The sequence below is a fragment of the Shimia sp. genome, assembly GCF_049116215.1.
In the GTDB taxonomy this organism is placed as follows: Bacteria; Pseudomonadota; Alphaproteobacteria; order Rhodobacterales; family Rhodobacteraceae; genus Shimia.
The window spans coordinates 680,804-737,572 of sequence record NZ_JAGDZB010000003.1 but is presented as its reverse complement, the minus strand read 5'-3'; the positions used below and the strand labels follow the sequence as shown (position 1 = coordinate 737,572).

At 56.0% G+C, this 56,769-nt stretch carries 53 protein-coding genes and 1 tRNA gene (2 of these 54 only partly in view); 29 read left to right on the top strand and 25 right to left on the bottom strand.

Annotated features, from left to right (window positions below; translation table 11 throughout):
* A protein-coding gene (gene guaB, locus JXR15_RS12215) for an IMP dehydrogenase (protein WP_422053484.1) crosses the window boundary here: on the top strand, positions 1-1,175 show its 3' portion. 274 nt of this gene lie to the left of the window's left edge; only the last 1,175 of its 1,449 coding nucleotides appear in the window; the start codon falls outside the window, past its left edge; its stop codon occupies positions 1,173-1,175.
* 85 nt (positions 1,176-1,260) lie between these two features.
* Here guaB and JXR15_RS12210 read toward each other — a convergent pair whose 3' ends face one another.
* Positions 1,261-3,168 (bottom strand): methyl-accepting chemotaxis protein, encoded by a 1,908-nt coding sequence (locus JXR15_RS12210; protein WP_422053483.1) that lies wholly within the window; start codon positions 3,166-3,168, stop codon positions 1,261-1,263.
* 279 nt (positions 3,169-3,447) lie between these two features.
* Here JXR15_RS12210 and JXR15_RS12205 point away from each other — a divergent pair, with 279 nt between their 5' ends.
* The gene (locus JXR15_RS12205) at positions 3,448-4,596 is read left to right on the top strand and encodes an RsmB/NOP family class I SAM-dependent RNA methyltransferase (RefSeq protein WP_422053482.1); all 1,149 of its coding nucleotides are present in this window, start codon (positions 3,448-3,450) and stop codon (positions 4,594-4,596) included.
* Between the two features lie 183 nt (positions 4,597-4,779).
* Positions 4,780-6,996 carry an ATP-binding protein gene (locus JXR15_RS12200; RefSeq protein ID WP_422053720.1) on the top strand — a complete coding sequence of 739 codons (2,217 nt, stop codon included), beginning with the start codon at positions 4,780-4,782 and terminating at the stop codon, positions 6,994-6,996.
* On the opposite strand, the gene JXR15_RS12195 is transcribed toward JXR15_RS12200, so the two are convergent.
* Positions 6,993-7,592: a gamma-glutamyl kinase gene (locus JXR15_RS12195; protein WP_422053481.1), complete on the bottom strand. Its 600-nt coding sequence runs from the start codon at positions 7,590-7,592 to the stop codon at positions 6,993-6,995. The genes JXR15_RS12200 and JXR15_RS12195 overlap by 4 nt on opposite strands.
* Positions 7,593-7,787: 195 nt before the next feature.
* On the opposite strand from JXR15_RS12195, the gene recA reads away from it, so the two are divergent.
* The 5 genes from recA (at position 7,788) to JXR15_RS12170 (ending at position 13,565) form a co-directional block, all read left to right on the top strand.
* Positions 7,788-8,861 carry a recombinase RecA gene (gene recA, locus JXR15_RS12190; protein WP_422053480.1) on the top strand — a complete coding sequence of 358 codons (1,074 nt, stop codon included), beginning with the start codon at positions 7,788-7,790 and terminating at the stop codon, positions 8,859-8,861.
* 20 nt (positions 8,862-8,881) lie between these two features.
* The gene (locus JXR15_RS12185; protein WP_422053719.1) at positions 8,882-9,403 is read left to right on the top strand and encodes a hypothetical protein; all 522 of its coding nucleotides are present in this window, start codon (positions 8,882-8,884) and stop codon (positions 9,401-9,403) included.
* A gap of 130 nt (positions 9,404-9,533) precedes the next feature.
* The gene (gene alaS, locus JXR15_RS12180; RefSeq protein ID WP_422053479.1) at positions 9,534-12,206 is read left to right on the top strand and encodes an alanine--tRNA ligase; all 2,673 of its coding nucleotides are present in this window, start codon (positions 9,534-9,536) and stop codon (positions 12,204-12,206) included.
* Between the two features lie 78 nt (positions 12,207-12,284).
* On the top strand, positions 12,285-12,572 hold the full coding sequence (locus JXR15_RS12175) for a DUF1330 domain-containing protein (protein WP_164642773.1): 288 nt from the start codon (positions 12,285-12,287) through the stop codon (positions 12,570-12,572).
* Positions 12,573-12,782: 210 nt separating this feature from the next.
* On the top strand, positions 12,783-13,565 hold the full coding sequence (locus JXR15_RS12170; RefSeq protein WP_422053478.1) for a class II glutamine amidotransferase: 783 nt from the start codon (positions 12,783-12,785) through the stop codon (positions 13,563-13,565).
* 4 nt (positions 13,566-13,569) lie between these two features.
* On the opposite strand, the gene JXR15_RS12165 is transcribed toward JXR15_RS12170, so the two are convergent.
* From JXR15_RS12165 to JXR15_RS12145, 5 genes are all read right to left on the bottom strand, one after another.
* The gene (locus JXR15_RS12165) at positions 13,570-14,631 is read right to left on the bottom strand and encodes a hypothetical protein (protein WP_422053477.1); all 1,062 of its coding nucleotides are present in this window, start codon (positions 14,629-14,631) and stop codon (positions 13,570-13,572) included.
* A 114-nt stretch (positions 14,632-14,745) separates the two neighbouring features.
* On the bottom strand, positions 14,746-16,566 hold the full coding sequence (typA, locus tag JXR15_RS12160; RefSeq protein WP_422053476.1) for a translational GTPase TypA: 1,821 nt from the start codon (positions 16,564-16,566) through the stop codon (positions 14,746-14,748).
* A 70-nt stretch (positions 16,567-16,636) separates the two neighbouring features.
* On the bottom strand, positions 16,637-16,972 hold the full coding sequence (locus tag JXR15_RS12155; protein ID WP_294119280.1) for a DMT family transporter: 336 nt from the start codon (positions 16,970-16,972) through the stop codon (positions 16,637-16,639).
* A gap of 16 nt (positions 16,973-16,988) precedes the next feature.
* Positions 16,989-17,609 carry a YitT family protein gene (locus JXR15_RS12150; RefSeq protein WP_422053475.1) on the bottom strand — a complete coding sequence of 207 codons (621 nt, stop codon included), beginning with the start codon at positions 17,607-17,609 and terminating at the stop codon, positions 16,989-16,991.
* A 140-nt stretch (positions 17,610-17,749) separates the two neighbouring features.
* Complete coding sequence (locus JXR15_RS12145; RefSeq protein WP_299420819.1) at positions 17,750-18,964, bottom strand: NADP-dependent isocitrate dehydrogenase; 1,215 nt, start codon at positions 18,962-18,964, stop codon at positions 17,750-17,752.
* 218 nt (positions 18,965-19,182) lie between these two features.
* On the opposite strand from JXR15_RS12145, the gene JXR15_RS12140 reads away from it, so the two are divergent.
* Both JXR15_RS12140 and JXR15_RS12135 read left to right on the top strand, forming a co-directional pair.
* Entirely contained in the window at positions 19,183-21,006 is a 1,824-nt protein-coding gene (locus tag JXR15_RS12140; protein ID WP_422053474.1) for a glycerophosphodiester phosphodiesterase family protein, read from the top strand.
* Entirely contained in the window at positions 20,996-21,559 is a 564-nt protein-coding gene (locus tag JXR15_RS12135; protein WP_422053473.1) for a hypothetical protein, read from the top strand. Before JXR15_RS12140 ends, JXR15_RS12135 begins: the two co-directional genes overlap by 11 nt.
* Position 21,560: 1 nt before the next feature.
* On the opposite strand, the gene JXR15_RS12130 is transcribed toward JXR15_RS12135, so the two are convergent.
* Genes JXR15_RS12130 through JXR15_RS12120 form a run of 3 tightly spaced genes read right to left on the bottom strand, consistent with a single transcriptional unit; the run spans position 21,561 to position 23,040 of the window.
* A complete protein-coding gene (locus JXR15_RS12130; RefSeq protein ID WP_422053472.1) occupies positions 21,561-22,142 on the bottom strand; it encodes an HD domain-containing protein in 582 nt (193 codons plus the stop codon).
* Entirely contained in the window at positions 22,139-22,384 is a 246-nt protein-coding gene (locus JXR15_RS12125) for a hypothetical protein (RefSeq protein ID WP_422053471.1), read from the bottom strand. Before JXR15_RS12125 ends, JXR15_RS12130 begins: the two co-directional genes overlap by 4 nt.
* Complete coding sequence (locus JXR15_RS12120) at positions 22,384-23,040, bottom strand: alpha/beta hydrolase (RefSeq protein WP_299420805.1); 657 nt, start codon at positions 23,038-23,040, stop codon at positions 22,384-22,386. The genes JXR15_RS12125 and JXR15_RS12120 overlap by 1 nt, the downstream gene beginning before the upstream one ends.
* Positions 23,041-23,201: 161 nt before the next feature.
* Between JXR15_RS12120 and JXR15_RS12115 the strand changes: the two genes are divergently transcribed.
* From JXR15_RS12115 to JXR15_RS12055, 13 genes are all read left to right on the top strand, one after another.
* Positions 23,202-23,678, top strand: a complete 477-nt coding sequence (locus JXR15_RS12115) for an Rrf2 family transcriptional regulator (protein ID WP_422053470.1) — start codon at positions 23,202-23,204, stop codon at positions 23,676-23,678.
* On the top strand, positions 23,675-24,727 hold the full coding sequence (locus tag JXR15_RS12110) for a cysteine desulfurase family protein (RefSeq protein WP_422053718.1): 1,053 nt from the start codon (positions 23,675-23,677) through the stop codon (positions 24,725-24,727). Before JXR15_RS12115 ends, JXR15_RS12110 begins: the two co-directional genes overlap by 4 nt.
* Before the next feature lie 9 nt (positions 24,728-24,736).
* Complete coding sequence (sufB, locus tag JXR15_RS12105; RefSeq protein WP_422053469.1) at positions 24,737-26,260, top strand: Fe-S cluster assembly protein SufB; 1,524 nt, start codon at positions 24,737-24,739, stop codon at positions 26,258-26,260.
* Complete coding sequence (locus JXR15_RS12100) at positions 26,253-26,450, top strand: hypothetical protein (protein WP_422053468.1); 198 nt, start codon at positions 26,253-26,255, stop codon at positions 26,448-26,450. The genes sufB and JXR15_RS12100 overlap by 8 nt, the downstream gene beginning before the upstream one ends.
* Positions 26,451-26,456: 6 nt before the next feature.
* Entirely contained in the window at positions 26,457-26,663 is a 207-nt protein-coding gene (locus JXR15_RS12095; protein WP_422053467.1) for a hypothetical protein, read from the top strand.
* Between the two features lies 1 nt (position 26,664).
* On the top strand, positions 26,665-26,979 hold the full coding sequence (locus tag JXR15_RS12090; RefSeq protein ID WP_422053466.1) for a heavy metal-binding domain-containing protein: 315 nt from the start codon (positions 26,665-26,667) through the stop codon (positions 26,977-26,979).
* Positions 26,980-27,034: 55 nt separating this feature from the next.
* The gene (gene sufC / locus JXR15_RS12085; RefSeq protein ID WP_422053465.1) at positions 27,035-27,790 is read left to right on the top strand and encodes a Fe-S cluster assembly ATPase SufC; all 756 of its coding nucleotides are present in this window, start codon (positions 27,035-27,037) and stop codon (positions 27,788-27,790) included.
* Complete coding sequence (locus tag JXR15_RS12080) at positions 27,790-29,076, top strand: SufB/SufD family protein (protein ID WP_422053464.1); 1,287 nt, start codon at positions 27,790-27,792, stop codon at positions 29,074-29,076. Before sufC ends, JXR15_RS12080 begins: the two co-directional genes overlap by 1 nt.
* A complete protein-coding gene (locus tag JXR15_RS12075; protein ID WP_422053463.1) occupies positions 29,076-29,561 on the top strand; it encodes a YIP1 family protein in 486 nt (161 codons plus the stop codon). The genes JXR15_RS12080 and JXR15_RS12075 overlap by 1 nt, the downstream gene beginning before the upstream one ends.
* Positions 29,558-30,139 (top strand): YIP1 family protein, encoded by a 582-nt coding sequence (locus JXR15_RS12070; RefSeq protein ID WP_422053462.1) that lies wholly within the window; start codon positions 29,558-29,560, stop codon positions 30,137-30,139. Before JXR15_RS12075 ends, JXR15_RS12070 begins: the two co-directional genes overlap by 4 nt.
* A gap of 1 nt (position 30,140) precedes the next feature.
* Positions 30,141-31,361 carry a cysteine desulfurase gene (locus JXR15_RS12065; protein ID WP_422053461.1) on the top strand — a complete coding sequence of 407 codons (1,221 nt, stop codon included), beginning with the start codon at positions 30,141-30,143 and terminating at the stop codon, positions 31,359-31,361.
* 54 nt (positions 31,362-31,415) lie between these two features.
* Positions 31,416-31,492 (top strand) — tRNA-Arg (locus JXR15_RS12060).
* A 511-nt stretch (positions 31,493-32,003) separates the two neighbouring features.
* A complete protein-coding gene (locus JXR15_RS12055; RefSeq protein WP_422053460.1) occupies positions 32,004-35,516 on the top strand; it encodes a hypothetical protein in 3,513 nt (1,170 codons plus the stop codon).
* A 27-nt stretch (positions 35,517-35,543) separates the two neighbouring features.
* On the opposite strand, the gene JXR15_RS12050 is transcribed toward JXR15_RS12055, so the two are convergent.
* The 7 genes from JXR15_RS12050 to JXR15_RS12020 form a co-directional block, all read right to left on the bottom strand.
* On the bottom strand, positions 35,544-36,164 hold the full coding sequence (locus JXR15_RS12050) for a nucleotidyltransferase family protein (protein ID WP_422053459.1): 621 nt from the start codon (positions 36,162-36,164) through the stop codon (positions 35,544-35,546).
* Positions 36,165-36,196: 32 nt separating this feature from the next.
* A complete protein-coding gene (locus JXR15_RS12045; RefSeq protein ID WP_422053458.1) occupies positions 36,197-38,614 on the bottom strand; it encodes a GcvT family protein in 2,418 nt (805 codons plus the stop codon).
* A 128-nt stretch (positions 38,615-38,742) separates the two neighbouring features.
* A complete protein-coding gene (locus tag JXR15_RS12040) occupies positions 38,743-39,153 on the bottom strand; it encodes a Fur family transcriptional regulator (protein WP_422053457.1) in 411 nt (136 codons plus the stop codon).
* A gap of 107 nt (positions 39,154-39,260) precedes the next feature.
* Positions 39,261-40,106, bottom strand: a complete 846-nt coding sequence (locus JXR15_RS12035; protein WP_422053456.1) for a PhzF family phenazine biosynthesis protein — start codon at positions 40,104-40,106, stop codon at positions 39,261-39,263.
* 36 nt (positions 40,107-40,142) lie between these two features.
* On the bottom strand, positions 40,143-40,832 hold the full coding sequence (locus JXR15_RS12030; protein ID WP_422053455.1) for an endonuclease/exonuclease/phosphatase family protein: 690 nt from the start codon (positions 40,830-40,832) through the stop codon (positions 40,143-40,145).
* 68 nt (positions 40,833-40,900) lie between these two features.
* Positions 40,901-42,313, bottom strand: coding sequence for a protein adenylyltransferase SelO (locus JXR15_RS12025; protein ID WP_422053454.1), 1,413 nt, complete (start codon positions 42,311-42,313; stop codon positions 40,901-40,903).
* Between the two features lie 99 nt (positions 42,314-42,412).
* Complete coding sequence (locus tag JXR15_RS12020) at positions 42,413-43,354, bottom strand: nucleoside hydrolase (RefSeq protein WP_422053453.1); 942 nt, start codon at positions 43,352-43,354, stop codon at positions 42,413-42,415.
* 295 nt (positions 43,355-43,649) lie between these two features.
* Between JXR15_RS12020 and selD the strand changes: the two genes are divergently transcribed.
* Positions 43,650-45,824 carry a selenide, water dikinase SelD gene (gene selD, locus JXR15_RS12015; protein WP_422053452.1) on the top strand — a complete coding sequence of 725 codons (2,175 nt, stop codon included), beginning with the start codon at positions 43,650-43,652 and terminating at the stop codon, positions 45,822-45,824.
* A gap of 71 nt (positions 45,825-45,895) precedes the next feature.
* Here selD and mnmH read toward each other — a convergent pair whose 3' ends face one another.
* Both mnmH and paaZ read right to left on the bottom strand, forming a co-directional pair.
* Entirely contained in the window at positions 45,896-46,942 is a 1,047-nt protein-coding gene (mnmH, locus tag JXR15_RS12010; RefSeq protein WP_422053451.1) for a tRNA 2-selenouridine(34) synthase MnmH, read from the bottom strand.
* An 81-nt stretch (positions 46,943-47,023) separates the two neighbouring features.
* A complete protein-coding gene (paaZ, locus tag JXR15_RS12005) occupies positions 47,024-49,054 on the bottom strand; it encodes a phenylacetic acid degradation bifunctional protein PaaZ (RefSeq protein WP_422053450.1) in 2,031 nt (676 codons plus the stop codon).
* A 95-nt stretch (positions 49,055-49,149) separates the two neighbouring features.
* Between paaZ and paaI the strand changes: the two genes are divergently transcribed.
* The 5 genes from paaI (at position 49,150) to JXR15_RS11980 (ending at position 52,796) form a co-directional block, all read left to right on the top strand.
* Positions 49,150-49,575 (top strand): hydroxyphenylacetyl-CoA thioesterase PaaI, encoded by a 426-nt coding sequence (paaI, locus tag JXR15_RS12000; RefSeq protein ID WP_422053449.1) that lies wholly within the window; start codon positions 49,150-49,152, stop codon positions 49,573-49,575.
* A gap of 20 nt (positions 49,576-49,595) precedes the next feature.
* Entirely contained in the window at positions 49,596-50,906 is a 1,311-nt protein-coding gene (gene paaK, locus JXR15_RS11995) for a phenylacetate--CoA ligase PaaK (RefSeq protein ID WP_422053448.1), read from the top strand.
* A complete protein-coding gene (locus JXR15_RS11990) occupies positions 50,906-51,505 on the top strand; it encodes a TetR/AcrR family transcriptional regulator (protein ID WP_422053447.1) in 600 nt (199 codons plus the stop codon). Before paaK ends, JXR15_RS11990 begins: the two co-directional genes overlap by 1 nt.
* A 93-nt stretch (positions 51,506-51,598) precedes the next feature.
* A complete protein-coding gene (locus tag JXR15_RS11985; RefSeq protein ID WP_422053446.1) occupies positions 51,599-52,327 on the top strand; it encodes a hypothetical protein in 729 nt (242 codons plus the stop codon).
* Between the two features lie 130 nt (positions 52,328-52,457).
* Complete coding sequence (locus JXR15_RS11980; RefSeq protein ID WP_422053445.1) at positions 52,458-52,796, top strand: hypothetical protein; 339 nt, start codon at positions 52,458-52,460, stop codon at positions 52,794-52,796.
* A gap of 52 nt (positions 52,797-52,848) precedes the next feature.
* Here JXR15_RS11980 and JXR15_RS11975 read toward each other — a convergent pair whose 3' ends face one another.
* The 6 genes in view from JXR15_RS11975 to pcaF are tightly spaced (at most 31 nt apart) and all read right to left on the bottom strand, a layout consistent with a single transcriptional unit that may run on beyond the window.
* Entirely contained in the window at positions 52,849-53,928 is a 1,080-nt protein-coding gene (locus JXR15_RS11975; protein WP_422053444.1) for a 2Fe-2S iron-sulfur cluster-binding protein, read from the bottom strand.
* Between the two features lie 12 nt (positions 53,929-53,940).
* Positions 53,941-54,414 (bottom strand): 1,2-phenylacetyl-CoA epoxidase subunit PaaD, encoded by a 474-nt coding sequence (gene paaD, locus JXR15_RS11970; protein ID WP_422053443.1) that lies wholly within the window; start codon positions 54,412-54,414, stop codon positions 53,941-53,943.
* Between the two features lie 14 nt (positions 54,415-54,428).
* Entirely contained in the window at positions 54,429-55,196 is a 768-nt protein-coding gene (paaC, locus tag JXR15_RS11965; protein WP_422053442.1) for a 1,2-phenylacetyl-CoA epoxidase subunit PaaC, read from the bottom strand.
* Positions 55,196-55,480, bottom strand: coding sequence for a 1,2-phenylacetyl-CoA epoxidase subunit PaaB (gene paaB / locus JXR15_RS11960; RefSeq protein ID WP_132860101.1), 285 nt, complete (start codon positions 55,478-55,480; stop codon positions 55,196-55,198). The genes paaC and paaB overlap by 1 nt, the downstream gene beginning before the upstream one ends.
* An 11-nt stretch (positions 55,481-55,491) precedes the next feature.
* A complete protein-coding gene (gene paaA / locus JXR15_RS11955; RefSeq protein WP_422053441.1) occupies positions 55,492-56,469 on the bottom strand; it encodes a 1,2-phenylacetyl-CoA epoxidase subunit PaaA in 978 nt (325 codons plus the stop codon).
* A gap of 31 nt (positions 56,470-56,500) precedes the next feature.
* Positions 56,501-56,769 carry the 3' end of a 3-oxoadipyl-CoA thiolase gene (pcaF, locus tag JXR15_RS11950; protein ID WP_422053440.1) on the bottom strand. Its footprint extends 937 nt past the window's final position, so 269 of the gene's 1,206 nt are visible here — the last part of the coding sequence; the start codon falls outside the window, past its right edge; its stop codon occupies positions 56,501-56,503.

Below are 56,769 nucleotides of genomic sequence, written 5' to 3'. Positions count from 1 at the left end.
TGTATAATCCGGTCACGTTGACGCCAAACCAGACGCTGGCAGATGCCAAGGCGCTGATCGAGCGGTATCGGTTCACGGGTTTTCCTGTTGTGGATGAGCGGGGACGTGTGGTTGGCATTGTGACCAACCGTGACATGCGGTTTGCCCAGTCTGATGACACGCCCGTGCACGCCATGATGACCACAAATGATCTGGCTATGCTGCAAGAGCCAGCGGATTTGGAAGAGGCCAAGAGCCTGATGCGAGCCCGCCGGATTGAAAAGCTGTTGGTACATGATGGCACCGGAAAATTGACCGGTCTGTTGACTTTGAAGGACACGGAACAGGCAGTGTTGAACCCAACTGCTTGTAAGGACGACTTGGGCCGCCTTCGGGTAGCTGCGGCCTCCTCGGTGGGAGATAGCGGTTTTGCGCGCTCTGAGATGCTGATTGATGCCGGTGTGGACATTGTGGTGATTGACACCGCACACGGCCACTCTCAAGGCGTGATTGATGCTGTGAAACGTGTAAAAAACTTCTCCAGCGCGGTCCAGGTGATCGCAGGCAACGTGGCCACTGGCGACGCCACCAAAGCGCTGATTGATGCCGGTGCGGATGCGGTGAAAGTGGGCATCGGCCCAGGCTCGATCTGTACCACTCGCATGGTGGCCGGTGTCGGCGTGCCACAGCTGACCGCGATTGATGATTGCGCCACCGCTGCCGGTGATGTGCCGGTGATTGCCGATGGTGGCATCAAGTTCTCCGGTGACTTTGCCAAAGCCATCGCGGCAGGTGCGTCCTGCGCCATGGTTGGCTCGATGATTGCGGGTACTGATGAAAGCCCGGGTGAAGTGATCTTGTACCAAGGCCGGTCATTTAAGTCCTACCGTGGCATGGGCTCGCTTGGCGCCATGGCGCGCGGGTCTGCGGATCGGTATTTCCAAAAAGACGCGGCCAGCGACAAGCTGGTACCGGAAGGCATCGAAGGGCAGGTGCCTTACAAGGGTCCTGCGGGCACTGTTGTTCATCAGCTGGTGGGCGGCTTGCGCGCTGCGATGGGCTACACCGGAAACGCGACTGTGGCCGAGATGCGCAAAAACTGTAAGTTTGTGAAAATCACCGGTGCCGGTCTGAAAGAAAGCCACGTGCATGATGTGCAGATCACCCGTGAAGCGCCAAACTACCGGATTGGGTGATCGCCCTTTTCGATAGCGAATTTAAGAAATGAGAAAGGGCTGACCCTTGGCGGGGTCAGCCCTTTCTTTAGCGTTTTTAGACGTACTAGAAATCAGTCCATGTTTCTTCAGCTGCGTTGCCGTTAGAGCTAAAGCTTTGGGCCGCGGGTTTCGGTGTCGCTGGCTTTGCCTTTTGTTTTGGCGCGTCGGCTTTTTTATCTTCTTGCCAATCGGCCTCTGTCACTTCGGCAGGCGCTTGTTGTTTGCTGGCCTTGCTTTTGTTTCCCAGTTTGAAATGGCTCACCATATTGGCCAAACCAACGGCGTCCGATTTCAGAAGATGTGTCGCAGCAGTAGACTCTTCGACCATGGCGGCGTTCTTTTGAGTGACCTGATCCAGCTGCATTACGCCAGCGTTGATCTCTGCCAAGCTTTGGGATTGCTCTGTGGCGCCATCAGCAATGGCGGAAACCATGCCGGAGATGTGCACAACACGTTCTACGATCAAGCTCAGCGCATCGCCGGTTTGACCAACAAGGTTCACTCCGCGATCCACTTGCTCCGATGATTTGTCGATGAGTGCTTTGATCTCGTTAGCCGCTTCGGACGAGCTATGCGCCAGTTTACGAACCTCAGAAGCCACAACCGCAAAGCCACGGCCAGCGTCGCCAGCACGGGCGGCTTCCACACCCGCGTTCAGCGCAAGCAGATTGGTCTGGAAGGCAATGTCGTCGATCACCGAGATGATCTGTGAAATATGGGTCGAACTTTGTTCGATCTCGGTCATGGCGGAGACGGCATTGCGCACCACTTCTCCACTTTCCTCAGCTTCAGTCTTGGCAGTCTGCATGGTGCCTTCGACGTCGCGCGCGCCGTCTGCTGCCGCTTTTACAGAGCGTGTCAGGTCATCGAGCGCGGCCGCTGTTTCTTCCAGCGTGGCAGCCTGACTCTCCGTACGTTTGGAGAGATCATCAGACGCCTGACTGATTTCGGTTGCGCCGTTGTGTATGGATTGGGAGGACTCAACAACATCGGTCACGGTGCGGCTGAGGTTGGTGATGGAAGCGTTGAAATCTTCGCGCAGCTTTTCGTATTCCTCAGGGAAGACGGCGGTGATGTTTGACGTTAGATCGCCACCGGATAGGTCAGAAAGGTGGTCGGACAGGGTTTCCACCACTTCGGACTGTACGGCGGCGGCTTCTTTCTGGCTGGCTTCCAGTTCGCGCTGACGCAGCAAAGCGGCGCGGAACACATCTAGGGTACGCGCCATGTCGCCCAATTCGTTCTGAGTTTGCGTGAAAGGAATGTCCGCCTCTGTGTCACCCTCGGCGAGGTCGGCCATACGTCCGCGCAAAGTGCCCATTGGACCGGTCACGCTGCGGGTGATGAAGTAGGCCACCAGTGACAGGACAACAAGGATGCCGCCCAAGATGGTCAAGGCTTTGTTGCGGATTTTGGCCATCTCTGCCTCGATATCGGACAGGTAAGCGCCTGTGCCAACAATCCAGTTCCAAGGCTCAAAGTGAATGGCAAAACCGATTTTGGCTTCTTGCAGATCACTGTCTGGTTTTTGGAAGTGATAGATTAGGGTACCACTTCCGTTTTCCATGGCAACTTTACGCATTTCCTCAAAGATTTTGACACCGTTGGGATCTTCTAGGCCGGCTTGGTTGTGGCCTATCCACTGGGGGCGATGTGGGTGTGCGGTCATGATATAGTCGGTGTCGAAGGCAAACATATAGCCATTGTCACCATAAGACAGCGCTTCGAGTTGTTCTCGGCCCAAGGCGTGGGCCTCTTCGGCGTTGTATTTGCCCTCCTGCACCCCTTGGTCCAACTTCGCAAGCAGGCTGGTTGCGGTTTCGGTAAGCTCAAGGAGCTTAGTGTTGTACATGGTTTCCACCGTATTGCGCATGTGATTTTGCAGCAAAAGGGTGAGGACAACGGCCAGGGCCAAGGCCACAACGGCGATGGCACTGATCCGTGTGGACAGTCTGGTTAGAATAGCTGGCATGGACTCAACTCTCGAAGTTGTTGGCTGGTTACCGGTCGAGGTACAGATGCCAGGCTTAAAGAAGACTTATGAGAGGCCTTATTTGTTTGGCGACAGCGCATTTTGCAATCTAGGAAAGAAAGTTAACGGCGTGATTTCATCTCAACGTTGATTGGCACCTGTTTTTTAGGCGGCGCCTGTCAGCTTGCGATATGGGGGAGGCCTGATGTAGAGCAGGAACGGTTGATCTTGATGTGGTCAACGGCCCACGCACTACCGCGTAAGGAATAGGACAAGCATATGACGCCAGCAGCGCGTGTACAAGCCGCAATTGAAATTCTGGATCAGATCCTGGACGGCACCCCAGCTGAAAAAGCGCTGACAAGCTGGGCACGCCGCAGTCGATTTGCGGGCTCCAAGGACCGTGCTGCGGTGCGTGATCACGTGTTTGACGCCCTGCGCCGCAGAGAGTCTGCCGCGTTTTTTGGTGGTGGCCCGCATGGTCGCGGCTTGATGATTGGCATCCTGCGTCAGGATGGCGCGGACCTGGATGATTTGTTCAGCGGCAATGGATACGGACCAGCCCCGTTGACTGAAAAAGACAGCACAACATCGGACGGGGAAGAGCCGTTGGACCTGCCAGAGTGGCTGCATGCGCCAATGCGTGCCAGCTTGGGCGCGGCGTTTGAGGCAACTCACGACGCGCTCCGGGGCAGAGCGCCAGTTATCCTGCGGGTCAACCTCGGAAAAACCACAGTGGCAGCGGCGCAAGAGGTGCTGGCACAGGACGGCATTATGGTCCGCCCGATGGATTTGGTGGACACGGCTTTGGAGGTGACCGAAGGCGCGCGGCGCGTTAAGAACAACGCGGCTTATCTCACAGGTCTGGTCGAACTTCAGGATGCCTCCAGCCAGGCATTGGTTGCGGCACTTTCGATCGATAACAGCATGAAAGTGTTGGACTATTGCGCAGGCGGCGGCGGCAAGACGCTGGCAATGGCCGGTCGTGCGGATGCGTCCTATTTTGCGCATGATGCGTTGCCGCAGCGGATGGCAGATCTTCCGGCCCGGGCGAAGCGCGCCGGGGTGAATGTGCAGATAGTAGAAGAGCCGCAGGCGTGCGCACCTTACGATGTGGTGCTGTGTGATGTGCCTTGCTCTGGAAGTGGCACCTGGCGACGCGCGCCGGATGCAAAATGGCGGTTTACGCCTGCGGATTTGGCACAGCTGGAAATGACACAATCGGAAATTCTGGAACAGGCCAAAACCTATGTGGCTCCTGACGGCGTGCTGGTCTACGCAACCTGTTCGGTTCTAGAGGCGGAAAACGCAGCGCAAACTGATCGCTTTTTGCAAAACAATCCGGCCTGGGAGCTTGTCTGGCACCGCCAATTCTTGCTTTCCGACGGCGGTGACGGGTTCTTTGGGGCGATTTTGCGAAAAAAATAACGGACTTACGCTTTTTCTTCTGTCTTCGTTAATGCGTGTTTAAGATAATTTGATGCATATTAACGAAGACGTAAAAGAATAGGTGCAGACGTGTCCAATTCGACAGTGGCCAAAGGGCCTGCTCCCCGCCATTTGGGTGACACTCCTCATCATGCCGGAATCCTTGCATTGGCCGCGTTGGTCATGGTGGTCACGGCTGTTCTTTTGCAGGCTGGTCCGATGCGGGCAGCGATGGTTTTTGCCAGCGGTCTTCTAGGTTTAGGCGCGGCGGTAAGCTTGATGGTGTCCTTGCGCCGCAAGGCAGCGCAAATGCGGGCTGTGTCGCTTTTACGGCGCATGTTTGAAGATGCTTCTGATTTGATGTTTGTTTCCAACCCCGAAGGTCAAATCATCTACGCAAATCAGGCTGCGATGGAAGCCGGCATGGGCGCGCGCGACACAATGGTCGACGCTCTTTCAGATCAAATATTGGACGCCGAAGGCAAGGTACGTGACATGATTGTCAGCGGCCTTTCGAATGGCCAATGTGAGGAAGAGCTGTCGCTTCGCGATACTATGATGCGACTGACAGTGAAGGTGCTGGAATATGGCGTGCTGTTGTGGAGCATCCAGCGAACCAGCCCAGTCGCGGACGCACAACATTCAGGTGGTGCGCCGCGGTTGCCGATGCTGACCGTTGGCCGGTCTGGTACTGTCCTGTTTATGAATCCGGCAGCGCGGCATCTTTTGGGAGAACGCAAAAAAACCATCGCGGATGTGTTTGGCCCGGATGTTCAAGATCTGCGCAGTGCCACAGTTGTGCACACATCAAACGGGGAACAACAGTGTTTGGTGGCCGAATTTGAGGCCACAGCCGGGCGTCGCGAAATCTATCTGCTGCCGACCGAAGTGCCTGTGATGCGGGATGGGGCGGTACAGTTCGATGAGCTGCCGGTCGCGCTTTTGAAGGTTAGCCCTGCCGGTGATGTGCTTCTGGCCAACCGAGCAGCCCGGTCTCTGGTGAATATGGAGATCTCGTCCAAGTCCTTTATTGGTGACCTGATGGAAGGGTTGGGGCGGTCGATTGTAGATTGGCTGATGGAGGCCGCTCAGGGTAAAGCGGTCAATCAATCCGAGTTTTTGCGTTTGAAGCGCGACGACAAGGAAGTAATTGTGCAGGTCAGTTTGAACCGTGTGGTGGAAGGTGGTGAGACCTCTTTGATTGCGGTTCTGAGCGATGCAACCGAACTTAAGTCATTAGAAGCCCAGTTTGTGCAAAGTCAAAAGATGCAGGCGATTGGCCAATTGGCAGGCGGCGTGGCGCATGATTTCAACAACCTTTTGACTGCGATTTCAGGGCATTGTGACCTGTTGTTGTTGCGTCACGATCAAGGTGATGCGGATTATGCCGACCTCATTCAGATCAACCAAAACGCCAACCGAGCCGCCGCGCTGGTTGGGCAATTGCTGGCGTTTTCCCGAAAGCAAAACCTGCGTCCCGAAGTGTTGGACCTGCGCAATACCTTGGCGGATTTGACCCACCTTTTGAATCGCTTAGTGGGAGAGCGTGTGGCATTGACGCTGAACAATGATCCCGTGCTGCCGGCCATCCGTGCGGATAAACGGCAGTTGGAACAGGTGCTTATGAACCTAGTTGTGAATGCACGAGACGCCATGCCGGACGGTGGTGAGATTCGGGTGACCACTGAAAGTGTTGAGCTGGATGCACCACTCGAGCGGGATCGCGTGATTGTTCCAGTTGGCAACTACGTGTCCGTGACGGTCGCAGATCAAGGTATCGGCATCGCGCAGGACAAGCTGCAAAAGGTCTTTGAACCGTTTTTTACCACCAAGAAAACCGGCGAAGGCACTGGTCTTGGATTGAGCACAGCCTACGGCATCGTGAAACAGACGGGCGGCTACATCTTTGTGGACAGTTCCGAAGGGGTGGGGACCACTTTTACTTTGATGTTCCCGGCACATGGCGCTGCTGCCGAACAGGTTGCTGTGCCGGAGCTTGGCAAACGTCCTGACCTGCCGGAAGTGCAGCACAGCGGCGTGGTGTTGCTGGTGGAAGATGAGGCGCCTGTGCGGTCTTTTGCGACCCGGGCGCTCAAGATGCGCGGGTTCACGGTGCTAGAGGCGGCTTCCGGAGAAGAGGCACTTGAAGTGCTGGACATGGACCATCCGCAAATAGACGTGTTTGTCAGCGATGTGATTATGCCGGGGATGGACGGGCCGAGTTGGGTGCGTCAGGCCCGCGAAAACTATCCAAATGTGCCCGTAATTTTTGTATCCGGCTATGCCGAGGACAGCTTTTCTGATGATCAGGCACGGATTGAAAATTCCAGTTTTCTTCCCAAACCATTTTCGCTCAGCGACTTAACCGAAGCCGTGTACGCAAGAATTTCCAGCGCTTAGGTCAGGTTTTCATAAAGCTCGAACTCCGCCGCGCATTTCTTACGCAGCTTACCCATGGTTGGTTCTGGCAAATCCAGCGGAATTTCGGGAGAGCTGTTTCGACGTTCCAGTTGGATCTTTTGCGCAAGGCGGTCCTCAAGAAAGGACAACAAGCGCGGTTGATCCTCGTAGCGGAAAAGATGGTCCACCTTGACACCATTTGGGCGCGGTTCCAGAAATTTTGCTTGGCTGCCGACATTGGCGTAAGGTGCCTTTTTGTCACCCTTCATATACTCCTGCACAAACTCCTCAAAACTCACCTCATGGGTGGAGTTTGCATGCCCGCGCATGAAGTCACGGCGGCGGTAGCGATACCAACTTGCGAGCCAGCTCACCGGTTCGCGCATAACGGCCAGTAATTCCAGATCGTCGGTCTTGCACGCACGTTCAAACATCGGACGGAAAAAGCGGTTGTAGCGATACACTGGGGCGTGTTTGAGTTCCGGTGGATTGGAAATCACCATGTCTGCCGAGGGAGCCAAAGCTTCTTCGATGGCTGTTGTGCCGGTCTTGGGAACAGACAGGAACACAAGTTTTTCTTTCCAGAAAACAAGCATTTGCACGGCCTTGTTTGATTTAGAGACAAGTTACTTTCACCTTGTAAACCAGTTCTTAACCAAAGGGGACGGAAAATGTTCTTATTCTTTTCTCTTGATTTGTTCTCCTTTTGATCTCATAAGAATTCAGAACAAGAGGTGAACACAGGCAGTGATTGCCGCCCGCGTGCGGGTGTGGAATAAGGAACCAAGCAAATGGCAACGGCAGATCTTTTGACAATGACCTCCAAGAAATCCTCATCCCCCGACAAACAGAAAGCGCTCGACAGCGCGCTGGCGCAGATTGAGCGGCAGTTTGGCAAGGGCTCGATTATGAAACTGGGCGCAGACAATCCTGCGCAGGAAATCGAAGCGACCTCTACGGGCTCACTGAGCCTCGATATCGCGCTGGGGATTGGGGGGCTGCCCAAAGGGCGGATCATCGAAATCTACGGCCCTGAAAGTTCGGGCAAAACCACGCTGACTCTACACTGTATCGCAGAAGAGCAGAAAAAGGGTGGCGTGTGCGCCTTTGTCGACGCGGAACACGCGCTCGATCCGCAGTATGCAAAGAAACTTGGTGTGAACCTTGATGAGTTGCTGATCTCACAGCCGGACACTGGCGAACAGGCATTGGAAATCACCGACACGTTGGTGCGCTCCGGTGCGGTGAACATGGTTGTGGTCGATTCGGTTGCGGCGTTGACGCCAAAGTCCGAACTCGAAGGCGACATGGGTGACAGCAACGTGGGTGTGCAGGCCCGCCTTATGAGCCAGGCGATGCGTAAGCTGACCGGCTCGATTGCGCGCTCCAACTGTATGGTGATTTTCATCAACCAGATCCGGATGAAAATCGGCGTGATGTTTGGCTCGCCAGAAACCACAACCGGTGGTAATGCGCTGAAGTTCTACAGCTCCGTGCGCCTGGACATTCGCCGGATTGGTGCGGTGAAGGATCGCGATGAAATTGTGGGCAACGCGACCCGTGTAAAAGTTGTGAAAAACAAAGTTGCGCCGCCCTTCAAGCAAGTTGAATTTGACATCATGTATGGCGAAGGCATCTCGAAGATGGGCGAATTGCTTGATCTGGGTGTGAAAGCTGGAGTTGTTGAGAAATCCGGCAGTTGGTTCAGCTACGGCGATGAGCGGATTGGGCAGGGACGTGCAAACGCCACGACTTTCCTTAAGGAAAACAATCGTATGGCGCTGGAGATTGAAGATAAGATTCGGGCAGCCCACGGGTTGGACTTTGACATGCCGCCGGGCGGCGAAGAGCTGTTGGAAGATTGATCCCATCTTTTGAAGAATTGATGCGGGCTTTGCCGCATGTCATGGCCGCTCCCAAAGACGGGGCGGCCATTTCGCATTTGTGTTTGCGCCCTGAACGAAATGCGCGGCGTTTTGTCGATGAGATCCCGCTGACCAAAGCACAGGGCATTCCCGGCGAACGGTGGATGACACAACCCTGGTTGCGCACTGAAGACGGTGCACCACACCCAGGTATTCAAGTGTGCATCATTCCAAAGCGTGTGATGGATCTGGTGTGGTCGCCAGATGGCGAGGTTTTGCATCCCGGAGATACCTTTGCAGCCGACATTGATACCTCGGAAGCGAACTTACCAAGCGGTCAGCTGTTGGCGGTTGGCTCCGCAGTGTTGCGTGTTTCCGATGTTTTCAACGATGCTTGTGTGAAGTGGAAGGCGCGCTACGGCGGCGACGCTTATGATTGGATACGTACCCCAGAGCATTGCACACTCAGATTGCGTGGTATCTTGTGCAGTGTCGAGCGGGATGGTGTGATCCGTTCCGGTGATGTTTTGGGCAAAGCTTGACCGCTAGACGATCGGTAATGGTGGCATTCCGCCTTTGACACACTAGGTTAGGCCTATTGTCATGTGGACAGGCGGGCGTGGGGGTTATACACCCGCTTCGATACCGAAACCCACGTTAAGAGATCTGCCCATGGCCAGCCTAAACGACATCCGGTCGACCTTTCTGAACTACTTTGCCAAACAAGGCCATGAGATTGTGGAGTCCAGCCCGCTGGTGCCACGCAATGACCCAACATTGATGTTTGTGAACTCCGGCATGGTGCAGTTCAAAAACCTCTTCACCGGTGTTGAGAAGCGCGACTATCAGCGTGCGACCACGTCGCAAAAATGTGTGCGTGCGGGTGGTAAGCACAATGACCTGGACAACGTGGGCTATACGGCGCGTCACCACACGTTTTTTGAAATGCTGGGCAACTTCTCCTTTGGCAATTACTTCAAAGAAGAAGCCATTCCGTTTGCGTGGAACTTGATAACCAACGAGTTTGGCATCGACCCCAAGCGGCTTTATGTGACGGTTTATCACACCGACGAAGAAGCCTATGACATCTGGAAGAAAATTGGTGTTCCGGAATATCGGATCATCCGCATCGCCACGTCGGATAACTTCTGGCAGATGGGGCCAACAGGACCCTGTGGCCCGTGTACGGAGATTTTCTACGACCACGGCGAACATATTTGGGGTGGTCCTCCCGGCTCGCCGGAAGAAGATGGTGACCGGTTCATTGAGATCTGGAACGTCGTGTTCATGCAGAACGAGCAGTTTGAAGACGGCTCGATGAAGGCACTGGACATTCAGTCCATCGACACCGGCATGGGGCTGGAGCGGATCGGCGCCTTGTTGCAGGGCAGCCATGACAACTATGACACCGACCTGTTCAAAGCCTTGATTGAATCCTCGGCTCATGTGACGTCGACCGACCCTTACGGGGATCAAAACGTACATCACCGCGTGATTGCTGATCACCTGCGCTCCACGTCTTTCCTGATGGCAGATGGTGTGATGCCGTCCAACGATGGCCGTGGTTATGTTTTGCGTCGGATCATGCGTCGCGCGATGCGCCACGCGCACCTGTTGGGCGCGAAGGATCCCGTGATGCATCAGTTGGTGCCGTCTCTGGTGCAGCAGATGGGGCAGGCTTACCCTGAGTTGGGACAAGCGCAGGCGTTGATCGAGGAAACGCTGAAGCAGGAAGAGACCAAGTTTAAGCAGACTTTGGATCGTGGTCTGAAGTTGCTGGACGACGAGCTGGATGGTTTGGCTGAGGGCGCACCACTGGATGGCGCGGCGGCATTTAAACTGTACGACACCTATGGATTTCCACTGGACCTGACGCAGGATGCGTTGCGCGAGAAAGGCCGTGAGGTGGACACCGATGGCTTTGACACCGCGATGGCGGAGCAAAAGGCCAAAGCGCGCGCGGCCCACAAAGGGTCCGGCGATACCGCTGAGAACGCTGTTTGGTTTGATGTTGCGGACGAAAGCGGCGCGTCAGAATTTCTTGGATATGACACCGAGACCGCGGAAGGTCAGGTGCAGGCTATCATGAAAGATGGTGCGCTTGTAGACGCATTGGCGGAAGGCGAAGAAGGCTGGCTGGTGATGAACCAAACGCCTTTCTACGCTGAGAGCGGTGGTCAAGTTGCGGACCATGGCTTGGTTGAGCGGTTGGAAAACCGAGATGAATTGGCGCATGTGACCGAGGTTCAAAAGTTTGCCGACGGCAAGCTGGTGGCGCATTTGGCAAAAATGGCGCGTGGCACCATTTCCAAAGGTGATCCGGTTGCGATGATTGTGGATCATGGGCGTCGCACGTCGATCCGCGCCAACCACTCTGCAACCCACTTGTTGCACGAAGCGTTGCGCGAAGCGCTTGGAGATCATGTGGCACAGCGTGGGTCTCTCAATGCAGATGATCGCCTACGGTTTGATTTCAGCCACAACAAGGCGTTGAGCCCGGAAGAGCTGACACAGGTTGGCTTGGATGTGAACGCTTACATCCGTCAGAACACACCGGTGGAAACCCGTGTGATGACGCCGGATGATGCACGTGAGATTGGCGCACAGGCGCTGTTTGGCGAGAAATACGGCGACGAGGTGCGCGTTGTGTCCATGGGCCGTGCCAACACTGGCAAGGGTCACAACGGCGACACCTATTCCATCGAGCTTTGTGGTGGCACCCATGTCAAACAGACCGGCGACATTGGTGTGTTTGTCTTGCTGTCGGATAGCGCATCCTCGGCGGGTGTGCGCCGGATTGAGGCGTTGACTGGTGAGGTGGCGTTTGAACATCTCGCACGGGAAGCCAAACGTGTTGCGGAAGTTGCCGGGACGTTGAAGGCGCAGCCTACGGATATCCTGGATCGGGTGAAAGCTCTGCTTGACGAACGAAAGGCGCTGCAAAACGAAGTGGCGACACTGCGTCGGGAATTGGCGATGTCTGGCGGTGCCGGGCAGGGGGCTGGTCCAGAAGCGAAAGAGATCAACGGCGTGAAATTCTTCGCGCAGGTGCTTTCAGGTGTGTCCGGTAAAGACTTGCCGCCATTGATTGATGAGCACAAAGCCCGCTTGGAAAGTGGTGCGGTTCTTCTGGTGGCGGATACAGGCGGTAAAGTCGCTGTTGCCGCGGGGGTGACCGATGACCTGAAGGGTGATCTGAGCGCGGTGGACCTGGTCCGCGCGGCGGTTGGCCCGATGGGCGGTAAAGGCGGCGGTGGCCGTCCAGATATGGCCCAAGGTGGTGCCAAAGATGCGTCCAAAGCGGACGACGCGTTTGCCGCAGCCGAAGCAGTGATTGCGGGCTGACCATTTGGTCAAAATATTCTTGGCCTGTCCGACAAATCACGTAGAGTGTCGGGCAGGACAAATGGATTGGAGAGCCAGATGGGCGCACTTTGGATAGCACATGTGACCGTGACTGATGCGGATGCATACGGGAAATACGCTGAGCTGGCTGGCCCGGCGATTGCCAAACATGGTGGCGAGTTTATCGCGCGCGGCGGTAAATTTGTGCAGCTGGAAGGCAAAGAACGGCCACGAAATGTGGTGGCTCGGTTCCCGGATGTGGACACAGCGGTGGCCTGCTATCACAGTCCAGAATATCAAGAGGCTCTAAACCATGCGCGAGGCGCTAGTGAGCGTGAATTGATGGTGGTGGAAACCAGCGAATAAACCAAACTCATTTTGCGCCAATGGGATATGATTGACATCGTTCCGTCGGCATGTGGGAAGTTTCGTTCTGAATGCCCCGCAAAGCAGAAAATAGTTCTGCATTCTGATTGCTTTCAGTACTTCTATCCTTTCGGTTTCTCGCGTATGTAAGCGCGAGAAACGGTATCCCGTATCAATTTGGTCAGGATACGGAGTCAGGAGAAAATTCGCATGTGTCGTTGGGCCGCTTATGTTGGGGAACCATGTTTCCTTGAGGACGTTGTAACACGACCGGATCACTCACTGATCCAGCAAAGCATGCAAGCGACTGAGTGTAAGACGCAGACCAACGGGGATGGCGTTGGGTTGGCGTGGTATGGCAACCGGCGGGAGCCGGGGCTGTATCGTGACATTCTGCCCGCGTGGTCTGATCCAAATTTGAAATCCCTGACAGCGCAAGTCGAATCCGGGTTGTTTTTGGCTCATGTGCGGGCCTCGACCGGTACCGCCACCAGTCGAAACAACTGCCATCCTTTTGCTGTTGGGCGTTGGTCTTTCATGCACAACGGACAAGTTGGCGGGTTTGAAACGTTTCGGCGGCGGGCTGACATGTTGATTCCCGATGAGCTGTATCCAGAACGTAAAGGCGCGACCGATAGTGAAGTGTTGTTTTTGCTTGGCCTGATGGAAGGCATGGATGAGCACCCAAAAGAGTCGCTACAGATTGCCGTTGGCATTCTTGAGCGCATGAGCCGGGAACGGGGCACAACACCGCATATGCGCCTGGCTGCTGCATTCAGCGATGGTGAAACGCTTTACGCGGTGCGGTATGCGTCTGATGACCGGGCGCCGACAGTGTATCACCGTGCCAGCGACAGCCGAAATGGCCGTGCCGTGGTGAGTGAGCCGCTGGTGGAAGCGGAAGAGGGATGGGAGGCAATCCCGGCCGGGTCATTCTGTAGATTTCACAAAGACGGCAGTTATGAGATTGAGCCGTTCCGTCCGCTCAGTTGATCCGTCAGACCAAGAAGAATTTCACCGCCCAGAACAGGAAAATCGCGTGCAGGATCGGGAAGATCCAGATCACGAGATAGCTGTCGAGCTTTCGGGCCAGATCTTCGCGGCCTGACGTTTTTAGGCGACGCAGAGCGATGTTCACCAGTACGATGGAGCCGGTGATGAGGAACATGCCCACCAGCAGCGAGTCCATGAAGGTGAGGTAGCCGAGTTTGGGCAGCATGGTGGAGATTGCGAAGTTGAAGGCCACAAACACCAAGAGATTGGCGGAGGCCATGTCGATGCGGCGGCGGTATTCTTCGAGAAAGAAAGTCGCCCAGCTGACAAACAGGATGATCAGCAGCGGCAACAGGATGCGCAGAATATAGTATTGATTGTGGCGTGTGCCTTCAAATCGCAGGGCCACCATACTGGTGTCAGCGCCGCCGATGCCTTTTACAGCGCGCCGCTCTAAAGAGCTGTTGGATAAAATCCATTCCTCTTCCCCCAAGAGATCGCCCATGCCGCTTTGCTCTTCCAGCGGATAAAACTCCACGTAATCAAGCGGCAACATTGAGGACACCTCAACAAAGAACTCTTGGGTATCAAATGGATATCTTTTGAAGTTGAAGTGAGGCGCCTGCAGCGTTGCGGTGAAGCGTTCCGCATAGGTGGCGTCGCCATTGGCTTTGAGCAGGACCGAGACCTGTTGCGTGAAACGGCGCCCTTGTTGATTGCGCAGGATAAAATACGGGGGTTGCGATCCTGCTTCGTCTAATTTTTTGCGGAAGGCCTCGTTACTGAAAGTCTTTACGTCGCTGCCATGTTGGGCGGCATCAAATGCATATTCGGGATAGCTGGCCTTGAGGAATAGGGTGCCAACCACGCCAAAGTTTTCAGCTTGTTGGTCCACAAAAGTGATCTGATCAATTGCGATCCCAACACCAACTTGTTGCGGTGTGTGCCCTTTGGAGAATACATCGGTGCTTTCGTAGGTGCCGAAGCCGCCGTTTTGGGCGTGAAGAACGCCAGCACATAAGAGCGAAAAGCTGGTGGTAACTGCTAAGAGTATTTTTGTGAACATGGTGCCTTAAAAAATGCGAGGTCCTATGGTTCAAACTTCAGACACTTTCGGCATCTACTCAAGACATTTGTCAAAGAAAAACGCCGGAGCAGGACCCCGGCGTTTTGTCATTTATCAACCAATTTGCTTGGCCATGCGTTTACGCTCATGTGGGTCGAGGTAGCGTTTGCGCAGGCGCACGTTGCTTGGTGTCACTTCAACTAGCTCATCGTCGTTGATGTAGGCGATGGCTTCTTCGAGCGAGAGCGTCATTGGCGTGGTCAGGCGGACCGCTTCGTCGGTGCCGGATGCCCGCACGTTGGTGAGTTTCTTACCTTTCAGCGGGTTAACTTCGAGGTCGTTCTCACGGCTGTGCTCGCCGATGATCATGCCGGTATAGACGTCGGCCTGTGCACCAATCATCATTTTGCCGCGATCTTCGAGGTTCCAAAGGGCAAAGGCCACCGAGGAGCCGTTTTCCATGGAGATCAGCACGCCTGCGCGACGGCCTGCGATGGCGCCCTTGTACGGTGCCCAGCCGTGGAACACGCGGTTCAGAACGCCGGTGCCGCGGGTGTCGGTCAGGAATTCACCGTGATACCCAATCAGGCCGCGAGACGGCACATGCGCGATGATGCGGGTCTTACCAGCACCTGCAGGGCGCATTTCCACCAGCTCACCTTTGCGGGCACCGGTCAGTTTCTCAATCACGGCGCCGGAGTATTCGTCATCCACGTCAATGGTGGCTTCTTCGATCGGCTCTACCTTTTGACCGTCCTCTTCGCGCATAATTACCTGTGGTCGGGAGATCGACAGCTCAAAGCCCTCGCGGCGCATGTTTTCGATCAGAACACCCATTTGCAGTTCGCCACGACCGGAAACCTCAAAGGCTTCGCCGCCAGGCGTATCTGCGATTTTGATCGCCACGTTGGATTCGGCTTCCTTCATCAAGCGGTCACGAATGACGCGCGACTGAACCTTTTTGCCGTCACGACCTGCCAGCGGGCTGTCGTTGATGCCAAAGGTCACGGTGATGGTGGGCGGGTCAATCGGTTGTGCTTCGAGCGGCTCTTCTACGGCGAGCGCACAGATGGTGTCAGCCACGGTGGCTTTGGTCATGCCTGCAATGGACACGATGTCACCGGCCTGCGCCTCTTCGATGTCTTGCTGCGCGAGGCCACGGAAGGCCTGGATTTTTGTCACACGGAACTGTTCGATTTTTTGGCCGATGCGGGTCAGCGCCTGAACGGTTGCACCCACTTTTAGGGTGCCGGACTCAACACGTCCTGTCAGGATGCGCCCAACAAATGGGTCAGACCCCAAAGTGGTTGCCAGCATGCGGAAATCGTCTTCTTGTTTGTGAACCTGCTTTGGTTCTGGCACGTGGTTCACAATCAGGTTGAACAAAGCGTGCAAATCTTGGCGAGGACCGTCGAGTTCTGCGTCCGCCCAGCCGTTACGGCCAGAGGCATACATGTGTGGGAATTCGAGTTGGTCATCGTTGGCATCCAGAGATGCGAAGAGGTCAAAACACTCGTCCAATGCGCGGTCGGGTTCAGCGTCTGGCTTATCAACTTTGTTCAGAACCACGATTGGACGCAGACCCAGGGCCAAAGCTTTGGAGGTCACAAACTTGGTTTGTGGCATTGGGCCTTCAGCCGCGTCCACGAGCAGAACCACACCGTCTACCATCGACAGGATACGCTCAACCTCGCCCCCAAAGTCGGCGTGGCCAGGGGTGTCCACGATGTTGATGCGGGTGCCTTTCCACTCAACGCTGGTTGGCTTGGCAAAGATGGTGATGCCGCGCTCACGCTCCAGCGCGTCGCTGTCCATGGCGCGCTCGGCCACTTCCTGGTTTTCCCGGAATGCACCCGACTGTTTCAGCAGCTCATCCACAAGCGTGGTTTTGCCGTGGTCAACGTGGGCGATGATGGCGATATTGCGAAGATCCATAAGGGCAGCCTTTCCTGTTCGCGCTCGCCCTAACGCGGGTTTCCCCAAAAGGCCACCCCTTTAATGTCAGTTAGTGAACGGCAGTCTTAGAAAACAGGTTTATAACAAGAATACCGGCAACAATCAGCCCCATTCCCAAAATCGCCGCCAGATCGAGTTTTTGGCCAAACGCAAAATAGGCGATGATGGATATGGAAATGATGCCAAGGCCAGACCAGACGGCGTAGGTGATGCCGACCGGTAAGTAGCGCAGGGTTTGCGCCATCATGTAGAAGGCGAGGCCATAGCCAATCACGACGATAATCGAGGGAATAGGTTTGGTGAATTGCTGGCTGGCTTGCAGCGCTGCGGTGCCGATGGTTTCAAACACAACGGCGACCAGTAGGATCAGATAGGCTTTGGGCATGCGCGTCCCTTGTGGGTTAGCGCGCGATGTAGCGATCGCGACGGTGATTTGTTGCGATCATGATATTGGTAACGGCTGCGCCAATCAGCGAGAAGATCACCGCGTTGAGGTCAAAAAACGACACCGCGAGACCAAAGACAAAAACGTCGAAACCAAGTTGGACCCAACCGGCCTTGATGCCTTTGGTGTCCTGCAACCATACGGCCACAATGCCAACGCCGCCCAAAGTGGCGCCATGGCGAAAGAGAACAATCAGACCTGCGCCAGCTGTTACCCCTGCGAGTACTGCGCCAACCAGCGGGTGTACCGTGGCGATTTGGAATGCCTGTGGGAGCAAAAAGGTCCAAAGCGTCAGTAGGCCTACCGCGGCAAAGGTCTTGAGCGTGAAGAACCAGCCCATGCGCAGGTAAGCGATTATATAGAACGGCAGGTTCAAAACAAAGAAGAGCGCGCCGAAGGAGAGCCCCGTGGCTTTGGCCGCGACCAGAGACAGGCCGGCAATCTGGCCCGTGAACAGATCAACCGCCTGTAAGAACTGCACCGACAGCGCCACCAGAAGTGTACCGACAATCAACCCCTGAATATCGTCAAAAGGGCTGTGTTTTTCAGGGCTTGGAGATTCAATAAAACTTACCATGGCACCGGATTTGCCGCAGCGCGGCGCAGCTGTCTAGGGGGTGCGGCGCAAGGCCGCTATGCAGCTGGGGTCTACCGAGCGGTTGGTAAAGGGCGTCCTAAGGCGCGGTGTGCGCGCCTTAGGGCATTTTGTCTCAGGGATTAGCCAGCGAGCGCTTTGTTGAGGTTTTCGTCGATCTTTTCGAGGAAGCCCATCGTGGTCATCCAGCCTTGATCCGGGCCAACAAGAAGCGCCAAATCTTTGGTCATAAAGCCGCTTTCCACGGTCTCGATGATCACGCGCTCAAGAGTTTCAGCAAAGGCGCGCAGGGCAATGTTGTTGTCCAGTTTCGCGCGGTGCTTCAGACCGCCGGTCCAGGCGTAGATCGAGGCAATTGAGTTGGTGGAGGTGGCTTCGCCTTTCTGGTGCTGCCGGTAGTGGCGGGTCACGGTGCCGTGCGCCGCTTCGGCCTCTACAATTTTTCCATCCGGCGTCATCAGCTGCGAGGTCATCAGGCCAAGCGAGCCGAAGCCCTGTGCCACGGTGTCGGATTGCACGTCACCATCGTAGTTTTTACAGGCCCAAACAAACTTGCCGTTCCACTTCATGGCACAGGCGACCATATCGTCGATCAGGCGGTGTTCATACCAGATGCCAGCGGCTTTGAATTTCTCTTCGAACTCTTCTTCATAGACCTTTTGGAACAGGTCTTTGAAGCGGCCGTCATAGGCTTTCAGGATGGTGTTCTTGGTCGAGAGATACACCGGCCACCCGAGGTTCAGGCCGTAGTTCAGCGAGGCGCGAGCAAAATCGATGATCGAGCTGTCGAGGTTGTACATCGCCTGATAGACGCCAGCAGAGGGCGCGTCATAGACTTCTTTCTCAATCACGGTGCCATCTTCGCCAACAAACTTCATGGTCAGCTTGCCTGCACCCGGGAAGGTGAAATCGGTGGCTTTGTACTGGTCACCAAACGCATGACGGCCCACAACAATTGGAGAGGTCCAGCCCGGCACAAGGCGCGGTACGTTGCGACAGATGATTGGCTGGCGGAAGACCACACCACCAAGGATGTTACGGATCGTGCCGTTGGGCGAACGCCACATCTTTTTGAGGCCAAATTCCTCAACGCGCTGCTCATCCGGGGTGATTGTGGCACATTTGATTGCCACGCCAACCTCTTTGGTTTTTTCTGCGGCGTCGATGGTGATTTGGTCTTCGGTGCGGTCCCGCTCTTCGATGCCAAGATCGTAGTACAGAAGGTCAAGGTCCAAGTATGGCAGCATCAGTTTGTCTTTGATGAATTGCCAGATGATGCGTGTCATTTCATCGCCATCCATCTCGACGATGGGATTTTCCACTTTGATCTTGGTCATGGGGGTCTCCTGTGAACCGAGTCGTATTTGGCGCCTCTCCTAAGCGATTTTGACCATCTTGGGAAGGCTTTGTATGCGATTGTATACAGTTTAAGCTGGACGCGAATTTTTGTTGCGTGAAACGTAGCATGACAATTGTTTTTGACAAAGAGCCGGGGGTTCTCGACCACGACAAGCGATGCAGGTAGTGTCACCTTAAAGGGTGCGGGAGGGTGATTGTGTCGCAAGTGATTTCTGAAGTTCTGAGGTGTTTTGAGCAGGCCTGGCGCTTGCGTCGGCCGTTTGTGCAGTCGCACTTGGCGTTCAATATCCTGTTGGCAGCCGCATTTGCGCCTTTGATGGCGGGCACCGTTCACTTGGCGCTCAGGTTTTCTGGCAAACCCGCATTGGCAGATTTTGATATCGCGTTGTTCCTGTTATCACCTGTTGGATTTGTGGCGGGTTTGTTGATTGCCGGGATGGCCATGGTGCTGTTGACCTTGGATGTGTCGTTTATGATGGCTGTGGCGTTGAGGGATCGACAAAGCAAGTCGCATGGACTGTTGGACGGTGTGGCGATGGTTCTGCCGCGAGCGCCTGCGGTGCTTGAGCTGGCCGTGCAATTCTGTTTGCGGCTGTTGGTGATGTGCCTGCCGTTTCTTGCGGTGTGTGGCCTGGCGTTTTCCCGTTGGATGACGGAGTACGACATCAACTATTACCTGAGCTTTCATCCACCGGAATTTGTGCAGACCATGGTGGTGTGCGCAGTCATGCTTATGCTCATGGCTGGGCTTGTGCTGTGGCGCACATTGGGCTGGGTGCTGGCTTTGCCACTGGTGGTGTTTGACGGCCAAAGGGCAGGGGCCGCGTTGCGCGAGAGCCAGGCGCGTATGACGGGGCGGCGTATGGCGTTTCTCATGCGATTGGCAGTTTGGGGAGCGTTGGGCGCTGTGATCGGCGGTGCAGTGCTGTTTGTGGTGGGGGCGATCATTCAATTTGGGCTGCACTTTGTTCCCTTTGGTCTCAAAGGGCTGGCCGCATTCCTGTTGCTGTCTGTTGCCTTGTGGGCTGCATTGAACCTTGTGCTGACATCCCTGACCACGGGGGCCTTGGCGGTGGCGTTTATGGGGTTTGCAGGATGGCCTGATGCCGGTGAAAAGAGCGAAGTGCCAAAAGGTTTATTGACCGGTATCGTCGCCGTTGCTGCGCTGATGACAGCCCTTGGTGGGGTTGGTGTTGCGGAGCTGTTGAAGGTGGATCAGGATCGGCCTGTGGCTGTGATTGCGCATCGTGGCGCTTCAGGGGCGGCGCCTGAAAACACCATGGCGGCGGTGACGCGCGCCGTGGAAGATCAGGCGGACTGGGTGGAGATCGATGTTCAGGAAACCGCCGATGGTGCGGTGATTGTTGTGCACGACAGCGATTTTATGAAAGTCGCGGGCAATCCGGTGAAAATTTGGGATGCGACGTTGGCTGATGTGGCAAAAATCGACATTGGCAGTTGGTTTGATCCCGCGTTTGCCGCAGAACGCACCGCCACGCTGGAAGAGGTGTTGTTGGCCACAAAAGACAAATCCGGCGTGGTGATCGAGTTGAAATACTATGGCCATGACGAGGATTTGGAGCAGCGGGTGATCGACATTGTGGAGGCTGCGGACATGGTGGGTCAGGTCAAGATCATGTCGCTAAAGGCGGATGCCGTGGCCAAGATGCGCGCACTACGGCCGAAGTGGAATGTGGGGCTTCTGGCCTCTGCATCCCTCGGCAATATGTGGGATCTGGACGTGGATTTCCTGGCGGTGAACAGCGCCACCATGTCGCGACAGTTGGTGCGCGGCGCGCAGGATGTTGGCAAAGAGGTTTATGTATGGACCGTGAACGATGCGCTGTCGATGTCAGGCATGTTGTCGTACGGCGTGGATGGCTTGATCACGGATGAGCCTGCGCTTGCGCGGCAAGTGTTGGCGGATCGCAAAACTTTGAGTGGAGTTGAACGTCTGGTGCTTGGGTTGGCTGGTCGCATTGGCTTGGACGTACCACATCGGGGTGGAGATGAGATTTAGACGTTTCGCCCAAGTCTTTGTGGCTTTTATTGTTTTAAGCGAACCTGTTGTGGCTCAAAGCTCAACTTCTGACTCTGGTTTGTCTGCTAAGGTGGAAATCTGGCGGCACAGCCGTTTGCAGGCACTGCGTGAAGCGGAGCCGACGTCGATGGCGCCTTTCACCACCGACGGCTGTTCAGGCGGTATGTCTGCAGCTTGGGGCGCCATGGCACGTACGTTTCCATGGTTCGCCCGGGTGTTTGCCCATGAGGCGCCTTGGCATGGGTGTTGTGTGACACATGATCGGGCCTATCACTTGGGTGGCGAAAACCCTAAGGCGCAAGCGGGGTTTCAAGCACGCTTAAAGGCAGATGAAGAGCTGCGGCTATGTGTGAAGGGCGTGGCGGATGGTCAGGCGGATGCGCTTGCGCAACAGTATGAGGCCACGCCGGAGGATGTAACCGCCGCGATCAATTTTGTCGCGGATCGTATGTATGAGGCAGTACGGCTCGGTGGGTTGCCGTGTTCAGGTTTGCCATGGCGCTGGGGCTACGGCTGGCCACAATGTTTTTGAGCTAGCCGTTTTCGGAAAACCATTTTGCAATACGGGCCTTTAGGTGGTCCCAGAGTGCGGGCGCACCCTTGGCGACCTTCCAGCCAACACGGTCTTCGAGTTGTGCGCGCGTGACATTGTACTCAGGCCAAGTGCCGCCGTTGGTTTCCAAGTTGCCAATCACCGGCTGCACCCGATCTATGCTCTTGGCAAAGACGGCGTCGTCACTTTCGGCGGCTTCAAACTCATCCCAAAGCGCACGCATCGCGGTGGCCTGATCTTCAGGCAGCAGGCCAAAAATGCGGTCCGCTGCGGAGCTTTCTGCCGCTTCCATGGCTGCGATGTCATGGTCACCATGGATTGGGCTGTCGCCCACATCAATCTCCACCAGATCATGGATCAGCAACATGCGGATTACGCGGTCGATGTTGATGTTCTTATTGGCATGTTCCGACAGGATCAGTGCGTACAGCGCAATGTGCCAGCTGTGGCTGCCACTGTCTTCTTTGCGGTGCCCGTCAAGCACGTTAGTGGCGCGATAGACGGATTTCAGCTTATCGGCTTCGGTCAAAAAGGCGATTTGCGCGGTGAGGCGATCACTCATTCGGAAGGGTCTGCCTTGGCGGCTGCGGCGCGCGCAGCCTTGACTTTATTGATGAGAAAGGCGCGGCCTTTTTCTTCGGACATGCGCATCCGGACCTCTGTGAGAAAGGCCTCCTCAAGAGATTGAGAGGATGCGCCAAGTACCTCACTTACCTGCATAAAAAGACGTTCATCACCCAGTTCTTTTTGGGCTTTGATGGTGTCTTCAGCAAGTTTGGCAGCCAGCGCATCCAGGGTGCTCATTAGCGGCTGTTCTCTGTCAGGCGACGTTTGACATAATCGGTGACGTTGCCTGTCATCTGATCCATGTATTCGTCGGTCTCAAAGAAGTGACCTGCGCCATCAATTTCTGTGTGGGTGATGGTGATGCCCTTTTGCTCGTGCAGTTTGTTGACAAGCGAGTGGGTTTCAGCCGGTGGGGCCACACGATCAGCGGTACCGTTCAGGATCAGGCCAGAACTCGGGCAGGGCGCCAGGAAGGAGAAGTCATACATGTTGGCAGGGGGGGCAATTGAGATGAAACCAGTGATTTCTGGTCGACGCATCAGCAACTGCATGCCAATCCAGGCGCCAAACGAGAACCCAGCCACCCAGCAGTGCTTGGAGTTGGTATTCATCGACTGCAGATAGTCCAGCGCTGATGCGGCATCGGACAATTCGCCAACACCTTGATCATATTCACCCTGAGACCGGCCTACTCCGCGGAAGTTGAACCGAAGCACAGTGAAGCCCATGTTGTAGAAGGCATAGTGGAGGTTGTAGACAACCTTGTTGTTCATTGTGCCGCCAAACTGCGGGTGGGGATGCAAGACAATCGCGATCGGCGCGTCTTTTTCTTTTTGTGGGTGGTAGCGGCCTTCGAGGCGGCCTTCTGGTCCCGGAAAAATCACCTCAGGCATATTTGTCGCTTTTCTCCCTTAAAAGGTATGAACGAATTCTTGACGAATTTGCTCTGCCACCTTAGAACGCTTCTAAATAATTGAACGGCCGGAAAGCCGTTCGGGTTCTAGCGACTTAAGCACATGGGCGGCTGAGGTCAATCAATTCGAGGGGGTGCTCTATGAAACTGTCGACAAAAGGCCGCTATGCCGTGGTTGCTTTGGCAGATATTGCGCTCCAGCCACCGGAAGATCTTGTGAGTTTGAGTGAAATCTCCAAGCGGCAGAGCATTTCGCTGCCTTATCTGGAGCAGTTGTTCGTAAAGCTGCGGCGTGCTGAACTGGTTGTATCGGTGCGTGGGCCGGGTGGTGGTTACCGGTTGGCCCGCCCAAAATCCGAGATTCGGGTGGCTGATATTCTGGCAGCGGTGGATGAGACCGTGTCGGCGCTGCACACAGGGGCAGGGGCCAGCGGGGGGTCCAGTGGGTCGCGTGCGCAGTCCATGGCCAACCGTCTTTGGGAAGGGCTGTCGGCGCACGTTTATGTGTTCCTTCACCAGACTCGCTTGTCCGATATTGTGGAGAACGACTTGGCGCCATGCCCGGCTGTGCCCACCTTGTTTTCTGTGGTGGACGAAGTGGCGGATGAAAAGGCCTGATGCGCGCCTATTTGGATCATAATGCGACAACTATGCTGCGGGCTGAGGCCCGTGAAGCGATGATCGCGGCGATGGATGTCTATGGCAATCCGTCGTCTGTGCATTCTGAGGGGCGTAAAGCGAAGTCCATTCTTGAGCGCGCACGTGGCGATATCGCGTCCGCTTTTGGCGCAGACGGCGCGGATGTGATCTTCACTAGCAGCGCGACGGAATCTGCTGCGCTGGCTTTGTCTGGGCGCAATTTGCGTGCCGCCAACGTCGAGCATGATGCGGTGAATGCGTGGACGCAGAATGACCTGCCCGTGGATGCACAAGGTTCAGTGACCATTGACGATCCGGCCAACAACTGCGTGCAACTGGCAAATTCCGAGACCGGCGTGATCCAAACTCTGCCGGATGGCCTTGCGGTCAGTGACATGACTCAGGCTTTTGGCAAGCTGCCGGTCGCGTTTAACTGGACCGGCGCACAAATGGCGCTGATCTCGGCGCATAAGCTTGGCGGACCAAAAGGTATTGGTGCCTTGGTGGTGAAACGCGGCACCGATGTGCCAGCACAGCTTTTGGGCGGCGGTCAGGAAATGGGCCGTCGTGCGGGCACCGAGAATGTGATCGGGGCCGCTGGATTTGCTGCTGCGGCAAAGGCGGCTGCGCAAGACTTGGCTGACGGCGTGTGGGATCGGGTTGCAGAGCTGCGTGATTTGCTGGAAGACAGGATATCCGCAGACGCACCGGAGGCCATCATTGTTGGCAAAGGATCCAAGCGGCTTCCCAACACGACGGCTGTTGCGGTGCCGGGCTGGAAGGGGGAGACGCAGGTCATGCAGATGGATCTGGCTGGTTTCGCGATTTCGGCCGGTTCAGCATGCTCTTCGGGCAAGGTGCGCGCGAGCAAGGTGTTGAGCGCGATGGGATATGACGAGATGACGGCATCAAGCGCCATACGGGTGAGCTTGGGGCCACACACAAGCGAACAGGACGTCATGGGTTTTGCCGACAAATGGCTGACCCAGATGAACAAACACCGCGCTTCGGCGCGAAAGAAAGATTAGGAGACGCACATGGCTGTAGTTGAGGAAACCCAAGTCAAAGAAGGTGTTGACCAGGAAACCGTGGATGCCGTGCGCGAGGTTGGCGGCAAGTACAAATACGGTTGGGAAACCGAAATTGAGATGGAATATGCCCCCAAAGGGCTGACCGAGGACATCGTCCGCCTAATTTCGGAGAAAAACGAAGAGCCTGAGTGGATGACTGACTGGCGGTTGGAAGCGTATAAGCGTTGGCTGACCAAAGAAGAGCCAGACTGGGCGATGCTGGATTATCCGGAAGTAGATTTTCAGGATCAGTACTATTATGCGCGCCCAAAGAGCATGGAAGAGAAGCCAAAGTCTCTGGACGAGGTGGATCCGAAGCTGCTCGCGACCTACGAAAAGCTCGGTATCCCGCTGAAAGAACAAATGATTTTGGCTGGCGTCGAAGGTGCGGAGAACGCACCGGCGGAAGGCCGTAAAGTCGCTGTGGATGCGGTTTTTGACTCCGTGTCGGTTGGCACAACCTTCCAGAAAGAGCTGAAAGAGGCGGGTGTGATCTTCTGCTCGATCTCTGAAGCCATCCGTGAACATCCGGAGCTGGTGAAGAAGTATCTCGGTTCGGTCGTTCCTGTGTCTGACAACTTCTATGCAACGCTGAACAGCGCTGTGTTCTCGGACGGGTCTTTTGTTTACGTGCCGCCCGGTGTGCGCTGCCCGATGGAACTGTCCACTTATTTCCGCATTAACGCGGAAAACACAGGCCAGTTTGAGCGGACGCTGATCATTGCCGACAAAGGCTCCTACGTGTCCTATCTCGAAGGCTGCACCGCGCCGCAGCGTGACACCTCTCAACTGCACGCGGCTGTCGTTGAGATTGTCATCGAAGAAGATGCGGAAGTGAAATACTCCACCGTTCAGAACTGGTATCCTGGGGATGAGAACGGCAAAGGTGGGATCTACAACTTTGTGACCAAACGCGCCGATTGCCGTGGTGACCGGGCCAAGATCATGTGGACTCAGGTTGAAACCGGTTCTGCCGTAACCTGGAAATATCCGTCTTGCATCTTGCGTGGCGATGATGCGCAGGGCGAGTTCTACTCAATTGCGATCACCAACAACCATCAGCAAGCCGACACTGGCACCAAGATGATCCATCTCGGCAAAAACACCAAGTCGCGGATTGTCTCCAAAGGCATCAGCGCCGGTGTGGCGCAGAACACCTACCGTGGTCAGGTTTCTATGCACCCGAAAGCCAAGAACAGCCGGAACTACACTCAGTGTGACAGCCTGCTGATTGGCGATAAATGCGGGGCGCACACGGTGCCGTACATCGAGGTCAAGAACAACTCTTCCCGTGTGGAGCACGAAGCAACGACCTCCAAGGTGGATGATGAGCAGATGTTCTACTGCCGTCAGCGCGGCATGGATGAGGAAGAGGCCGTGGCTCTGATTGTAAACGGCTTTGCCAAGGAAGTTTTGCAGGCGCTGCCAATGGAATTTGCCATGGAAGCACAACAGCTTGTGGCGATTTCTCTGGAGGGATCCGTTGGCTAACCACCGTTCTACATTGCGCGAAAAACTGATTGCGGTCTTGCCTTTTGTCATGCCGGCCATTGGCGGCATGTTTGGGGTGATCTACCTCAACACTGCCGACGGCTTTCCAATTCCTTTCTTGTGGGTTGGGATCGGCATTTTGGGCGGCTGGCTCGCGGGGCGGGTTTTGGTGTGGTTGTTGGACAGGTAAGCAGAAATGGAAACCATCCAGGCTTTGATGCAGCAATCAGCAGGCGTTGGCGCGGGGATCGCGTTTGGGTCGGCAGTGGGCTTTGGCCTGCGCAAGAAACGGTTGGGGCGTTCGGACGGGCTGATATCGGGCTCAGTTTTTGTGACCTCCGCGATTTGCGGGATTGTGGCAATGGCTGTGATGATGGCGATCACTTACGTGGGAGGTCTTTGAGATGATTGTAACAACAACACCTTCAATCGAAGGCCATCAGATCACGGCGTATCATGGCATTGTCGTGGGCGAGGCAATCATGGGGGCAAATGTCGTGCGGGACATCTTTGCCTCCATCACAGACATCGTGGGTGGCCGTTCAGGCGCCTATGAAAGCAAACTACAGGATGCACGCGAAACCGCTCTTGCCGAGCTGGAAACCCGCGCCGCAGCCAAAGGGGCCAACGCCGTCGTCGGCGTTGATCTGGATTACGAAGTTGTGGGTGACACGATGCTGATGGTTTCGGCCAGCGGCACGGCTGTTACCGTGAAATAAGACAAGAAATGACCGGGTGCCTCGGCATCCCGTGGAAACGCGAAGGAAGATGAACATGTTGGAAATCAAAGGCCTGAAGGTCAAACTTGAAGAAGAAGACAAGCAGATCCTCAAAGGTGTAGATCTGAAAGTGGAAGCCGGCAAAGTGCACGCGATCATGGGGCCAAACGGTTCTGGTAAATCCACACTGTCCTATGTGTTGTCCGGCAAAGACGGCTACGAAGTGACTGAAGGTGAAGCCACTCTGGGTGGCGAAGACCTGCTGGAGTTGGAAGCGGAAGAGCGCGCCGCGTTGGGTCTGTTCCTGGCGTTCCAATACCCAGTGGAAATCCCGGGTGTGGGCAACATGACCTTCCTGCGCACAGCGGTAAATGCACAGCGCAAAGCACGTGGCGAAGAAGAGCTGTCCGCAGCGGACTTCCTGAAAGAAATCCGCGCCAAAGCCAAAACCCTGAAGATCGACGCCGAGATGCTGAAGCGTCCTGTCAACGTCGGCTTCTCCGGTGGTGAGAAAAAGCGTAACGAGATTTTGCAGATGGCGATGCTTGAGCCAAAGATGTGTATTCTCGACGAAACCGACTCTGGTCTCGACGTGGACGCGATGAAGTTGGTGTCTGAAGGCGTAAACGCTTTGCGCGACGAAGGCCGTGGCTTCCTTGTCATCACCCACTACCAGCGTCTCCTGGATCACATCAAACCAGACGTCGTGCACATCATGGCGGACGGCCGTATCATCAAAACCGGTGGCCCTGAGCTGGCACTGGAAGTTGAGAAAAACGGTTACGCAGACATTCTGGCGGAGATGGCGTAATGGCGGCTCTGGCGAAGAAACAAGAGGCCGCGGCGGCGCGACTGGACGGTATGACCGTTCCAGCGGGTGGTCAGTGGGCCACAGAAGCCCGTGAGGCGGCTTTGGGTCGCTTGCGCGAGATTGGGCTACCTGAGCGGCGGGATGAATACTGGAAGTTCACCCGTCCGGACACGCTGACCCAAGCTGAGGCACCGGCGGCTGCGGTCTTTGAGACCGGTGAAGCGCCGTTGTTTGATAGCTTTGATCGTATCAAAATCGTTTTTGTTGATGGTGTGTTTGACGCTGAACAGTCTGACACTCTCGCAGGCGAAGGTCTGTCCATCGAGCGTCTGGCAGATGTTGCAGAAAAAGACATTCATTGGGCCAAAGACCTTTATGGCCGGCTGGAAATCAATGGTCAGACGCCGGTTGAGCGTCCCTTGGCAGCTTTGAACACCGCGTTTGCCACCGATGGCGTGGTGATCCACGTGACAGGCAAAGTTGAGAAGCCTGTGAACCTTGTTTATCAACACAAGGCTGACACCTCAGACGCGATCTTGCACCATGTGATCAAGCTCGATGCGGGTGCAGAGGTGACTGTTCTGGAAAACGGTCCAGCGGCGGCGCGATTTAACAAATCCATGGAAGTGGATGTGGCGGATGGGGCAACCTTTCACCATGTGCGCGCACAAGGTCGGGACCATGAACGTCGCGCTGTGACGCATTTGTTTGGCCGACTGGGCACCGAAAGTGTGTTCAAGAGCTTTACGCTGACCGTGAACGGTCGCCTAACCCGCAACGAGGCGGTTCTGGAGTTGACCGGCGATGATGCCATGGCGCATGTGGCGGGTGCTTGCATGGGGGATGGCGACTTCCATCACGACGACACCGTTTTTGTGACCCATGATGCGGTGAACTGTGAAAGCCGTCAGGTTTTCAAAAAGGTTCTGCGCAATGGCGCAACCGGTGTTTTCCAGGGGAAAATCCTGGTCAAAGCGGGCGCACAGAAGACGGACGGCTATCAGATCAGCCAATCGCTGCTGCTGGATGGCGACAGCCAATTCTTAGCCAAGCCGGAACTGGAAATTTACGCCGATGATGTGGCCTGTTCCCACGGGTCGACGTCTGGCGCGATTGACGAGGATGCGCTGTTCTATCTGCGCGCCCGTGGTGTTCCAAAAGACATCGCAACCGACCTTATGGTGATGTCCTTTGTGGCAGAAGCCGTAGAAGAGGTGGAAAGCGAAGCGCTGCGAGACGAGATCAACGGGCGCCTCGAGTCCTGGTTGGAGCGTCGGCGCGGCTGATGTCTGTGACAAGTGATATGATGGCCAGCTACCGTTCTCCAAGAGCGGTAGTGCGCCGCCGTTTGGCCATGGGCCAGCGGGAAGACCGCGCTTTTGCGATCCTGATGGCTGCTTGCTGCGTGATCTTTGTGTCGCGCTGGCCTGCATTGGCCCGTGAAGCACATCTGACGGGCACAGAGTTGAACCCACTTTTGGGTGCCAATCTCTTTGCCTTGATGTTTGTGTTGCCCTTGATCGCGGTGTCTCTGGCATTTGTCACACATCTGATCCTGCGGGCATTTGGCCGCAAACAATCCAGCTTTGGCACGCGCTTTGCGTTGTTCTGGGCCATGCTGGCGACCGGCCCGCTGTATCTTTTGGTGGGGTTGGTCGAAGGATTTATAGGTGAAGGCGCCGCGTTGACGATTGTGGGCGCAATTTGGTTTGTTGCCTTTGTCTGGATCTGGGGGTCCGGTTTGGTGGAAGCGGGTAGGGCGACCACATGAGAGAGCAACTGACCGCTCTGTTCTGGCTGACTGTGCGCGATCCGGGCGAGGCGGCTGTGGCGCTGATGAGCCGTCCGGTCCCGCGCAACGTGGGTTGGATGATCCTGGCTCTTGGTATTGTGCTCAATGCTTTGGCGCACTTTGCAACCCTTACGCTGTTTCCGGCCCCTGCGGAATTGAATGTTCCTTTTCTGACCGCGCCTTTCCTATACACGACCATCTTAGGATGTGGCCTGGTTTTGCTTGTTTTCTCTTTCTATTGGGGGGGGCGGGCGATCGGCGGGCGAGGGCGCTTTGATGATGTCTTGCTGGCCATTGGATGGCTGCAATACATGCGTTTTGCGGTTCAATTGGCATCGTTGCTGCTGATGCTGGCCATGCCCGGTCTAGCGCTGATTTTTGTGATGGGCGCGGGGTTGTATTCAATCTGGGTCGTTTTAAATTTCATCAATGTTATCCATGGGTTTAACAGCCTTGGGAAGGCCGTGATGTTGGTGTTGATCACCATGTTGGGCATGACCGTTGGGATGACGATGCTTTTGTCGCTGGGTGCAGCGACTGCTATTGGAATGTCTTAAAATGTTTGACGTCAACAAAATCCGCACAGATTTTCCGATCTTGGGCCGTGAAGTAAATGGCAAACCGTTGGTCTATTTGGACAATGGTGCCTCCTCACAAAAACCGCAGGTGGTGATTGATGCCATCACACAGGCGTATTCTATGGAATATGCAAATGTGCACCGTGGCTTGCACTATCTCTCCAATCTGGCGACCGACAAATACGAAGCGGTGCGCGGTAAGATTGCCAAATTCTTGAATGCGGCCAGTGAAGATGAAATTGTTCTGAACTCTGGCACCACCGAGGGCATCAATATGGTGGCCTATGGGTGGGCCATGCCGCGTTTGGAAGCTGGCGATGAAATTATCCTGTCGGTGATGGAACACCATGCCAATATTGTGCCGTGGCACTTCCTGCGCGAGCGCCAGGGCGTTGTGCTCAAATGGGTTGACGTGGACAGTACAGGTGCGTTGGATCCGCAGGCGGTGCTTGACGCGATTGGGCCTAAAACCAAACTGATTGCCGTGACCCAATGTTCCAATGTTTTGGGGACCATGGTGGATGTTAAGGCGATCACCGAAGGCGCACATGCCAAAGGCGTGCCAGTTCTGGTGGACGGCTCGCAAGGCTCGGTGCATGCGCCTGTTGATGTTCAAGATATTGGCTGTGATTTCTACGCCATCACTGGCCACAAGCTTTATGGTCCGTCCGGGTCTGGCGCGATCTACTGCAAAATGGATCGTATGAAAGAGATGCGTCCGTTTATTGGCGGTGGCGACATGATCAAAGAGGTCTCCAAGGAGGCCGTGGTCTACAACGATCCCCCAATGAAGTTTGAAGCCGGCACACCGGGCATTGTGCAGACCATCGGCTTTGGCGTGGCGCTGGATTACCTGATGGATTTGGGCATGGAGAACGTCGCAGCCCATGAAGCCAAACTGCGTGACTATACCGCGCAAAAGCTGGCCGGTTTGAATTGGTTGCAGGTGCAGGGCACCACGGCGGACAAAGCAGCGATCTTCAGCTTTACATTGGATGGTGCGGCGCATGCGCATGACATCTCCACGATCCTGGACAAAAAGGGCGTGGCTGTGCGGGCTGGGCACCACTGTGCGGGGCCATTGATGGAGCATCTTGGTGTGTCTGCGACCTGTCGCGCCAGCTTTGGACTGTACAACACCACTGATGAGGCGGACACGCTCATCGACGCGCTGGAATTGGCGCACGAACTCTTTGGTTAGACGTTCATTTTGCGATTGCGGGGCGTAGCCACACTGGCTATACCCCGACCTTAGGCACCTGTAGCTCAGCTGGATAGAGCGCTGCCCTCCGAAGGCAGAGGCCAGAGGTTCGAATCCTCTCAGGTGCGCCACTTTTCTTAACAATTAGACGTTGATCGCCACTGAAGAGATTCGGTTTTTGGCGTGAATTGTGGCGGGAACCGGCCTGATTTGTGGTGGGATTTTGACGCCTTGTGGCGGAGGAATGGCGCCATTGTGGCAGGATTTGGGCATGCCAAAACTGCCTAAAAACTGGCAAATATGGCCGATTTCGAAGTTTTCGGTGATCTCACTGGTGAACCCTCTGTTTTTCAAGGGTTTAAGCCAAGTTTAGCGAAGCAAATACAATTTGATATGAAGCTGTCCAGTATTGTTCGCTTCCTGTTTGGGACTCAAGAACCCTGCCGATCTACCACTGAGGGTGGGATTTTAACGGCTCAGGGGTGGGCCATTAGGTGGGAAAGCGAAGATGTCTCTCATGCAAGCGAGCTTCATCAAGATCAAAACGCATAGATCGGTCGCTATGCACTCAGAAGGGTGTGCGCGGACGCGGCAGGACCAAAACCTGACTGCGACTTTGTAACGATTTCTGAGGATAGTTAGATGCCTATTATCATTACTGTGGATCGCAGTAGTGCGCCGATAGAGGTGCGCTCGGACATGTTCGGCGTGAACCTGTTGACCAGCACAAATGAAGTCAACGGAGTTCCCAATGACGGCTACGTTGAGGCCATTGACCTGGTCGGTGCGACCCGTCTGCGGTATCCCGCTGGCCGGGCGGCAAACGAGCAGATCACAGAACTGGATCGCAGCGAAAGCGGGTTCAACCAAATCCGTGAAGATGTCCGCAATTACCTGGATTGGGTAAAAGAAAATGATGCGCGGACCACGCTTGTGGTGCCGGCATTGGCGGATGCACATACCAACCAGCAAGATATTCGGGATTGGGCCGAGTTGGTGCTGGACTATATGGGTGACAAGGTTGATTTGATTGCCGGGTACGAGATTGGCAATGAATTCTGGCAGACCATTGATGAGGTCGAATACGGCGAATACGCCGCTGATATCGCCAACGCCTTGCGCGGTGCCACTGTAAATGGGTACCAACCCGAAATCTGGGTGCAAACAGCCAACGTGGCCGGGGGCGCGTCCAACTACAAAGGCGGCAATTTTGGCTCGATCAGCGATGCGGATGCCATCTCAGCTATGGCGCATTGGGACGAGGACCATCGACCAAACGACTGGAGCGACTCTCAAACAGCCGAACAATACTACAAGAGCCTGAACGGATATGAAAAACGGGTGGTAAAAGGCAATCTCGAGCTGCTGGAGCAGCTTGATGCGGACCACAATATTGCCAATGGGTTTCAAACCAACGGCGCCTCTGCGTCGATCGATGGTATCGTCGCACACTACTACTTCGACAAAGAAGTGGAGGGCTATGATCAGAGTGACTCATTGACCCGCTCTGAGAACAAGTACCTGGATCTGCGTTTCTCCACTTGGGAGGCGATGTTGCCGCAGGATTTGTCCATTCAGATGACAGAATGGAATGTGGAAACCGGACATTGGCATTGGTTGGGGCTCAAAGCGGCTGGCGTTGTGGTCGAGCAGTTTCAGAACATGATCGAAATGGGCGTAGACGGTGCAGATTTCTGGACAGTGCGCCACAATACGTCGACGGCCATTGCAGGTGGCAACGCGGACCAAGGGGCGGTGAGTTTAACACCTGCGGGCGTGATGCTGCAGTTGATGTCAGAAAGCCTTAACCCCGACGATGACGCGATGTACGCGCTCAAAACAGATGGTTTTGACGAGACCAAGCTGGAAGTAAACGCCTATTCTAACGGCTATACAAGCGTAGTCTATGTGACGTCGCATACCGAGACATTTAACAAGTCTTTCTCTTTGGATCTATCCGCCTTGGTTGGGTCCGATGTTGAATCCTGGAGCGGTCGCGTCGTTGGTATCGATGCCAACACGTCGGATGGATTTAGCGACAATGCCGCTTACGATGAGCATGGCAATTTGGTTCAACGGGTTGGCAAACGGACCATCGACAATGCGGAGCGCGCCGATCTGATCGAGGTCTTGGGTGACGCCTATGATGACAGCCTAATAAAGTCCAGTTCTGGGAGCTGGAAAACCTACCTGCCCAAGCCTGAGGATATTTATGTGCGGCCGGGCGTGGGCAATCCAACGTCGCTTGATGACTTTTATTTTGCCACTGAATCTGATGTCGCTGGGTCCCTCACGAACCTGTCTCAAGCGCAACTGGGCAGCAGTGCGAGTGATATCAGTTTTCGCCTGAACCCCTATGAGGTGATCGAAATCACCCTGGAACATTCCAATGTTCTGTCTGGCAACAGTTCTGCAAATGTGATGCGGGGCGGCCATGGTGTTGACGATTTTAACGGAAGTGGTGGGGATGACTACCTGCGGGGCTACGACGGCATGGACATTCTCGTTGGCGGCACGGGGCACGATTCCGTGTATGGCGACTCTGGCAACGACCGTATGGAGGGAAAAGCTGGAAACGACCGGCTGTACGGCGGTTCTGGAGATGACAAGCTGGTCGGCGGCGACGGCAATGACTATTTGCGCGACGAAAGCGGTAAGGATGACTTTGTCGGCGGAAACGGCATTGATACGGCCTCCTATTGGGGCCACAAAGCTGGTGTCAGCGTGAACCTTAAGACCGGTGTGAATTCGAGCGGCGATACTTACAACAGCATTGAAAATCTATACGGATCCAACATCGCGAATGATACTCTGTATGGCGATGACAGTGATAACTTGCTGTATGGTGCCGGAGATGATGATCGTCTGTACGGCTACAAAGGGGATGATACCTTAAATGGTGGCGACGGTGACGATTACCTTCGCGACGAGTCCGGCCGGGATCTGTTTATCGGTGGCGACGGTGAGGATACGGTGTCCTACTGGGGGCATAAATCCGGGATGACCGCAAACCTGACCACAGGCGCGAACTCTGGCGGCGACAGTTATGACAGCATTGAGCACCTGCTGGGCTCCAACATCGCGAATGATGAGTTTTACGGCAATTCTGATGGCAATCATCTCGACGGTGCAGGTGGAGATGACCGGCTTTACGGCTATTCAGGCAATGACTTTCTAGAGGGCAGCGCAGGGACGGATCGTCTGTACGGTGGCTACGGCAATGACACGCTTGAAGGTGGCGACGGAGATGATTATTTGCGTGATGATGCAGGTAAAGACGTGTTCAATGGCGGCGCAGGTATAGATACGGCATCTTATTGGGGGCACACATCTGGGGTTTCCGTGAACCTCTTGACCGGCGCAAACAGCAGCGGTGACAGCTACAACAGCATTGAGAACCTTCTGGGGTCCAACAAGGCGGACGATACCTTGATTGGTGATAACGGGGACAATCGGATTGATGCGGCGGCTGGTGATGATGTTCTGTCCGGCAATGGCGGGGCTGACCATTTGGACGGGCGCAGCGGTGACGACAGTTTGAGCGGCGATGATGGCAACGATCGCCTGTATGGAGGTTCGGGAACCGACACACTGCGTGGCGGAGCGGGCGACGATTATTTGCGTGATGAATCCGGGCGGGACATCTTTGACGGCGGTTCCGGTCAGGACACGGCATCTTACTGGGGGCATTCCGCAGGCGTCACTGTCAATCTTCAAACCGGTGAAAACAGCAGTGCGGACACATACATCAGTATTGAACACCTTTGGGGGTCTAACAAAGCGGACGACCATCTGACAGGTGATGGGCAGGCAAATTACCTGCGCGGCGCTGCCGGAGATGACACGCTGAACGGTGGCGGTGGCAATGACACCTTGCGCGGGGACAGTGGAGACGATGTCATGACCGGTGGTGATGGCAGTGACCTATTCCTGTTCCACAACAGTTTTGGTCAAGATGTGGTCACCGACTTTGATTTGGTTGAAGACGTGTTGGACTTTGCTTCTGTGGACGCGTTCTCCAGCTTTTCTGACGTCATCAACAATCACGCCACGCAGGTTGGCTCGGATGTGGTGATCTCCGCCAGTGGCAGTCACGAGATCACGCTTGAAGATGTAAGCCTTGGAGATCTGGCCGCGCACCACTTTGATTTCTAGAGAAAATAAAGGCTGCTTCGGCAGGCTTTATTTGGGGCAGGCTTGTCGCCATGCCTGCCAGGCTTCAGGCGTGTCCAGGTCGGTCAGGGCGTGGCGTTCCGGAAGTGCAATCAATCGCACAGCATCGGCGTGACGTTTCAAGACGCCGCGCGCGCCTACATCGCCGCTCAGAGCGCGTAGTTCTCCAAACAAATTACTGGGGAACAGAACGGGGTGGCCTGGTTGGCTGTCTGCTGAAGTGGCGCGCAAAATTGCATTCGGGAGCGCTTCGTGTACAGCGATCATTGTGCGCAAGTCTTGCTCTGAGAGCTCTGGCATATCTGCTGGAACGACCATAACTCCGCTGATATGTTCGGGTAATTGTGCAATGCCAGCCCGCAGAGAATGCGCCATGCCGTTGGTTGCATCAGGCACGACAACCTGTTGGCTATGCATGCCTGAAAGAACGGAACGTCGCGCCTCATCAAAGTCTCGTAAACACACCAGAACAGTATCGCAGACAGCACAAGCGTGGCCTGCGAGCTTGCGCAGAAGAGGAACACCATCAACGTCTTCGAGAAGCTTGTCGCCACCCCGCATACGTGAAGACGCTCCAGCTGCCAGAAGGAGAATGGCCAAACTGCTTTCTGTGGAACTGTGTTTTGTCATGGGGCGACTTTGGCGCAGGCCTGATGGATTGGCTAGCCCCTCATTCGCGCACCATCCGCGTCAAATAAAGGCTCAGACAATCGCCGGGCAGGGTGCATCTTGCCAAGTATCTCAATTTCTACCTCAAGGTCGTCTGTAATGAGATCAATAGGCACAAAACCAAGGGCAACAGACGATTCTGTGTTGTGTGCGTAGCCACCCGACGTACAAAAACCGACAACCGCGCCGTCCAGCCAAATTGGTTCGTAAGCCTGAACGTCGGCGTCGTCGACGTCCACGGTAAAGGCGCAGAGTTTTCGATCTGGCCAGGTTTCCTTGTCTTTTTCCGCTGCGGCGCGGCCGATGAACTCCTCTGGCTTATTGAACGCGATAAACCGATCGAGACCGGTTTCGGCAGCTGTGTAGTCCGGGGAGTACTCCGACAGCCAGGACCCAAAAAACTTTTCCATCCGCAGCGACATCATCGCTCGCATTCCGAAGGGACGCATGCCCAGAGGCTCACCGGCTTCCCAAAGCGTTTGCCACAAGGCGCGCTGCGCCATGGGATCGCAAAAGATTTCAAAGCCGAGATCGCCGGTATAGCTCACCCTCTGCACCAAGCAGTCGGCCATGCCAACTGTCAATGGGCGCACGTCCATGAACGCCATGTCGGAAATTTCGTCTTTGGTGCAAGCCTGCAGAACGTCACGGGCTTTGGGGCCGGCGACTTGGAAACCAGTCAGACGGTCAGAGACGTTTTTGACCAGCACGCCGTCCATTTCATTCTGCTCAAACCAGCGCATGTGATAGGCCTGCGCGCCGTAAGACGCGGTGAGTTGGAATGCGGTTTCAGACAGACAAGAAACTGTGAAATCGCCGATCAATTTGCCTTTGTGTGACAACATCGGGGTGAGGCTTAGACGGCCTTGCTTTGGTATGCGCCCCGCCATGATGCAGTTGAGCCAAGCGCGGGCATTGGGGCCGGTGACCATGTATTTGCCAAAGTTATGCACTTCGTTGATGCCAACGGCGTTGCGTACGGCTGCAACTTCGCGGGCGGTGGCTGCAAAGGCGTTGGAACGTCGGAAAGATGGGGTCTCGTAACGCGGCTCGTCGCCTTGTGCGAAGTAGTTGACCACTTCGAGGCCAAATTGCTGTCCCCAGACTGCGCCCATTTTGTCAAATACGTCATACATTGGAGTCTGGCGAAAAGGCCGCGCGGCGGGCAGTTCTTCATTTGGGTAAGAAACAGAAAAGCGAGTTTGGTAGTTCTCGATGACTTTCGGGCGCGTGTAACCGGGGGTGATCCAGTCGCCAAAGCGGGCACAGTCCATGGCAAAAGTGTCGCGTTCGGTTTCACCTTCAACCATCCACTGGGCCAGCATCAAGCCGACGCCGCCGCCCTGCGAGAATCCGGCCATCACGGCACAGGCGGACCAATAATTGCGCATGCCTGGAACGGGACCAACAAGAGGGTTTCCATCGGGGGCAAAGGTGAACGGGCCGTGGATCACAGATTTTACGCCTGCCGTTGCCAGGGCAGGGAAACGTTTGTAAGCAAATTCTATTGACGCTTCGATCTTGTCAAAATCATCGGGCAGCAGCTCATGGCCAAAATCCCAGGGCGTGCCGTCCACGCCCCATGGGCGGCAAGGTTGCTCATAAAACCCAATGCACAGCCCGCGCCCTTCTTGTCGGAAATAGCTTTCGCCAGCCGGATCCATCACATGGGGATGTTCTTTGCCGTCTTGCATCATTTCGACAATCAATGGCACGTCTTCGGTGACGATGTATTGGTGCTCCATTGGGTGTAGCGGGAAGTATACACCCGCCATGGCGCCGACCTCGCGCGCCCAAAGACCCGCTGCGTTTACTACGTGTTCCGCGTGGATGGTGCCCTTATCCGTCACCACGTCCCAAGTGCCATCTGGACGCTGGTTGGTTGCGGTGACCTTTGTGTGGGTTTTGATTGTCGCGCCGCCCAGCCGTGCAGCTTTGGCGTAGGCGTGTGTGGTGCCGGAGGGATCAAGGTGGCCATCAAGCGGGTCGTAAAGGGCGCCAATGATGCCATCGGTGTTGGTTGCAGGGGCGAAGGTTTTGATCTCATCGGGAGTGAGGATATTGGTATCGAGTCCCATGAACCGATGTTTGGCGCGTTCTGCCAGCAACATGTCAAAGCGGTCCTGATTGTCAGCCAATGTGACCCCGCCAACATGGTGCAACCCGCAGGACATGCCGGTGATTTCCTCCAACTCTTTGTAGAGGTTGATGGTGTAACCTTGGAGGGCCGCCATATTGGTGTCGCCGTTGAGGGTGTGAAACCCGCCGGCGGCGTGCCAGGTGGAGCCAGAGGTGAGCTCCGAACGTTCAATTAGCGTGACGTCAGACCAACCCAGTTTGGTCAGGTGGTACAGAACAGAGCAGCCAACAACGCCGCCTCCGATCACAGCTACGCGGGTCGTTGTTGTCATGGATGCCTCCTGAGTTCCCTGTTTTCTATGAAATCGGGCGCTTCTGGGAGGCGGCATGCTCAAACGCGACACATTTCGTCGCAAATTGATGATGAGCGGGGTGGAGGCTGGTCGTACGTGCTCAAAACCTATTTTTTGAGTGGCACGCCGTAGAGCTCAAGGCGATGGCCTTTGAGTGTGTAGCCGAGTTTTTCGGCGATCTTTTCTTGCAACGCTTCGATTTCCGGATCGACAAATTCGATCACCTCGCCTGAGCTGATGTCGATAAGATGGTCATGATGTTCGCGTTCCGCATCCTCGTAGCGGGCCCGGCCGTCACCAAACTCCAGCTTGTCGAGAATTCCCGCTTCTTCAAAGAGTTTCACGGTGCGGTAGACCGTTGCGAGAGAGATGCCTGAATCGCGTGCTGAGGCGCGGGCGTAGAGCTCTTCGACATCTGGGTGGTCGGTGCTTTCCTGCAGAACAGTTGCAATGATCCGGCGCTGCTCTGTCATCCGCAACCCTTTGGATTCGCAGCGTTCAATAATGGTGTCGCCCATGCCGTACCTGACCTGACTTATGGTGCCTGATTTGGCTTTCCTGTCTATCGAATGCCGACGCGGGATTCCACTGCTTTTGCGCAGCCCGCGACAAGAAAGACAAAAACTCAACCAAGCAACAAATAGCCCTTCATCACCCGGCGCGCCTGGCCTGCGACGGTGATGCCTTTGCTACTTGTGGAGACCATGATTTGGCTGGGGCGGCCCATCTCCACGCCTTGGTGGATGGTGAGATCGAGATCATGATCCTCGATCCGCGCCAACAGGGCTGCGGTGGTTGCACTGGCGCTGCCAGTGGCCGGATCCTCGGGGATGTTGTCCAATGGTGCAAACATACGTGCATACAAGGTGTTGCCATCCCGGGCGTAGACAAACTGGGCAAAATCCCAACCGGAGGGATAGCGGGCATTGCCTTTGCGGATGGCCGCAATGTCCGGTGTGGTTCTGGCTAGGATATCGCGGCTTTTGACTTCGGTGATTGTGAAAGCCAAACCTAAAGATGCCATCACCGGGGGATGCGCATGAAAGAGTAGGTCGCCTGTGTTGATGCTCAGGGCGTCAGCCACCAGAGCCGGATCAGGTTCGCAGAGGATTTCAAGCGGTTGGGTGGCCTCAAAGGACGCGGTTTTGCCGTCTGACTTACAGGTCATTGGCCCCACGCCAAGTTCAAGGACCATGTTTTCCGACGCACCTTTTTGTGCAAGGGCACAGGCGGTGCCGATCACAGGGTGACCGGCAAAAGGGATTTCCATTGTGGGCGTGAAAATACGGACCTTCGCGGTATTGGCTTTGTCTTCGGCTGGATAGACAAAAGTTGTTTCAGAGAAATTGAATTCCCGCGCGACTTTTTGAAGGTCCTCTTCAGCGATCGTTCTGGCGTCAGGTATGACAGCCAATTGATTGCCACCAAAAGGTTTTTCTGTGAACACGTCGTAAACGAAATATGGTGTCATCGTGTTGCGGCCTTTCAAAGATACGGTTGGCGTTGTCTAGGTGCCGCAGTTCAAGTCCAGCCAAATTGGCAAGTGGTCCGATGCGACGTGGGCTGGAATACGCGTCAACACGCCGTGGTCCAGCACTTCCAAGCCAGGTGTGTGGGCAAAGCCATCCAAGCTTGCGATGGGACGAGGTGCAGGAAACGTGCGACCCGTTGCAAGAAAGTCAAACCCAGGGGTCACTGCGTCAAGAGCTGCCTTGGAGCCCCATTCGTTAAAATCTCCGGCGATGAGAGTTGGCATTTCTGGCAAACGCCGCACAGCGCGTGCCACGGCGCCCAATTGCAAAAGGCGATATCTACGGATCAGGCCAAGGTGCACGCCGATAACCCGAATGTCGCCTACAGGGGTGCGTAGATCCGCGCGAATGGCACCACGAGGCTCTAATCCTGGTAAGTCCAGCCCGGAGGTATCTAGCACTTCGATGTTAGGGCGCACCAACATGGCATTCCCATGGAACCCGAGCGAACCTTTGGGCTGGCCGAAGTCAATGTTCTGAAATCCTTTCTTCTTTACTAGGTCATGTGGCAAGGCCGCAGGTCTTGGCGGCAGGCGTTTGTCTGCTTCTTGCAAAACTACCACATCCGCCTTCAAAGCGCGTATCACCACCATGCTGCGGGTTGGGCGGCGTTGCAGGTCAACGCCAACGCATTTTTGCAGATTGTAACTGGCAATGCGTAGCATGGATCCCATCCGGATTTGAGTTTGCCTACGGCGGTATGTCTTTGAGAGTAAGGTGTTTTGGCGCGATGTTAAGTGCCGCAGAAGGTTTGCGTCACTTTTTCTTCCGCCGTCGGCGGTGTGGTTAGGTCAGCATGCCCGGCCATTGTGTCAAATGGCTTTTCTAACGCGGTATTTAGATGGTGAAATAGGGTATAATCACCTGAAACTGCTTGTGAGATCATGGCTTCAATTTGGTGATTGCGCGGGATGATGTACGGATTGGTTTGACACATAAGGTCTTCCGGATCAGATGACTGTTCCGTTTTCCGCGCGGTCCATTGCGCATGCCACACGGCATAATCGTTGTGGGATGTAAGCCCGGTCTCCGGAACAGATGCATCTGTCAAATGGCGGAAGGAATTGGTGAAATCCGCTTTTTGCTCCGTCATGATTGCCAAAAGTTGTGTGATCAGGGCCTCGTCTGACGCGGTGGTTTCCGAAAGGCCAAGCTTGGCGGCAAAATGCCCTTGCCAGTGGTGTCGAAGACTGCCGGGCATCTCGTTGATGATATGGGTGAATTCTTCCACTGCTTGGTCTGAGTTGTCTTCCAATGGCAACAGTGAGGTGGCCAATTGCGCCATGTTCCACGCAATGATTTGCGGTTGGTTGCCATAGGCATAGCGGCCGTGTCGGTCGATTGAGGAAAACACCTGTCCGGGATGGAAAGTGTCCATGTAGGCACAGGGGCCGTAATCGATGGTTTCCCCGGAAATGGCGCAATTGTCGGTGTTCATGACGCCGTGGATGAAGCCAACAGACATCCATTTGGCGACAAGCTGGGCTTGGCGTTGGACCACCGCTTTTAAGAAGGCCGCTGGCGTGCCAGCCTCCGGGTAATGGCGTGCGCAGGCGTATTCCATAAGGGATTGTAAACCTTCGGTATCCTGACTCGCAGCCAGGGCCTGAAAGGTACCAACGCGGAGATGGCTGGCGGCCACGCGTGTGAGAACTGCGCCGGGCAAGGGGCGGTCGCGCATGATTTCTTCACCGGTCTCGACTGCCGCCAAGGCGCGGGTGGTTGGGATGCCAAGCGCGTGCATCGCCTCAGACACCACATATTCGCGCAACACTGGACCGAGCCAAGCCCGGCCGTCGCCGCGCCGGGCGTATGGTGTGGGGCCGGAGCCTTTGAGTTGAATGTCGTATCCGTTCGATTCTCCTAGTAAAACCGCACGCCCGTCTCCCAATTGCGGGTTCCAATTGCCAAACTGATGTCCCGCATAAAGCTGAGCAATGGGGGTGGCACCTTCAGGAAGGACTGTCCCGGAAAACACTTGCGCCAACTCTTGCGCGTCGTTGGTGCCGGTAATGCCAAGCGTGTCGGCCAATGGCTGATTAAATGCCAACAGCTTTGGATCGCGAACGGGATAGGGTTTCTGAAGTGAAAACAGCCGGTTGGGCAACTTCACATAGGTGTTTTCAAAGGGAATATGCAGTGTCATGGGCACAGCATAGCTGGGTTTCTGGGGATTGCCACTTATCCCATAACACAAGGCTGCGATTGTGACGCAGCCTTGTGCTGTTCCATTACAGTGCGGTGATTACAGGCGGCTAAGGCGTTCTGCCAAAAGGGAAAAGAACCCGTCTGCATCGAGGTCGCCCATGAACATCGCGTTTGGTTTGCGATCTGTGACGTGCCACCAATCTGCGACGGTCATGCCCATGGTCAGCTCAGACTGAGTTTCGATCTCCACGTTGATATGGCGGCCGGAGAACAGTTTTGGCTGGATCAGATATGCCGTGACGCAAGGATCGTGCAGTGGTGCGCCGTCCGATCCGTACTTCTCTTTGTCAAATCGCTCAAAGAAATCAGTCATTTCCGCGACTGCTGTGCCGACTTTGGTACCTATGTTGCGGAAGGCGTCGTTGCGTGGTGTGGTGACGAGAGCTTTGTGGGTGACATCTAGCGGCATCACTACAATGGGGGCATCAGATTTGAACACAATATCAGCAGCTTGTGGGTCAACGTAGATGTTGAACTCAGCTGCTGGTGTGATGTTGCCAACCTCAAAGTAAGCGCCGCCCATCAGCACTATTTCTTGAACCTTTTCAATGATATCAGGCGCTTTTTCAAACGCTGTGCCGATGTTGGTCAAAGGACCAAGTGGGCAAAGGGTAACTGTGCCGGCCTCATGGGCGCGCAATGTGTCGATGATAAAATCAACGGCGTGCTGGTCTTCTACCGTCATAAGCGGGTCCGGAAGCACCGGTCCGTTGAGACCGGTTTTGCCATGTACGTGCTCTGCGGTGACTAGAGCGCGGCCCATCGGGCGGTCGCAGCCTTCATAGACTTTTGTCTCTGGTTTGCCTGCTAACTCACAGACAATACGCGCATTTTTAGAGGTTAATGCCAAAGGCACATTGCCCGCTACTGCGGTTATGCCAAGCACATCGATCTCTTCAGGGCTGGCCAAGGCCAAGAGAATGGCGACCGCGTCGTCCTGACCAGGGTCTGTGTCGATGATGATCTTGCGTGCGCTCATGATGTGCCCTCGTAGCTGTTGGAGGTCGCACCCTGTCAAGGCGCGAGAGGCTTGTCTAGCATGGATCAGGGAAGCTGTGTAAAAAATTTACCAAACGGTCCAAAATTCGATGGAGTCGACGTCGGTATTGGGTCTGTATCGCGGCTGTTTTGCGGAGGTGCAAATTTCAGGTTTCGTGCTGCTGTTGCACGATTGTGTTAATCGACCGTGCGGGAACTGTTTTGCGGTTGCACCGGTTTGATATCCTCGAAATTCTGCGATCAATGCGGAAGCTGAAGGAATACGACCAGTGGGCATGACTAATCAAACCACGCTGACCCGGGATTTGGTGTTGGTTGGCGGCGGGCATGCACATGCCTTGATGCTGCGCATGTGGGGCATGAAGCCGGTGAGGGGCGTGCAGGTCACGCTGATTAATCCCGGACCAACTGCGCCATATTCGGGCATGCTGCCGGGACATATTGCGGGGCATTACACACGGGACGCTTTGGAAATTGATTTGGTGAAACTGGCGCGGTTTGCCGGGGCGCGCGTCATTTTTGGTGCGGCGGATGGGATTGATGCGGATCGCAAGGTGATCCATGTGCCGGGGCGCGGCGAGATATCTTATGATGTGGCGTCTTTAGATGTCGGCTTGCATGCGCGGGCTGCGCATATTCCGGGGTTTTCTGAGTTTGGCATCGGCGCGAAGCCTCTGGATGAGTATGCAGACCGCTGGGATGTGTTTTTGTCGGAGGTGAAGAACGGCAACAAAACAGGTGCTGTGGCTGTCATTGGCGGAGGCGTGGCTGGGTGCGAACTGGCGCTGGCCATGGCCCATAAGCTGCGAGAGCTGGGCCAGGCAAACTGTGTGACGCTGATCGAGGCCCATACCAAATTGGCCAATGCCATACCCGGCGCGGATCGGATATTGCGCGAAGAAATGCTGCGGTTGGGTGTCACGGTGGTGAGTGCGGTTGAGGTTGAGGCGGTCACAAGTGATGCGGTTTTGCTCAAGGGGCGATCGCCAGTGGCATCAGAGTTCACCGTGGGCGCGGCTGGTGGGTTTGCCCATGCGTGGCTGGCGGCGGCGGACGTGCCCAAAGATCCGGACGGCTTTGTGCAAGTGGATGACCAGCTGTTGGTGTCTGGGCATCGAGATCTGTTTGCCGTTGGAGATTGCGCGGCGTTGACAGCCAGCCCCCGTCCCAAGGCGGGTGTGTTTGCGGTGCGCGCGGCACCGGTGCTGTATCACAACGTTTCAGCCGTTTTGACTGGGGCCGAGATGACGCGGTTTCGGCCACAGTCTGATTACCTCAAGTTGATGTCTTTAGGCGGTAAGGACGCCATGGCTGCCAAGTGGGGCCGCTGTTTGGCAACCCCGAAGGCGCGTTTGTGGCGCTGGAAAGATCATATTGATCAGACCTTTATGTCGAAGCTCTCGGAGCCTCCGGAGATGAAAGTACCCAAGCCAGCCGGGCCAGTTGTGCTTGGGGGGCAGGGCGAACAAATGCTGTGTGGTGGCTGTGGTGCCAAAGTGGCGCCGGGACAGTTGAGCGCGGCGTTGGCAGAAATGCCGGCTGTGCAGCGGAATGATGTTCTTCTGGGCGCGGGCGATGATGCGGCAGTGTTGCGCATTGGTGGGCAAAAACAGGTGCTGAGCGTGGATCATTTGCGCGGCTTTGTGGCTGACCACGGGTTGATGGGCCGGATTGCGGCGGTGCATGCGCTTGGGGATGTTTGGGCGATGGGGGCAAAACCGCAATCTGCGTTGGTGTCAGTGACCTTGCCACGTATGTCGCCGGAGTTGCAGACACGGGCCATGCGCGAGGTTCTGGACGGCATTGGCGAAGTGGTGCGCGGCGCTGGTGCGGAGATTGTTGGCGGGCATTCGACCATGGGTGCGGAGCTGACCATTGGGTTGACGGTCACGGGATTGCTGGATGGGGATGCGATCACTTTGGCTGGTGCAAAGGTGGGTGATGTTTTGATCCTGACGCGGCCGATTGGCTCCGGCACGCTTTTGGCGGCTGAGATGCAGGGCAAGGCGGATGGGCGTGACGTGGCGGCGTTGTACGGTGTTTTGGCACAGCCGCAGGGAGACGCGGCGGAGGTGTTAAGGGGTGCACATGCGATGACAGATGTGACCGGCTTTGGACTGGCGGGGCATCTGATGATGATGTGTCGCGCGTCTGGGGTGGCTGCCGAGATCACTTTGGCGGATGTGCCGATTTACGCGGGGGCAGAGGCGCTTGCCTCAGCCGGACATCGCAGCACAATTTTTGCGGACAACAAAGCGGCGGCGCCAGTGTTTGGACCTGAGAGTGCCAAGGTTGCGTTGTTGCATGATCCGCAGACCTCAGGTGGGTTTTTGGCCGCGGTTGCGGCGGAAGAGGCTAAGGGTTTGCTGCGGGAATTGCGGGCTACGGGACACAAGGCGTCGGTGATCGGACGCGTGACCAAAGGCGCTCCGGGGATTGTGTGCCGCTGAGGACAAAAGTGGGGCGTTGCCCCTCGCGCGGACGCGCTCACCCCAGGATATTTTAGGCAAGAAGAAGCAGGCTAGCCGGTTTCGGCCGCGATGATTTGGCAGGCCGTGTCGGCGAGTGTTTTGTCGCTGAGATCCGGCAGGGTCATCTCTTTGGCATCCGGTGCGTGCGCACGAGAGATGCGCATGTAGCGGGGATCGTAATGCGTTTCGATCAAGGCGCGGGTGAGCTGTGGGTAGTCTGTTGCGCTGGCCAGCGCCTTCCATTGTGCGACTTTCTCGTGGCCGTGGTAGCGAGTGAGCTTGTCCAGCACCGTGTGCAGTTTGGCGGTGTCTGCGCGCATGTCCGGATAGGCGGAGATCAAGTGATCGATGCGGGCCTCAAGCGGTGCAGTGAGGCGCAGGTTGGGGGCAGCGATCATGGCCTGCCACAACACCGGCGGGATGATCAGGCGACCGATTTTGGAACTTTCGGCCTCGACATAAACCGGGCGATTGGATTGCAATTTGGCGAGGCCCATGGCGAGGCGGCTTTCAAAGGCTTTTTGGCTGGGTTGGGTATCGCCCATGGGGCCAAAGAGGCTGCCGCGATGTTCGGCCATGGCTTCGAGGTCAAGCGTCTGCGCGCCCTGTTGGGAGAGATGGGCCAGAAGGCGGGTTTTGGCAGTGCCGGTGCCACCGTCGATCACCACAACGGGGCAAGGCATGGCGCCTTCATAAAGTGCTTTGGAGACCAGGCGGCGATAGGTTTGATAACCGCCCTCGAAGGTGTCAGCACGCCAGCCGATTTGTTTGAGTATAATCGCCACGGAGCCGGAGCGTTGGCCTCCGCGCCAGCAGTAGACCAGCGGCTTGTAGCTTCCTTCCTTTTCGGACAGCGGACCTTCGAGATGGGTGGCGACATTGCGCGCCACAATGGCAGCACCAATTTTGCGGGCTTTGAACGGGTCTTCCTGCACATAGATGGTGCCCACACGCGCGCGTTCGTCGTTGGACATGGCCGGAAGGTTGACGGCGCCGGGGACGTGATCCAGGGCAAATTCCGCCGGGGAGCGCACGTCGATGATCTGATCAAACGGCAATGTGGCGAGATCAGAGAGTTGGGTCAGTTTTAACGGCATGGGCTGTCCAAAAGAGGGGTCCCATGTGCATAGCGGCAAAGGCCGCGGCGCGCCAGTGGGCAGGCCGCGGCCAATCGGCGCCTAGTAAGCCACCATGGTCAGCAGTTCGTATTCCGCGACCATCTCGTCATCCTGGTTGGAGGCGGTGACGTGCCAGCGGACTTCGCCGTATTCGTCGTTGCGTTTGGTCTTTTTCTTCACTGTTAGGCGCACCTTGAGGCTGTCGCCAGCCACCACCGGTTTCATAAAGCGCAGGGTGTCGAGGCCGGTGTTGGCCAAAACCGGCCCTTCGTTGGGTTCGACAAAGAGACCAGCAGCGAAGGACAGCAGCAGATAGCCATGGGCAACGCGGCCGGGGAAGAACGGGTTTCTCGCAGCGGCGTCTTCATCCATGTGGGCATAGAAGGTGTCACCGGTGAAATTGGCGAAGTGTTCAATGTCCTCGAGCGTAATTTCGCGTGGTTTGGTGTAGAGCGTTTCGCCCACGGCGAGTTCGCCAAAGTGGCGGGTGAAGGGGTGGGCGCCTGCGTCACTTTCTTTGGCACCGGGCACCCATTGCTGGCCGATACCTGTGAGAATGTCCGGGCTGCCCTGAATAGCGGTGCGCTGCATATAGTGTTTCACGGCACGGATGCCGCCAAGCTCTTCGCCGCCGCCAGCGCGGCCTGGGCCGCCATGCACCATATGGGGCAGGGGTGAGCCGTGGCCGGTGGCCTCATTCATGCTGTCACGGTTGTTGAAGTAAAGCCGCCCGTGGAACGCGCCAGCGCCCAAGGCTACCTCGCGGGCAACCTCTGCATCGTGGGTGATGATGGAGGCCACAAGCGAGCCTTGGCCTTTGGTGGCCAGCGCAATCGCGTGAGCGAGATCGCGATAGCCCATGAGGGTGGAGACAGGGCCGAAGGCCTCGGAGGCGTGTACGTGCTTGGCCGTGTCTGGCGACGCGCAGTGGAACAACATCGGTGGTACAAAGGCGCCTTTCTCGGCGTCGGCACCTTCGACTTGGAAATCGTCTGGATTGCCAAAGACACGCTCAGCCTCGGTGCCAAGCAGGGCGGCTTTTTCGAGCACGTCGCGTTTTTGACCCGCAGAGACCAGCGCGCCCATGCGGGTGGTTTCCAGGCGAGGATCGCCAATTACGGTTTTGGCAAGACGCGCGGAAAGCGCCTCGATGACGGCCGAAGTTGTGGTTTCAGGTGCAATAATGCGGCGGATGGCGGTACATTTCTGTCCCGCTTTGGTGGTCATTTCGCGAGAGACTTCTTTGATAAAGAGGTCAAATTCCGGTGTTCCGGGCGCGGCATCTGGGCCCAGAATGGACGCGTTGAGGCTATCGGCCTCAGATGTAAAGCGAACAGAGTTGCCCAAAATCAGAGGGTTGGATCGCAGCTTTAAGGCTGTGTCAGCGGATCCGGTGAAGGCCACGGCATCCTGACAAGTCAGATGGTCAAGCATGTCGCCAAGGCCGCCAGAGACCAGTTGTACCGCACCATCCGGCAGAATGCCGCTGTCAATCATCAAGCGCACGCAGAGCTCGGTGACGTAACAGGTGGAGGTGGCGGGTTTCACAATTGCTGGCACACCTGCGAGCAGAGTTGGTGCGAGTTTTTCCAACATCCCCCAAACCGGGAAGTTGAAGGCGTTGATGTGCACCGCAACGCCCTGGATTGGGGTGCAGATGTGTTGACCCATAAAGGAACCGTTGCGGGACAGTTGCTCCAGCTCGCCATCGACATAGATGGTGCTGTCAGGCATTTCGCGACGGCCTTTTGAGGCAAACACCAGCATGGTGCCTATGCCGCCGTCGATGTCGATCAGGTGATCAGCCTGTGTGGCGCCGGTGTTGAAGGAGAGTTCATACATCGCTTTGCGGTATTCGCGCAGGTGCAAGGCGAGGGCTTTCAGCATGCGAGCGCGGTCATGGAAGGTCATCTTGCGCAAGGCCGGGCCGCCCACGTTGCGGGCGTAGTCCAACATGGCTTGCACATCGAGGGCATCGTTGCCAGCAGTGGCGATAACTTCGCCGGTGATGGCAGAAGCGATGTTGCGTGCACCGGCGCCGGGCGCGATCCAGTGACCTGCGGCAAAGCTTGAAACGTTTTGGATGGACATGGCTCTCTCCCCGATATGTCTCCGTGAATCATTTATTGACCAACCGTTCGGTTTATGCAAGCTGGAGGTTGAGGAGATTGTGTTGGGAGGCACAGATGACGCCAAAAGAGCGGGCCGAGAAAAGTGCGGCGGCGATGTGGTCCACAGACCGTGCAAGCCAGCATATTGGCATGCAGATTGTCGCCGTGGATGAGGGGCAAGCGACGCTCACTATGACGGTGAAGCCGGAGCATTGTAACGGTCACGGGATTTGCCACGGTGGCCTCACATTCACCTTGGCGGACAGCGCCTTTGCCTTTGCTTGCAACAGCCGCAATCAGGCGACGGTGGCGCAGCACAACAACATTTCTTACATCGCGCCGGGGCGTGAGGGGGACGTGCTCACCGCAGTGGCGCGGGAAGTCAGCCTGACCGGGCGCAGCGGGATTTATGATGTGACCGTGTGCAATCAGAACGGTCAGGTGATTGCCGAGTTTCGTGGCGCCTCGCGCGCGATCAAAGGCAACCTGTTTGAAGAATAATCGACGTTGGGGAGGACGTTATGAAAGATTTGTCACCACGCAAGGAAGAGCTGGAACCCATTGAAATTGCGTCGATTGATGAGATCCGCGCAACGCAGTTGCAGCGGCTGAAGTGGTCGTTGAACCATGCCTATACAAACGTACCAATGTACAAGCAGCGGTTTGACGAGGCGGGGGTGAATCCGGACGATTTGCAGTGCTTGAGTGATCTGGCGAAGTTCCCGTTTTCTTACAAAAACGACCTGCGCGACAACTACCCTTTTGGCCTTTTGGCGGTGCCGCGCCAGCAAATTGCGCGCCTGCATGCGTCTTCTGGTACCACAGGTAAGCCCACTGTTGTTGGTTACACCAAAGGTGACATCGACAATTGGGCGGATTTGATGGCGCGCAGCTTGCGCGCGTCTGGTTTGCGAGCAGGTGATTTGGTGCACAACGCCTATGGTTATGGGCTGTTTACCGGCGGTTTGGGCGCGCATTACGGCATTGAGCGTTTGGGCGCGACGGTGGTGCCGATGAGTGGCGGGCAGACCGAGAAGCAGGTTGGGTTGATCACCGATTTTCAGCCGGATGGGATCATGGTCACGCCAAGTTACATGCTCAACATTTTGGAGCAGTATCATAAGCTTGGCATGGATCCGCGCGAGAGCTCTCTGTCTGTGGGCGTGTTTGGGGCGGAACCCTGGACCGATGCGATGCGCAAAGAGGTTGAGGCCGCGTTTGATATGCACGCGGTGGATATCTACGGGCTCAGCGAGATCATGGGGCCGGGTGTGGCCAATGAATGCGTGGAGACCAAAGACGGGCCGGTGATTTGGGAAGATCATTTTTATCCGGAGATCATCAATCCGGAGACCGGCGAGGTCTGTGAAGATGGTGAGTTGGGCGAGCTGGTGTTCACCACATTGACCAAAGAAGGCCTGCCGATGATCCGCTACCGCACGCGGGATTTGACACGGCTTCTGCCTGGTACGGCGCGGTCGATGCGGCGGATGGAAAAGATCACCGGTCGGTCCGATGACATGATCATCCTGCGCGGGGTGAATGTGTTCCCGTCCCAAGTGGAGGAGCAGGTGCTTGTGACCGGTGGGCTTGCGCCATATTACCAGATCGAACTGTTTAAATCTGGTCGCATGGACGCGATGCGGGTGTTTGTGGAGGCCACGCCAAATGCAGCAGACAACCTATCCAAAACCGCCGCGGCGCGCATGTTGACCAAACATATCAAGGACATGATCGGCGTGTCAGTGGAAGTGATCGTGGGCGAACCCGGCGACGTGGAGCGCAGCCAAGGCAAGGCAAAACGCGTGGTGGACAACCGAGGCGCCGGATAATGGCGCGTACAATTGCCAAAGATCATGAACAGAAACGAGTGCATATCCTGAAGTCAGCAGCCCGCGTGTTTGCCGAGCAAGGATATGATCGGGCGTCGATGTCGGTGTTGGCCAAAGAGTGCGGGATCTCTAAGGCCAACATCTATCATTATTACGAAAGTAAAGACGCGTTACTGTATGATGTGCTGGATACGTATCTTAAGTTGCTGCGGGATCGCATTTGTGATCTTGATTTGAGTGGCTTAGATGTCAAAGCTCAACTGCGTGTCGTGGTGCGCGAAATCCTTCTGGCCTATCAGGGGGCGGATAATGAGCATCGCGTGCAAAGCACAAGCATGCGCGCCTTGCCAGCGGAGCAGCAGCACGTGTTGCGTGGCTATCAGCGGGACTTGGTCAATCGGGTGAGCGAAGTGGTTGCCGCCAGTGCAGAGGGCGTGTTTGACGCGGACCATGTGCGTCTGCGCGAGACCACAATGTCGGTTTTTGGCATGCTCAACTGGTATTACATGTGGCAACATGGCGCGGACAGTGAAGCCCGTGAACGCTATGCGGATCTGGCGACTGATTTGGTGCTAGGGGGCGTGCGCGGGCTTGCCTAAGGCCAGCCCTCATTCTCAGATTGTTTTTGGAGCACATGGTTAATTTGTGATAAACTATGCCCATTATAGTTGTTTTTATTAAAGGGTAGAGTTTTGAAAAATCATTTATCGGGTGCGTTGCTTGCGGCATTTTTGGTCAGCGGGGGCGCGGCGCAGGCGGAGCCGTCTTTTGGGTTTGGTCTGACATATGTCTTTGGCGGCGATTGGGCCGTGGGCGTGCGTGTGTTCCACGATGATGAGCCCGAGAGTGCGGTTCTGGCCTTGGGGTTTGACTATAAATTTGGCTCTCAGGCGTTCCGCCCCACAATCGGGGCCGCTTATCTGGACCAGGATTTCTATATCGATTTTAGTCTTGGCTATGACACCCGTTTGCAAGCTCTGGATTATGGCATTGGCGTTGGTGCGGCGTTTGAAACCGAAAAGCCTGCGGCAACTGGTGGCGGCGCGACGACCACGGGTGCGGATACCACGCCAACCACGGCCGGTACGGGCACCGGAGGCGGCGACACGGGCGGAGGCAGCACCGATACAGGCGGAGACACGGGCGGTGACGGAGGCGATGGGGGAACCGACACAGGCGGCACGGATACCGGAGGTGATGGCGGCGACACCGGAACGGGCGATGGAGATGCAGACACCGGCGGCACCGGGGATGGTGGCACAGGAGATGGCGGCACCGGGGATGGTGGCACAGGAGATGGCGGCACCGGTGATGGTGATACAGGAGACGGCGACACCGGTGATGGTGACACAGGAGATGGCAAATCAGGCTGTGGCGGCTCAACCGACTCTGACGTGGTATTTGCCTCTTTGGATTGCTAGGAAACTGGCGGCTCAATTGAGTGGCCACTGGCATGTGTTCACAATCCGGTGCGAGTGTTTTTGACACATTGGCACCTCCGATTGATCCATGATACTTTTTCGGCAACTATTTGTGGTGGGAGAGAAAATCATGAAAAATGCTTTGGCAGCCGTTCTATTGGGCGGCGCTTTGGTCAGCGGCACAGTGGCGCAGGCGGACCCGTCATTTGGTCTGGGACTGACCTACACCTTTGGCGGTGACTGGGGTGTCGGTGTGCGCGTGTTCCACGACGACGAGCCGGAAAGCGCGGTTTTGGCGATTGGTGCAGACTATAAGTTTGGATCGCAATCCTTCCGTCCAACAGTGGGTGCCGCCTATTTGGATGAGGATTTTTATCTCGACTTTAGTCTGGGTTATGACACGCGGTACCAAGCTCTCGACTACGGTGTTGGCGTTGGGGCCGCGTTTGAAACGCAGCCAAAACCCTGACCTGGCCATTGAGGTAAAGAATGTGATAAGGGCGCCTTTGGAGCGCCCTTTTTTACTGGTCGTAGTCGACAACGACCTTGTCGGTGACCGGATACGATTGGCAACTGAGAATGAAGCCTTTTTCGACCTCGTAGTCCTCAAGCGCATGGTTGGCGACCATTTCAACTTCCCCCTCAATCACCCGGCATTTGCAAGTGGAGCACACACCCGCTTTGCAAGCGTATGGGGCGTCCATGGTATTGGCGCGTGCGGCGTCAAGGATGGAAGTGTCCCGGTCCATTTCGATGGTCTGAGTAGCGCCGTCCAGGGTGATCTGTGCTGTGACAGCTTTACCTGTGCCCTCTGCGGTGGCAGCTTTGCGCTTAGCGCGGCCGGGTTGTCCGGAAGCGAAGAGTTCAAATTTGATCTGCTCTTCAGAAAGCCCGTGGTCTTTCAATGCCTTGGCAATGCCGAGCATCATCGGCTCGGGGCCACAGATGAAGGCAATGTCGACAGAGTTGATGTCAATCCAGCCGGTTTTGAACAGCTGCGCGCATTTCTCTTCGGTGACCATGCCAGTAAAAAGGTCAATTTCCTGCGCGTCGGTTTCCAGCACGTGGATTACGTTGAAACGGCCCATATACAGGTTTTTCAGATCCTCCAACTCCTCACGGAACATGATCGTGGTCACACCCTTATTGGCGTAGATCAAGGTGAAGGAAGACTGCGGTTCACGTGCCAGTGTAGTTTTGATCAGCGAAAGAACCGGCGTGATACCGGAGCCGCCCGCAAAGCCTAGGTAAGTCTTGTCCGCGGTTTCGTCGAGTTCGGTGAAAAAGCCGCCCATCGGGGGCATGGCTTGCACGGTGTCGCCAATCATAAGCTCGGTGTTGGCCCAGGTTGAAAAGGCGCCGCCATCGACGCGCTTGATGCCGACCTGCAAGATGCCGTCGTCTTTGCCCGCGCAGATCGAGTAGCTGCGGCGCAGTTCTTCGCCGTCAAAATCGCGTTTGAAGGTCAGGTATTGGCCTTGGGTGAAGTCAAATTCCGCCGCTGCGCCGTTTACCGGCGCGAGGCTGACCACCACGGCGTCGCGGATGGTTTTGCGGATGTCGGTGACCTCTAGGTCGTGAAAGCGCTCGGATTGGGCCATTCGGGTCTCTCCTCAGATGCACTTGAAATAGTCAAAAGGTTCCAGGCAGGCAGTGCAGCGCCATTGGGCCTTGCAGGGGGTGGAGCCAAATTGGCTCATTTTCTCAACGTGTTGGCTGCCACAGTGCGGGCACTTATCGGGGCCACCAGCGGGCTGGGGCGGGGCGATGCCATAAGCCTCCAACTTGTCCCGCCCGGATTGGGTCATCCAATCGGTGGTCCAGGCCGGGCTGAGTTTCCGTCGCAGTTCCAGCTTCTCGACCCCATGGCCGCGCAGGGCGGTTTCGATGTCGAGATTGATGATGCTGGTTGCCGGGCAGCCGGAATAGGTTGGCGTGACAGTCACGATCAGCGTGTCGGCTTCGTAGGCCACGTCCCGAATGATGCCGAGATCAGTGAGGGAAATCACCGGGATCTCGGGGTCAGGCACGGCGTGCAGCCAGTCCCAGACCTGCGCCAGGTCGGGTAGGGTGGACTCAGCAGTCATATGTTCGCGGTCGCTTACCACGTTGCGCCCGGGTAAGCGCGTTGCAGCCACTGCATTTGGGTCAGCAGGTGGCCGAGATGCTCTGTGTGGGTTTTGCCGTTGCGTCCACCTTTGTGGGCAAAGTCGCTGTCTGGAATTGTGAGCGTGGCTTCCGCAAGCACCTTACCAATCAGTGCATCGTATTCCTCGCGCAGGCTGGCAGGGTCAGGTGCCACGCCAGCGGCGGCCATAGCGGCATCGACCTCATCGGAAGCAAACATCTCACCCACATAGGGCCACAGACGGTTCAAAGCGGCTTGCATACGCTTGTGGCTTTCCTCTGTGCCATCGCCCAAACCCACAACGGTTTCAGCCGAGCGTTCAACGTGATAAACGACTTCCTTGCTGGCCTTTTCTGCAATCTCTGCAATGCGTTGGTCGGAAGACTTCATCAAGCGTGGCAGCAGGATTGACTGATAAGCGTCAAACAGGAACTGGCGCATAAGAGTTTGTCCAAAGTCACCATTTGGCAGCTCCAGAAGCAGCAGATTGCGGAAATCCCAAGCGTCGCGCAGGAAGGCAATGTCATCCGCGGTTTTGCTATCATCCATCACGTCGGCCGCATAGCCGAGCCAAAACTGTGTCTGGCCAATCAGGTCCAGCGCCGTGTTCGCCAGTGCGATGTCCTCTTCCAGCACCGGCGCGTGGCCGCACCATTCAGAGACGCGGTGGCCCAGAATGAGGGTGTTGTCGCCCATGCGCAGCAGGAACTGCGTGAGCATCTCCTTGTCCACGTTAGCCATCACATGTGCCCCACTTCGTCAGGGATGTCGAAGAAGGTGGGGTGGCGGTAAATCTTGCTCTCGGAGGGCTCATAGAGCGGGCCTTTTTCTGACGGGCTGGACGCGGAGATATTGTTGGCTTCCACAACCCAGATCGACACACCTTCGTTGCGACGGGTGTAGACGTCACGGGCGTTTTTAATCGCCATCTCGGCGTCTGGCGCGTGCAGGCTGCCGACGTGACGGTGGCTCAGGCCGTGTTGGCCGCGAATGAAGATTTCCCAGAGGGGCCATTCTTTGCTCATGATCTAAGTCCTTATTCTGCGGCTGTTTTAGCGGTGCGTTTTTTCTCTGCGTGGGCCATCAGGCCATCCCGTACCCAGGCGCCGTCATCCCAGGCTTTGTTGCGGGCTTCCAGACGGTCGACGTTGCAGGGGCCGTTGCCTTTGAGCACGTCAAAGAACTCGGACCAGTCCGGGTCGGAATAGTCGTAGCCGCCCTTTTCCTCGTTCCATGTCAGGTTTTCGTCCGGGATGGTCAGTCCGAGGTATTTGGCTTGTGGCACGGTCTGGTCGACAAATTTTTGGCGCAGTTCGTCGTTGGTGTTCATCTTGATTTTCCACGCCATGTTTTGGGTGGAGTGCACGGAGTCCGCATCAGAAGGGCCAAACATCATCAGGGATGGATACCACAGGCGGCTCAGAGCATCTTGCGCCATTTTCTTTTGCGCCTCAGTGCCTTGGGCCATCTTCATCATGATGTCGTAGCCTTGGCGCTGGTGAAAGCTCTCTTCCTTGCAGATGCGGATCATCGCGCGGGAGTAGGGGCCGTAAGAGGTCCGTTGCAGCGGCACCTGGTTCATAATCGCGGCGCCATCCACCAGCCAGCCCACTGCGCCGATGTCGGCCCAGTTTAGCGTGGGGTAGTTGAAGATGGAGGAATATTTCATCTTACCGGACAGAAGTTGTTCGGTCAGATCATCTCGGCTGACACCCAGCGTTTCGGCCGCGGCGTAGAGGTAGAGGCCGTGGCCCGCTTCGTCCTGCACCTTGGCCAACAGGATCATTTTGCGCTCCAGCGTGGGGGCGCGGGTGATCCAGTTGCCTTCAGGCAGTTGGCCAACAATTTCGCTATGGGCGTGTTGGCCGATCTGGCGGATCAGGGTTTTGCGATAGCCTTCCGGCATCCAGTCACGTGGCTCGACCTTGATGTCGGCATCGATCTTGGCCTGAAACTCTTTGAGCTGCTCCGGATCGTCGGTGGACGCTTCGGATTTGATCATCTGTGCATACATGACTGGATTCCTCCTCAGGCTGTGGGGTGCCTTAGACCCGTTCGAGAATGATGGCGGTGCCTTGGCCAACGCCAACACACATGGTGCAGAGCGCGTAGCGGCCGCCGGTGCGTTGGAGCTGATAGGCGGCGGACATCACGATGCGTGCGCCGGACATGCCAAGCGGGTGGCCAAGTGCAATGGCGCCGCCTTGGGCATTTACATGGGGAGCATCGTCGGCAACACCAAGCTCGCGCAAAGAGGCGAGGCCCTGTGCGGCGAAGGCTTCGTTCAATTCTATCACATCCATCTGCTCGATGG

Excerpts from the sequence above, each read along its gene's own strand:
- JXR15_RS12210 (WP_422053483.1), bottom strand. The coding sequence starts at position 3,168 with ATGCCAGCTATTCTAACCAGACTGTCCACACGGATCAGTGCCATCGCC.
- JXR15_RS12205 (WP_422053482.1), top strand. The coding sequence starts at position 3,448 with ATGACGCCAGCAGCGCGTGTACAAGCCGCAATTGAAATTCTGGATCAG.
- JXR15_RS12200 (WP_422053720.1), top strand. The coding sequence starts at position 4,780 with ATGGTGGTCACGGCTGTTCTTTTGCAGGCTGGTCCGATGCGGGCAGCG.
- JXR15_RS12195 (WP_422053481.1), bottom strand. The coding sequence starts at position 7,592 with ATGCTTGTTTTCTGGAAAGAAAAACTTGTGTTCCTGTCTGTTCCCAAG.
- recA (WP_422053480.1), top strand. The coding sequence starts at position 7,788 with ATGGCAACGGCAGATCTTTTGACAATGACCTCCAAGAAATCCTCATCC.
- JXR15_RS12185 (WP_422053719.1), top strand. The coding sequence starts at position 8,882 with ATGCGGGCTTTGCCGCATGTCATGGCCGCTCCCAAAGACGGGGCGGCC.
- alaS (WP_422053479.1), top strand. The coding sequence starts at position 9,534 with ATGGCCAGCCTAAACGACATCCGGTCGACCTTTCTGAACTACTTTGCC.
- JXR15_RS12175 (WP_164642773.1), top strand. The coding sequence starts at position 12,285 with ATGGGCGCACTTTGGATAGCACATGTGACCGTGACTGATGCGGATGCA.
- JXR15_RS12170 (WP_422053478.1), top strand. The coding sequence starts at position 12,783 with ATGTGTCGTTGGGCCGCTTATGTTGGGGAACCATGTTTCCTTGAGGAC.
- JXR15_RS12165 (WP_422053477.1), bottom strand. The coding sequence starts at position 14,631 with ATGTTCACAAAAATACTCTTAGCAGTTACCACCAGCTTTTCGCTCTTA.
- typA (WP_422053476.1), bottom strand. The coding sequence starts at position 16,566 with ATGGATCTTCGCAATATCGCCATCATCGCCCACGTTGACCACGGCAAA.
- JXR15_RS12155 (WP_294119280.1), bottom strand. The coding sequence starts at position 16,972 with ATGCCCAAAGCCTATCTGATCCTACTGGTCGCCGTTGTGTTTGAAACC.
- JXR15_RS12150 (WP_422053475.1), bottom strand. The coding sequence starts at position 17,609 with ATGGTAAGTTTTATTGAATCTCCAAGCCCTGAAAAACACAGCCCTTTT.
- JXR15_RS12145 (WP_299420819.1), bottom strand. The coding sequence starts at position 18,964 with ATGACCAAGATCAAAGTGGAAAATCCCATCGTCGAGATGGATGGCGAT.
- JXR15_RS12135 (WP_422053473.1), top strand. The coding sequence starts at position 20,996 with ATGAGATTTAGACGTTTCGCCCAAGTCTTTGTGGCTTTTATTGTTTTA.
- JXR15_RS12130 (WP_422053472.1), bottom strand. The coding sequence starts at position 22,142 with ATGAGTGATCGCCTCACCGCGCAAATCGCCTTTTTGACCGAAGCCGAT.
- JXR15_RS12125 (WP_422053471.1), bottom strand. The coding sequence starts at position 22,384 with ATGAGCACCCTGGATGCGCTGGCTGCCAAACTTGCTGAAGACACCATC.
- JXR15_RS12120 (WP_299420805.1), bottom strand. The coding sequence starts at position 23,040 with ATGCCTGAGGTGATTTTTCCGGGACCAGAAGGCCGCCTCGAAGGCCGC.
- JXR15_RS12115 (WP_422053470.1), top strand. The coding sequence starts at position 23,202 with ATGAAACTGTCGACAAAAGGCCGCTATGCCGTGGTTGCTTTGGCAGAT.
- sufB (WP_422053469.1), top strand. The coding sequence starts at position 24,737 with ATGGCTGTAGTTGAGGAAACCCAAGTCAAAGAAGGTGTTGACCAGGAA.
- JXR15_RS12095 (WP_422053467.1), top strand. The coding sequence starts at position 26,457 with ATGGAAACCATCCAGGCTTTGATGCAGCAATCAGCAGGCGTTGGCGCG.
- JXR15_RS12090 (WP_422053466.1), top strand. The coding sequence starts at position 26,665 with ATGATTGTAACAACAACACCTTCAATCGAAGGCCATCAGATCACGGCG.
- sufC (WP_422053465.1), top strand. The coding sequence starts at position 27,035 with ATGTTGGAAATCAAAGGCCTGAAGGTCAAACTTGAAGAAGAAGACAAG.
- JXR15_RS12080 (WP_422053464.1), top strand. The coding sequence starts at position 27,790 with ATGGCGGCTCTGGCGAAGAAACAAGAGGCCGCGGCGGCGCGACTGGAC.
- JXR15_RS12075 (WP_422053463.1), top strand. The coding sequence starts at position 29,076 with ATGTCTGTGACAAGTGATATGATGGCCAGCTACCGTTCTCCAAGAGCG.
- JXR15_RS12070 (WP_422053462.1), top strand. The coding sequence starts at position 29,558 with ATGAGAGAGCAACTGACCGCTCTGTTCTGGCTGACTGTGCGCGATCCG.
- JXR15_RS12065 (WP_422053461.1), top strand. The coding sequence starts at position 30,141 with ATGTTTGACGTCAACAAAATCCGCACAGATTTTCCGATCTTGGGCCGT.
- JXR15_RS12055 (WP_422053460.1), top strand. The coding sequence starts at position 32,004 with ATGCCTATTATCATTACTGTGGATCGCAGTAGTGCGCCGATAGAGGTG.
- JXR15_RS12050 (WP_422053459.1), bottom strand. The coding sequence starts at position 36,164 with ATGACAAAACACAGTTCCACAGAAAGCAGTTTGGCCATTCTCCTTCTG.
- JXR15_RS12045 (WP_422053458.1), bottom strand. The coding sequence starts at position 38,614 with ATGACAACAACGACCCGCGTAGCTGTGATCGGAGGCGGCGTTGTTGGC.
- JXR15_RS12040 (WP_422053457.1), bottom strand. The coding sequence starts at position 39,153 with ATGGGCGACACCATTATTGAACGCTGCGAATCCAAAGGGTTGCGGATG.
- JXR15_RS12035 (WP_422053456.1), bottom strand. The coding sequence starts at position 40,106 with ATGACACCATATTTCGTTTACGACGTGTTCACAGAAAAACCTTTTGGT.
- JXR15_RS12030 (WP_422053455.1), bottom strand. The coding sequence starts at position 40,832 with ATGCTACGCATTGCCAGTTACAATCTGCAAAAATGCGTTGGCGTTGAC.
- JXR15_RS12025 (WP_422053454.1), bottom strand. The coding sequence starts at position 42,313 with ATGACACTGCATATTCCCTTTGAAAACACCTATGTGAAGTTGCCCAAC.
- JXR15_RS12020 (WP_422053453.1), bottom strand. The coding sequence starts at position 43,354 with ATGAGCGCACGCAAGATCATCATCGACACAGACCCTGGTCAGGACGAC.
- selD (WP_422053452.1), top strand. The coding sequence starts at position 43,650 with ATGACTAATCAAACCACGCTGACCCGGGATTTGGTGTTGGTTGGCGGC.
- mnmH (WP_422053451.1), bottom strand. The coding sequence starts at position 46,942 with ATGCCGTTAAAACTGACCCAACTCTCTGATCTCGCCACATTGCCGTTT.
- paaZ (WP_422053450.1), bottom strand. The coding sequence starts at position 49,054 with ATGTCCATCCAAAACGTTTCAAGCTTTGCCGCAGGTCACTGGATCGCG.
- paaI (WP_422053449.1), top strand. The coding sequence starts at position 49,150 with ATGACGCCAAAAGAGCGGGCCGAGAAAAGTGCGGCGGCGATGTGGTCC.
- paaK (WP_422053448.1), top strand. The coding sequence starts at position 49,596 with ATGAAAGATTTGTCACCACGCAAGGAAGAGCTGGAACCCATTGAAATT.
- JXR15_RS11990 (WP_422053447.1), top strand. The coding sequence starts at position 50,906 with ATGGCGCGTACAATTGCCAAAGATCATGAACAGAAACGAGTGCATATC.
- JXR15_RS11980 (WP_422053445.1), top strand. The coding sequence starts at position 52,458 with ATGAAAAATGCTTTGGCAGCCGTTCTATTGGGCGGCGCTTTGGTCAGC.
- JXR15_RS11975 (WP_422053444.1), bottom strand. The coding sequence starts at position 53,928 with ATGGCCCAATCCGAGCGCTTTCACGACCTAGAGGTCACCGACATCCGC.
- paaD (WP_422053443.1), bottom strand. The coding sequence starts at position 54,414 with ATGACTGCTGAGTCCACCCTACCCGACCTGGCGCAGGTCTGGGACTGG.
- paaC (WP_422053442.1), bottom strand. The coding sequence starts at position 55,196 with ATGGCTAACGTGGACAAGGAGATGCTCACGCAGTTCCTGCTGCGCATG.
- paaB (WP_132860101.1), bottom strand. The coding sequence starts at position 55,480 with ATGAGCAAAGAATGGCCCCTCTGGGAAATCTTCATTCGCGGCCAACAC.
- paaA (WP_422053441.1), bottom strand. The coding sequence starts at position 56,469 with ATGTATGCACAGATGATCAAATCCGAAGCGTCCACCGACGATCCGGAG.